At 69.1% G+C, this 55648-nt stretch carries 55 protein-coding genes and 1 pseudogene (2 of these 56 only partly in view); 29 read left to right on the forward strand and 27 right to left on the reverse strand.

The annotated features are described in order from the left end of the window. Positions 1-116, reverse strand: the start of a protein-coding gene (locus tag ACZ6YV_RS26290) for a family 20 glycosylhydrolase (RefSeq protein WP_465512144.1). The gene continues 1648 nt to the left of window position 1, outside the view; 116 of the gene's 1764 nt are visible here — the first part of the coding sequence; it begins with the start codon at positions 114-116; its stop codon lies beyond the left edge, outside the window. Positions 117-269: 153 nt separating this feature from the next. Here ACZ6YV_RS26290 and ACZ6YV_RS26295 point away from each other — a divergent pair, with 153 nt between their 5' ends. After that, positions 270-1319 (forward strand): nitronate monooxygenase, encoded by a 1050-nt coding sequence (locus ACZ6YV_RS26295; RefSeq protein ID WP_465512145.1) that lies wholly within the window; start codon positions 270-272, stop codon positions 1317-1319. On the opposite strand, the gene ACZ6YV_RS26300 is transcribed toward ACZ6YV_RS26295, so the two are convergent. The 3 genes from ACZ6YV_RS26300 to ACZ6YV_RS26310 form a co-directional block, all read right to left on the reverse strand. After that, positions 1294-2769 (reverse strand): amino acid permease, encoded by a 1476-nt coding sequence (locus ACZ6YV_RS26300; protein WP_465512146.1) that lies wholly within the window; start codon positions 2767-2769, stop codon positions 1294-1296. The two genes, ACZ6YV_RS26295 and ACZ6YV_RS26300, sit on opposite strands and share 26 nt — an antisense overlap. A 79-nt stretch (positions 2770-2848) precedes the next feature. Next, positions 2849-3895, reverse strand: a complete 1047-nt coding sequence (locus ACZ6YV_RS26305) for an alpha/beta hydrolase (protein ID WP_465512147.1) — start codon at positions 3893-3895, stop codon at positions 2849-2851. Positions 3896-4079: 184 nt separating this feature from the next. Next, positions 4080-5045, reverse strand: coding sequence for a zinc-binding dehydrogenase (locus ACZ6YV_RS26310; protein ID WP_465512148.1), 966 nt, complete (start codon positions 5043-5045; stop codon positions 4080-4082). Positions 5046-5104: 59 nt separating this feature from the next. Here ACZ6YV_RS26310 and ACZ6YV_RS26315 point away from each other — a divergent pair, with 59 nt between their 5' ends. Genes ACZ6YV_RS26315 through ACZ6YV_RS26325 form a run of 3 tightly spaced genes read left to right on the forward strand, consistent with a single transcriptional unit; the run spans position 5105 to position 6143 of the window. Then, a complete protein-coding gene (locus tag ACZ6YV_RS26315; protein WP_465512149.1) occupies positions 5105-5308 on the forward strand; it encodes a hypothetical protein in 204 nt (67 codons plus the stop codon). An 11-nt stretch (positions 5309-5319) separates the two neighbouring features. Further along, positions 5320-5790: a guanyl-specific ribonuclease gene (locus tag ACZ6YV_RS26320; protein ID WP_378241913.1), complete on the forward strand. Its 471-nt coding sequence runs from the start codon at positions 5320-5322 to the stop codon at positions 5788-5790. Next, positions 5787-6143 carry a barstar family protein gene (locus ACZ6YV_RS26325; protein WP_378241912.1) on the forward strand — a complete coding sequence of 119 codons (357 nt, stop codon included), beginning with the start codon at positions 5787-5789 and terminating at the stop codon, positions 6141-6143. Before ACZ6YV_RS26320 ends, ACZ6YV_RS26325 begins: the two co-directional genes overlap by 4 nt. Here ACZ6YV_RS26325 and ACZ6YV_RS26330 read toward each other — a convergent pair. The 10 genes from ACZ6YV_RS26330 to ACZ6YV_RS26375 all read right to left on the reverse strand — a co-directional run bounded on the left by ACZ6YV_RS26330 (position 6140) and on the right by ACZ6YV_RS26375 (position 14116). Continuing rightward, positions 6140-6913 carry an enoyl-CoA hydratase-related protein gene (locus tag ACZ6YV_RS26330; protein WP_465512150.1) on the reverse strand — a complete coding sequence of 258 codons (774 nt, stop codon included), beginning with the start codon at positions 6911-6913 and terminating at the stop codon, positions 6140-6142. The two genes, ACZ6YV_RS26325 and ACZ6YV_RS26330, sit on opposite strands and share 4 nt — an antisense overlap. Positions 6914-6989: 76 nt before the next feature. Further along, positions 6990-7613, reverse strand: coding sequence for a cyclase (locus ACZ6YV_RS26335; RefSeq protein WP_465512151.1), 624 nt, complete (start codon positions 7611-7613; stop codon positions 6990-6992). Positions 7614-7792: 179 nt separating this feature from the next. Continuing rightward, positions 7793-8542 carry a sirohydrochlorin chelatase gene (locus tag ACZ6YV_RS26340; RefSeq protein WP_465512152.1) on the reverse strand — a complete coding sequence of 250 codons (750 nt, stop codon included), beginning with the start codon at positions 8540-8542 and terminating at the stop codon, positions 7793-7795. After that, entirely contained in the window at positions 8539-9801 is a 1263-nt protein-coding gene (locus ACZ6YV_RS26345; protein WP_465512153.1) for a sulfate adenylyltransferase subunit 1, read from the reverse strand. The genes ACZ6YV_RS26340 and ACZ6YV_RS26345 overlap by 4 nt, the downstream gene beginning before the upstream one ends. Then, the gene (gene cysD / locus ACZ6YV_RS26350; RefSeq protein ID WP_465512154.1) at positions 9801-10721 is read right to left on the reverse strand and encodes a sulfate adenylyltransferase subunit CysD; all 921 of its coding nucleotides are present in this window, start codon (positions 10719-10721) and stop codon (positions 9801-9803) included. Before cysD ends, ACZ6YV_RS26345 begins: the two co-directional genes overlap by 1 nt. A gap of 11 nt (positions 10722-10732) precedes the next feature. Then, complete coding sequence (locus ACZ6YV_RS26355) at positions 10733-11428, reverse strand: phosphoadenylyl-sulfate reductase (protein ID WP_465512155.1); 696 nt, start codon at positions 11426-11428, stop codon at positions 10733-10735. After that, a complete protein-coding gene (locus ACZ6YV_RS26360; RefSeq protein ID WP_034316341.1) occupies positions 11425-11577 on the reverse strand; it encodes an eL43 family ribosomal protein in 153 nt (50 codons plus the stop codon). The genes ACZ6YV_RS26355 and ACZ6YV_RS26360 overlap by 4 nt, the downstream gene beginning before the upstream one ends. After that, the gene (locus ACZ6YV_RS26365; protein WP_465512156.1) at positions 11574-13268 is read right to left on the reverse strand and encodes a nitrite/sulfite reductase; all 1695 of its coding nucleotides are present in this window, start codon (positions 13266-13268) and stop codon (positions 11574-11576) included. The genes ACZ6YV_RS26360 and ACZ6YV_RS26365 overlap by 4 nt, the downstream gene beginning before the upstream one ends. A gap of 36 nt (positions 13269-13304) precedes the next feature. Further along, the gene (locus ACZ6YV_RS26370) at positions 13305-13391 is read right to left on the reverse strand and encodes a putative leader peptide (protein WP_360907593.1); all 87 of its coding nucleotides are present in this window, start codon (positions 13389-13391) and stop codon (positions 13305-13307) included. Positions 13392-13543: 152 nt separating this feature from the next. Further along, positions 13544-14116: a TetR/AcrR family transcriptional regulator gene (locus ACZ6YV_RS26375; protein WP_465512157.1), complete on the reverse strand. Its 573-nt coding sequence runs from the start codon at positions 14114-14116 to the stop codon at positions 13544-13546. An 82-nt stretch (positions 14117-14198) separates the two neighbouring features. Between ACZ6YV_RS26375 and ACZ6YV_RS26380 the strand changes: the two genes are divergently transcribed. The 3 genes from ACZ6YV_RS26380 to hemW all read left to right on the forward strand — a co-directional run bounded on the left by ACZ6YV_RS26380 (position 14199) and on the right by hemW (position 16333). After that, positions 14199-14612: a VOC family protein gene (locus ACZ6YV_RS26380; protein ID WP_465512158.1), complete on the forward strand. Its 414-nt coding sequence runs from the start codon at positions 14199-14201 to the stop codon at positions 14610-14612. Between the two features lie 85 nt (positions 14613-14697). Then, a complete protein-coding gene (locus tag ACZ6YV_RS26385) occupies positions 14698-15054 on the forward strand; it encodes a hypothetical protein (RefSeq protein ID WP_465512159.1) in 357 nt (118 codons plus the stop codon). A 64-nt stretch (positions 15055-15118) separates the two neighbouring features. Then, the gene (gene hemW / locus ACZ6YV_RS26390) at positions 15119-16333 is read left to right on the forward strand and encodes a radical SAM family heme chaperone HemW (RefSeq protein ID WP_465512160.1); all 1215 of its coding nucleotides are present in this window, start codon (positions 15119-15121) and stop codon (positions 16331-16333) included. Positions 16334-16530: 197 nt separating this feature from the next. On the opposite strand, the gene ACZ6YV_RS26395 is transcribed toward hemW, so the two are convergent. From ACZ6YV_RS26395 to ACZ6YV_RS26415, 5 genes and pseudogenes are all read right to left on the reverse strand, one after another. Continuing rightward, on the reverse strand, positions 16531-17220 hold the full coding sequence (locus ACZ6YV_RS26395; RefSeq protein WP_465512161.1) for a hypothetical protein: 690 nt from the start codon (positions 17218-17220) through the stop codon (positions 16531-16533). Further along, positions 17217-19019 (reverse strand): carbamoyltransferase family protein, encoded by a 1803-nt coding sequence (locus ACZ6YV_RS26400; protein ID WP_465512162.1) that lies wholly within the window; start codon positions 19017-19019, stop codon positions 17217-17219. Before ACZ6YV_RS26400 ends, ACZ6YV_RS26395 begins: the two co-directional genes overlap by 4 nt. Before the next feature lie 21 nt (positions 19020-19040). Beyond that, the gene (locus ACZ6YV_RS26405; RefSeq protein ID WP_465512163.1) at positions 19041-20321 is read right to left on the reverse strand and encodes a hypothetical protein; all 1281 of its coding nucleotides are present in this window, start codon (positions 20319-20321) and stop codon (positions 19041-19043) included. Continuing rightward, positions 20318-21598, reverse strand: coding sequence for an ATP-grasp domain-containing protein (locus ACZ6YV_RS26410; protein WP_465512268.1), 1281 nt, complete (start codon positions 21596-21598; stop codon positions 20318-20320). The genes ACZ6YV_RS26405 and ACZ6YV_RS26410 overlap by 4 nt, the downstream gene beginning before the upstream one ends. Continuing rightward, a pseudogene (locus ACZ6YV_RS26415) lies at positions 21599-22552 on the reverse strand (glycosyltransferase family 2 protein); the annotation flags it as partial. It abuts the gene before it with no gap. A 324-nt stretch (positions 22553-22876) separates the two neighbouring features. Here ACZ6YV_RS26415 and ACZ6YV_RS26420 point away from each other — a divergent pair. The 5 genes from ACZ6YV_RS26420 to ACZ6YV_RS26440 are packed head-to-tail and all read left to right on the forward strand — an operon-like array spanning position 22877 to position 27789. Beyond that, complete coding sequence (locus ACZ6YV_RS26420) at positions 22877-23602, forward strand: hypothetical protein (protein ID WP_465512269.1); 726 nt, start codon at positions 22877-22879, stop codon at positions 23600-23602. After that, positions 23599-24636 (forward strand): GNAT family N-acetyltransferase, encoded by a 1038-nt coding sequence (locus ACZ6YV_RS26425; RefSeq protein ID WP_465512164.1) that lies wholly within the window; start codon positions 23599-23601, stop codon positions 24634-24636. The genes ACZ6YV_RS26420 and ACZ6YV_RS26425 overlap by 4 nt, the downstream gene beginning before the upstream one ends. Beyond that, positions 24630-25733, forward strand: a complete 1104-nt coding sequence (locus tag ACZ6YV_RS26430; RefSeq protein WP_465512165.1) for a hypothetical protein — start codon at positions 24630-24632, stop codon at positions 25731-25733. The genes ACZ6YV_RS26425 and ACZ6YV_RS26430 overlap by 7 nt, the downstream gene beginning before the upstream one ends. Continuing rightward, entirely contained in the window at positions 25730-26773 is a 1044-nt protein-coding gene (locus ACZ6YV_RS26435) for a GNAT family N-acetyltransferase (protein ID WP_465512166.1), read from the forward strand. Before ACZ6YV_RS26430 ends, ACZ6YV_RS26435 begins: the two co-directional genes overlap by 4 nt. Continuing rightward, on the forward strand, positions 26767-27789 hold the full coding sequence (locus ACZ6YV_RS26440; protein ID WP_465512167.1) for a GNAT family N-acetyltransferase: 1023 nt from the start codon (positions 26767-26769) through the stop codon (positions 27787-27789). The genes ACZ6YV_RS26435 and ACZ6YV_RS26440 overlap by 7 nt, the downstream gene beginning before the upstream one ends. Positions 27790-28229: 440 nt before the next feature. On the opposite strand, the gene ACZ6YV_RS26445 is transcribed toward ACZ6YV_RS26440, so the two are convergent. Continuing rightward, on the reverse strand, positions 28230-28901 hold the full coding sequence (locus tag ACZ6YV_RS26445; protein WP_465512168.1) for a TetR/AcrR family transcriptional regulator: 672 nt from the start codon (positions 28899-28901) through the stop codon (positions 28230-28232). Between the two features lie 113 nt (positions 28902-29014). Between ACZ6YV_RS26445 and ACZ6YV_RS26450 the strand changes: the two genes are divergently transcribed. The 4 genes from ACZ6YV_RS26450 to ACZ6YV_RS26465 are packed head-to-tail and all read left to right on the forward strand — an operon-like array spanning position 29015 to position 32810. Beyond that, the gene (locus tag ACZ6YV_RS26450) at positions 29015-29458 is read left to right on the forward strand and encodes an SgcJ/EcaC family oxidoreductase (protein WP_465512169.1); all 444 of its coding nucleotides are present in this window, start codon (positions 29015-29017) and stop codon (positions 29456-29458) included. 29 nt (positions 29459-29487) lie between these two features. Continuing rightward, on the forward strand, positions 29488-30288 hold the full coding sequence (locus ACZ6YV_RS26455; protein ID WP_465512170.1) for a siderophore-interacting protein: 801 nt from the start codon (positions 29488-29490) through the stop codon (positions 30286-30288). Positions 30289-30298: 10 nt separating this feature from the next. Then, entirely contained in the window at positions 30299-31534 is a 1236-nt protein-coding gene (locus ACZ6YV_RS26460) for a serine hydrolase domain-containing protein (RefSeq protein WP_465512171.1), read from the forward strand. A 46-nt stretch (positions 31535-31580) separates the two neighbouring features. Then, positions 31581-32810 (forward strand): styrene monooxygenase/indole monooxygenase family protein, encoded by a 1230-nt coding sequence (locus ACZ6YV_RS26465; protein ID WP_465512172.1) that lies wholly within the window; start codon positions 31581-31583, stop codon positions 32808-32810. Here the strand turns inward: ACZ6YV_RS26465 and ACZ6YV_RS26470 are convergent. After that, positions 32786-34255 (reverse strand): alpha/beta hydrolase, encoded by a 1470-nt coding sequence (locus ACZ6YV_RS26470; protein WP_465512173.1) that lies wholly within the window; start codon positions 34253-34255, stop codon positions 32786-32788. The two genes, ACZ6YV_RS26465 and ACZ6YV_RS26470, sit on opposite strands and share 25 nt — an antisense overlap. A gap of 174 nt (positions 34256-34429) precedes the next feature. Between ACZ6YV_RS26470 and ACZ6YV_RS26475 the strand changes: the two genes are divergently transcribed. After that, positions 34430-35923, forward strand: coding sequence for an FAD-dependent monooxygenase (locus ACZ6YV_RS26475; protein ID WP_465512174.1), 1494 nt, complete (start codon positions 34430-34432; stop codon positions 35921-35923). A gap of 250 nt (positions 35924-36173) precedes the next feature. Here the strand turns inward: ACZ6YV_RS26475 and ACZ6YV_RS26480 are convergent, their stop codons facing one another. The 4 genes from ACZ6YV_RS26480 to ACZ6YV_RS26495 are packed head-to-tail and all read right to left on the reverse strand — an operon-like array spanning position 36174 to position 40938. Beyond that, a complete protein-coding gene (locus ACZ6YV_RS26480) occupies positions 36174-37163 on the reverse strand; it encodes a TIGR03842 family LLM class F420-dependent oxidoreductase (protein ID WP_465512175.1) in 990 nt (329 codons plus the stop codon). Positions 37164-37173: 10 nt separating this feature from the next. After that, entirely contained in the window at positions 37174-38559 is a 1386-nt protein-coding gene (hydA, locus tag ACZ6YV_RS26485) for a dihydropyrimidinase (RefSeq protein ID WP_465512176.1), read from the reverse strand. Beyond that, on the reverse strand, positions 38559-39401 hold the full coding sequence (locus ACZ6YV_RS26490) for a nitrilase-related carbon-nitrogen hydrolase (RefSeq protein WP_378241882.1): 843 nt from the start codon (positions 39399-39401) through the stop codon (positions 38559-38561). The genes hydA and ACZ6YV_RS26490 overlap by 1 nt, the downstream gene beginning before the upstream one ends. Next, a complete protein-coding gene (locus tag ACZ6YV_RS26495) occupies positions 39352-40938 on the reverse strand; it encodes an NCS1 family nucleobase:cation symporter-1 (RefSeq protein WP_465512177.1) in 1587 nt (528 codons plus the stop codon). The genes ACZ6YV_RS26490 and ACZ6YV_RS26495 overlap by 50 nt, the downstream gene beginning before the upstream one ends. A 241-nt stretch (positions 40939-41179) precedes the next feature. On the opposite strand from ACZ6YV_RS26495, the gene ACZ6YV_RS26500 reads away from it, so the two are divergent. The 3 genes from ACZ6YV_RS26500 (at position 41180) to ACZ6YV_RS26510 (ending at position 44521) form a co-directional block, all read left to right on the forward strand. Then, entirely contained in the window at positions 41180-41863 is a 684-nt protein-coding gene (locus tag ACZ6YV_RS26500; RefSeq protein ID WP_465512270.1) for a response regulator transcription factor, read from the forward strand. Continuing rightward, entirely contained in the window at positions 41860-42897 is a 1038-nt protein-coding gene (locus tag ACZ6YV_RS26505) for a HAMP domain-containing sensor histidine kinase (protein ID WP_465512178.1), read from the forward strand. Before ACZ6YV_RS26500 ends, ACZ6YV_RS26505 begins: the two co-directional genes overlap by 4 nt. Positions 42898-42967: 70 nt before the next feature. Then, positions 42968-44521: a DUF4153 domain-containing protein gene (locus ACZ6YV_RS26510; protein WP_465512179.1), complete on the forward strand. Its 1554-nt coding sequence runs from the start codon at positions 42968-42970 to the stop codon at positions 44519-44521. 66 nt (positions 44522-44587) lie between these two features. Here ACZ6YV_RS26510 and ACZ6YV_RS26515 read toward each other — a convergent pair whose 3' ends face one another. Together ACZ6YV_RS26515 and ACZ6YV_RS26520 are read right to left on the reverse strand one after the other, a co-directional pair. After that, positions 44588-44953 (reverse strand): SSI family serine proteinase inhibitor, encoded by a 366-nt coding sequence (locus ACZ6YV_RS26515; RefSeq protein WP_465512180.1) that lies wholly within the window; start codon positions 44951-44953, stop codon positions 44588-44590. 59 nt (positions 44954-45012) lie between these two features. Then, on the reverse strand, positions 45013-46635 hold the full coding sequence (locus tag ACZ6YV_RS26520) for a PucR family transcriptional regulator (protein WP_465512181.1): 1623 nt from the start codon (positions 46633-46635) through the stop codon (positions 45013-45015). A 139-nt stretch (positions 46636-46774) separates the two neighbouring features. Here ACZ6YV_RS26520 and ACZ6YV_RS26525 point away from each other — a divergent pair, with 139 nt between their 5' ends. The 9 genes from ACZ6YV_RS26525 to ACZ6YV_RS26565 form a co-directional block, all read left to right on the forward strand. Continuing rightward, complete coding sequence (locus ACZ6YV_RS26525) at positions 46775-48271, forward strand: CoA-acylating methylmalonate-semialdehyde dehydrogenase (RefSeq protein ID WP_465512182.1); 1497 nt, start codon at positions 46775-46777, stop codon at positions 48269-48271. 263 nt (positions 48272-48534) lie between these two features. Next, complete coding sequence (locus tag ACZ6YV_RS26530; RefSeq protein WP_465512183.1) at positions 48535-49398, forward strand: aldo/keto reductase; 864 nt, start codon at positions 48535-48537, stop codon at positions 49396-49398. 108 nt (positions 49399-49506) lie between these two features. After that, the gene (gene hrcA, locus ACZ6YV_RS26535) at positions 49507-50532 is read left to right on the forward strand and encodes a heat-inducible transcriptional repressor HrcA (protein WP_026466623.1); all 1026 of its coding nucleotides are present in this window, start codon (positions 49507-49509) and stop codon (positions 50530-50532) included. 42 nt (positions 50533-50574) lie between these two features. Further along, positions 50575-51741 (forward strand): molecular chaperone DnaJ, encoded by a 1167-nt coding sequence (dnaJ, locus tag ACZ6YV_RS26540; RefSeq protein WP_465512184.1) that lies wholly within the window; start codon positions 50575-50577, stop codon positions 51739-51741. Positions 51742-51744: 3 nt separating this feature from the next. Then, positions 51745-52497, forward strand: coding sequence for a 16S rRNA (uracil(1498)-N(3))-methyltransferase (locus ACZ6YV_RS26545; RefSeq protein WP_465512185.1), 753 nt, complete (start codon positions 51745-51747; stop codon positions 52495-52497). Between the two features lie 528 nt (positions 52498-53025). Then, the gene (locus ACZ6YV_RS26550) at positions 53026-53376 is read left to right on the forward strand and encodes a histidine triad nucleotide-binding protein (RefSeq protein WP_465512186.1); all 351 of its coding nucleotides are present in this window, start codon (positions 53026-53028) and stop codon (positions 53374-53376) included. Positions 53377-53490: 114 nt separating this feature from the next. Further along, a complete protein-coding gene (locus ACZ6YV_RS26555; protein WP_465512187.1) occupies positions 53491-54588 on the forward strand; it encodes a PhoH family protein in 1098 nt (365 codons plus the stop codon). Positions 54589-54715: 127 nt separating this feature from the next. After that, positions 54716-55270, forward strand: coding sequence for an rRNA maturation RNase YbeY (gene ybeY / locus ACZ6YV_RS26560; protein WP_465512188.1), 555 nt, complete (start codon positions 54716-54718; stop codon positions 55268-55270). Positions 55271-55283: 13 nt separating this feature from the next. Next, a protein-coding gene (locus tag ACZ6YV_RS26565) for a hemolysin family protein (protein ID WP_465512189.1) crosses the window boundary here: on the forward strand, positions 55284-55648 show its start. The gene runs 988 nt beyond the window's last position; only the first 365 of its 1353 coding nucleotides appear in the window; it begins with the start codon at positions 55284-55286; its stop codon lies beyond the right edge, outside the window.

A 55648-nucleotide genomic window follows, 5' to 3' on the forward strand; every position in this document is an offset into this window, starting at 1 on the left:
ATCGCCTGCAGCGGCGGGGTGGCCGCGTCGGCGACGGGGGCGGCTGCGGTGGTGACGCCGGCGAGCAGCGTCACCCCGACGAAGGCGCGGCCCAGCCGCGCTCTCAAGGTCTTCACCGGGGCCTCCAGGGGACGGGGAGACGTGACCCGCGTCACGACTGGTCAGATAGTCGCATTTCCCGCCCTAAAGGTCTAGACCACTAAGAGGGAACCTTGGCGTGACTCCAACGTCACATTCCGTGTCGTCACGAGAGGACTATCGTCGGAATCGTGTTCGAAGATCTGCGTTTTCCCGTGATCGCGGCCCCGATGGCGGGCGGGCCGACCACTCCCGAGCTCGTGGCCGCTGTGACCGCGGCGGGCGGATTCGGCTTCCTGGCGGGCGGCTATCTGAGCGCCGATGCTCTGGCCGACCGGATCGCGAAGACGGCCGAACTCACCGGCGAGCCGTTCGGTGTGAATCTCTTCGTCCCGGGTGGCGAGGCCGAGGCGGATCTCGGCGGTCACAGCGAGCGCTGGCGCGCGGAGGCCGAGCGCTACGGTGTCGAGCCGGGCGAGCCGCGCTGGGATGACGACGCCTACGCCGCGAAGCTAGAGGTCGTGCTGGAGCACAAGGTGCCGGTCGTTTCCTTCACCTTCGGCACGCCCTCCCCCGAGGATGTCGAACGCCTGCACGCCAACGGGAACAAGGTGGCTGTCACCGTCACCAGCCCGGCGGAGGCCGATCAGGCCGTGGCGGTCGGCGCGGACGCTCTCGTGGTCCAGGGATTCGAGGCAGGGGCGCATCGAGGGCTCTTCGCCGACGAGGCCGGAGCCGAAGGCGGGGGAGCGCAGTACGGCGCGCTCAGCCTGCTCCGCCTGGTCTCGGCAAGGACGGATTTGCCGCTCGTCGCGACCGGCGGGCTCGTGCACGGTGCCGACATCGCGGCGGTACTGGCGGCGGGTGCCGTCGCGGCCCAGCTGGGGACCGCGTTCCTTCGTGCGGACGAAGCCGGGACGCAGCCCGCGCACCGTCAGGCACTCGCGGACGGCGGCAGGACGACGGCGTTCACCAGGGCGTTCAGCGGACGCCCGGCCCGTTCGTTGGTCAACCGCGTGGTCACGGACTTCTCGGCCACCGCGCCGTCGGCGTATCCGCAGGTCAACAATCTGACCAAACCGATCCGCGCGGCGGCGGGAAAGGCGGGGGACCCGGAAGTGATGTCCCTCTACGCGGGGCAGACCTACGAACTCGCGGGCTCCGGCCCGGCGGCGTCGATCGTCGAACGCCTCCAGACCGAAGCCCGCGAAGCCGCTACGCGTTTGAGTCGTCTCCGCTGACCTGCTTCGCGTCGCCGTTGTTCGCGTTCATCGCGGAGTGACGGCGGCTGTAGGCGAAGTAGATGATCAGGCCGATGGCGAACCAGACCGCGAACCGCAGCCAGGTCTCCGGATTCAGGAACGTGATCAGCCAGATCGAGAAGACGATCCCGATGATCGGCACGATCGGCATGCCGGGCGTCTTGAAGGTCCGCGGCAGATCCGGCTGCTTGTAGCGCAGCACGATCACCGCGACGCAGACGACGACGAAGGCGAGCAGGATGCCGATGTTCGTCAGCTCGGCGGCCTCGCCGATGGGCAGCAGCCCGGCGATGAGCGCCGACGCGCCGCCGAGCACCCAGGTCATCCGGTTCGGCACCTTGCGCACCGGATGGGTCTTGCCGAACCACTTGGGCAGCAGGCCGTCGCGGCTCATCGAGTAGCCGACCCGGCTCGCGCCCATGAGGAAGGTGAACAGCACCGTGGTGATACCGATGATCGCGCCGACCGCGATGATCAGGCCGAGCCACTTCATCCCGAGACCGGCGAAGGCGCTGGAGAAGGCGGCTTCGCTGTCGATGTCCTTGTAGTTGACCATCCCGGTCAGGACCAGGCAGGCCAGCACGTAGAGCACCATCGAGATGGCGAGCGAGTAGAGGATCGCCTTCGGCATGTGCTTCTGGGAGTCGGTCGATTCCTCGGCCGCGGTCGACATGGCGTCATAACCGAAAACGGCGAAGAACACCGTCGCGGCTCCGGTGAACGCGCCGCTGAGGCCGAACGGGAAGAAGTTCGAGTAGTTGTCGGTGTTGATGTGGAAGACACCGACGACGACCACCAGCAGGACCAGGCCGACCTTCAAGTAGACCAGCAGCGTCTCGAACCGGGCCGCGTTCTTCATGCCCTGGTTGAGGATGAAGGCGATCAGCAGGCACAGCAGCACGGCGAACAGGTTGATCTTGTAGGACCCTGGGTCGACACCGGCCTTCTCGGTGCCTGGGGCGCCCAGCATCCAGGTGGGGAGGTCGATGTTGAGATAGCCCAGCAACTCGTTGAAGTAGCCGGAGATGCCGATCGCGACCACCGCCACGATCGCCGTGTACTCCAGCAGCAGGTCCCAGCCGATGAACCAGCCGACGATCTCGCCCAGCACGGTGTAGCCGTAGGTGTAGGCGGATCCGGCACGGGGGATCAGCCCGGCGAACTCGGCGTAGGAGAACGCGGCGGCCGCGCTGGCGATGCCCGCGATGAGGAACGAGATCAGCACGGCGGGGCCCGCCGTCTTGTTCGCGACCGCGCCGGCCAGGGAGAAGATCCCCGCGCCGATGATGCCGCCGACCCCGATCGCGGTCAGTTGTCGCAGGCCGAGCGTGCGTTGAAGCCCGCCGCCCCCACTGAGTTCCTCGATCTGCTCGATCGGTTTGCGGCGGAATACCCCGGATCCCGAGCCCAGGCTGCGCGGTGCGGACATCGTCGTCTCCCAACAGGTTGTGACTTTCGAACTGGGTCACAGTCCGAAGGGCACGGTAGCGGGAGTCGGGACACCGCACCTATCCGGCGACGGTGTCCTCGCTCACTTCGGCGGCCACGCGGGCGGCGGCGATCTTCGACGGCCTGGACGCGCTGGCGGAGAAGTAGGTCAGCAGTTCCGAGATCTCGATGGGATCGTCGAGCTGCGGGCAGTGGCCCCAGTCCTCGCGCACCATCAGCCTGCTGTGCGGGACCAGCGCGTGCAGCTGCCGCCCGGAGGCGGCGCTGACCAGCTTGTCCTTGCCGCAGACGACCACCAGGAGCGGGATGCGGATCTCTTCGAGCCGGTACGCGCCCGCCAGCTCTTCGACGAGCTGCCTCGCCTGTTCGAGCCGGGTGGTGGTGGAGCGGTAGTCCGGGAACAGCGACGTGAACCGGCGCACCTGGTCGGCGTCCGCGGCGGTGGCGTTGGCGTACAACAGCCGGGGGACGACCTGCTCGGCGACGGCGCGCACGAGGAAGCCGGGGATCGGCAGCGGCAGGGCCGAGTACATCCGCAACGGCAGCGGGTAGCGGGCCACGGTGCGGATCAGCCAGCTGTCCACGAAACCGGGCGCGGCGATCGACACCACGCCCGCTACCGGCAGCCGGTGGTTTTCGGCGGCACGCAGGCTCATCGTGCCGCCGAGCGAGTTGCCGGCGAGCACCACCGTGCCGAGCACGGCCTGTTCCTTGATCACGGCCGCGGTGAAGGCGTCCAGTTGCGGGAGCATGGGGCCCGGCCGAAGTGGCTGAGCGTCACCGAAGCCGGGCAGGTCGACCGCGACCGCCGGAACACCGGCGGCCGCGAGCAGTTCCAGAACCGGGCGCCAGGTGTCGGCGCTGTCGCAGTAGCCGTGCAGCAGCACCAGCCTCGGTGCCGTCGGCTTGGCTTGCCCGCGCGCGGTGGCCCGCTTGCCGAGAACCCGCCGGGGCGCACGGTCGGCGGACTCCGCCGGTTGCGGCCCGACTTCGAGCACTCTGGTGCGGACACCGGCGTAGCGCCGGAAAGAGACGCGGATCGGGTCGGTGTCGGTGGTGGTCCGGCCCCCCGGGTCCGCCGGTTCGGGCCGCTGCGATGCGGTCATGGTTCCAGGTTAACCACGAGACGTCGGATTTTGGTCGAACTTTGGTCGTGAGAATCTTGCTGAGTCATAACGTTCTTGACACTTGACAGGACCGCAAAATCACTGGTTGACCTGCGTGGGACGCGCGGACGTGCGCCTGCGTGCGCGCTTGATCCCCGGGGAGGGGGCGAAGTCACCCCTCCGATCAATGCGCGAATACGACCTTTCCCGAAGTTTCCCCGTCGAGCATGTTCTTAAACCCGGTTTCGGCTTCCGAAAACGGCAGTTCGGCGCCGATCTGCGGACGGACCCCCGTGAGCTCCAGATAGGCGAGGAGATCGGTCAGTTCGTCCCTGGTCCCCATCGTCGAACCCGCGATGCGCAGTTGCAGAAAGAACACGCGCTGCAACTCCGCGTGAGCGTCCGGACCGCTGGTCGAGCCCGAAACGACGATGATCCCGCCCGGTTTGAGCGACTTCACCGAGTGGGACCAGGTCGCCTTCCCGACTGTTTCGAAGACCGCGTCGACCCGCTCCGGCAGTCGTGCGCCGGACTCAAAGGTCTGATGTGCGCCCAGATTTTCGGCCAGCGCGCGTTTCTCTTCGCTACGCCCAGTCACCCAAACCCGGAATCCGGCCGCACGCCCGAGCTGCACGAGGGCGGTCGAGACCCCGCCGGAGGCGCCCTGGACGAGCATCGTCTGTCCCGGCCGCAACCCGGACTTCACGAACAGCATCCGGTAGGCGGTCAGCCAAGCCGTGCCCATGGTCGAGGCTTCCGCGAAGCTCAGGCTCGCCGGCTTCGGCACGACATTGCGTGCGGGGACCACGACCTGCTCGGCGAAGCTGCCCTGGTGCTTCTCGGTGAGCAGGGTTCGCTTCGGGTCGAGCGTGTCGTCGCCCTGCCAGCCCGGGGCGTTGATCACCGAGTGGAGGACGACCTCGGTGCCGTCGTCGAGGGTGCCCGCCCCGTCGCAGCCCAGGATCATCGGGAACCGCTCGGGCTTGATGCCGACGCCGCGCAGTGTCCACAGGTCGTGCATGTTGAGGCTGGCGGCCTTGACGTTGACCCGAACCCAGCCTTCGGGCACCTCGGGCTCGGGCCGCTCGCCGATCACGAGCGAGTCCAGCGGCTTTTCGGCGTTGGGTTCGGAAGCGTAAACGGCGAACATGTCAGCAACCTACATGGCCTGACCGGCGGCGGCAGGGGGCGTGAGCGTAGGCTTACGCCGTGTTCAACGGGCTTGCTGACTGGTGGGACGGCGTCGAGCTGTGGCTCGCGCAGGCCCCGTTTCCCGTGCAGTTCGTGCTGGTCATGGTGGTCGTCGTGCCACTGTGCGTGGTCGCGGCCTGGCTGCTCGACACGGTCTTCGGGAAGGTCGCCCGGGTCTTCGGCACGGCCCGCGATGCGAACGACCCCGACCGGTCCTCCTAAGCTGGCACACCATGTTCAACCGTAGGCGGATCACCGCCGCCCTGATCGGCCTGATCGTGCTGGTGCTCGCCGGCTGGTTCGTCAAAGACGGCATCAGCGGTGACGACACGAAGAGCGCTTCGGGTCCGGCGAGTTCGTCGGCTCAGGCCAAACCGTCGGGTGCGGCCAAGGGCAAGGTCGCGGGCGAGGATTCCGGTCTTCCGGTCAAACCGCTCACGGGCCTGCCCTCGCAGGCGTCCGACACCTGGCGGCTCATCAAGGCGGGCGGGCCGTACCCGTATCCGCGCAACGACGACGTCACCTTCCAGAACCGGGAGAAGGTCTTGCCCGCCAAGGATTCCGGCTACTACCGGGAATACACGGTCAAGACGCCCGGCAGCCCGGATCGCGGGGCGAAGCGGCTGGTGACCGGCACCGGCAAGGAGCTGTACTACACCGAGGACCACTACAAGTCCTTCGTCGTAGTGGACCCCGCCCGATGAGCGCGAGCGAGGACGCGGCGGACAAGGCGTTCACCCGCGGGGCGTATCCGCACCTGATCGACGGCGCGCGGACGGTCGACAAGGCCTCCACGCTCGACGCGATCGCGGAGGCGCTGTCCTTCCCCGACTACTTCGGGAAGAACCTCGACGCGCTCTACGACTGCCTCACCGACCTGTCCTGGCTTCCGCCGGGGGAGCACGTGCTGATCTGGGCCGGTTCCTCGGCGCTCAAGGACCACGACCCGAAGGCGTACCTGGCTGTCCGCAGTGTGCTCTCGGACGCACAGCGGGCGCTGGGGCCGACCGGGGACCGATCGGATTCCCGGCGCCTCACCGTCGTCCTGCCCGATTAAGCCTCGGGGACCCAGTTCGGCTTGCGCTTCTGCGCGAAAGCCGTGATGCCCTCCTGGCCTTCTTCGCTCGCGAAGAACCCGGCGGACAACTTGTTCATGGCCTCGAACCCTTCGCCCGGTGTCGCCGGGCGAGGCTTGCTGAGCAGTTCCTTCGTCGCCGCGAGCGCCCTCGGCCCGCCGAGGGCGAGTGCCTTGACGTAGCGGGCGACCTCGCCGTCGAGTTCGTCGGCGGTGACGGCCGAGTTCAGCAGGCCGATCTCGACGGCGCGCTTGGCGTCGAAGGTGTCGCCGGTCAGGAAGAGTTCGTGCGCGGCGCGGGCGTTGAGCCGCGGCAGCACGGTGAGCGAGATGACGGCGGGTACGACACCGATCCGCACCTCGGAGAAGGCGAAGGTCGCTTCGTGCACGGCGACGGCGATGTCGGTCGCGGCCACCATGCCGATGCCGCCCGCCCGCGCGGGGCCCGCCAGCTTCGCCACGACAGGCTTGGGGCTGGTCCACAGCTGCTCGAGGATCTTCGGGAACTCGTTGACGCCCTGGGCGCCCGCACCGGCCCCGCGGGCCTCCTTGAGGTCCATGCCGGCACAGAACACCGGGCCGGTGTGGGTGAGCACGATGACCCGTACCGCGTCGTCGGCTCGCGCCTTGTCCAGCGACTCGCTCAGTTCACGCCGCAGCTGGGCGGAGAGCGCGTTGCGGTTGTGCGGGGAGTCCAAGGTGATCGTGGCGGTGCCGCCCACCACGTCGTAGTGCACCAGTTCGTCAGCCATGCCTCACCTTCGCACGGGCGAAGTCGGGCCGGGCAGTGGCCTGCGCCACCATGGGGGATGGTGGCGCAGGCGCTGCTCAGCCGATCGTCGTCGTGGTGAAGGTCGGGCTCGGGTTGGGGAAACAGGCCGTCGGCGCCGAGACGTCGAAGCCCGCGCTGACCACCGCGGTGAACGTCAGGCCCGGGTCGGCGTAGCTGGCGCCGCCCAGTTTCGTCTCGATGGTGCCGGACGAGCCCGCGGTGAGGTGCGCGGTCACGGTCGGCAGTTCGAACGTCGAGCCGCCCGCGATCGGGCCGGGGAAGCTCAGCGTCGCGACGCTGCCCGAGACGGTGAGCTTCGGCGGGGTCGAGCCGATCCCGGAGCCCCCGGCGAGTTCGGCGCCGACCCAGGTCGAGTTCGCCGGGATCGGGATCTTCAGGGAGAAGTCCTTGATGTTCTTGACCTTGTACCCGCTGACCTCGGCCGGGACGGTGTTGGCCGCCGGGTCGATGACGACGTCGAGCGCGGCGCCGGGCGCGACCGTGGCCGGCGCGGTGACGTCGGCGTCCTGGTTCAGCTTGAGGTACTTGTTGCCGACGAGCGGCGGCTTCGCCTCACAGTCGAAGACGACGGTGGTCGCCGCCGAAGCCGGGGCGGCGATACCGACGAACGGGACGAGCACGGCCGAAGCGCAGAAGAGGGCACGGATGGCAGCCTTCATGTTCCACCTACCAGGGGGTTCGATGGGGAGAAAGGGAGCTGCGCAGCGTTTAGAGAGTTACCGGCAAGTTAAGTAACTCGTCAAGAAATCTCCGTTCCCATACGCGAGGCGTCACGGAACTGGGAACAAGACCCTCCGAAGATCGGCATCAAGCGCCCGAACGGGACAAGCCCTGCTACTCAGGCGGCGAGCCGGGAGGCCGCGAGGTCGTAGCGTTCCAGGACGAGCCCGGCGATCCGCGGATCAGGTCCCAGCGGTCCGGCGACGATCACCGACGGGTCGGCTTCGCGGGCCAGGCGGGCGATCCGGTCCGGCAGCAGCCCCGGCGCGAGGAACCAGCCCGCGACCGCGAGCCGCCGGGCGCCGTTGAGCCGCAACCGCGCGATGGCGGCGGGCACGTCCGGCTGCGCGGCGCTGGCGAAGGCCGGTGTCGCGAGCAGCCCGCGACGCAGGTGCCAGCGGGTGGTGATCCCGGCGACCGCGTCGTTCGCCGCGACGTTCGACGAGCCGACGCCGGCCAGCAGGACACCCAAGCCGGGGTCATCGAGGTCCGCGCCCGCCTCGGTGAGCCGGTCCAGCGCGACCGTCTCGATGAGCGGGTCGATGCCCAGCACCGGGGAAACCCGCACGTCGAGGCCTGGGCAGTCCGCGGTCACCTCGGTGACGAGCGCGGGCAGGTCGACCCGGGCGTGGTAGGCCACGCCGAGCAGCAGCGGCACCACGACGGCCTCGCGGTGCCCTTCGGCGTAGAGGCCACGCAGGGTGTCGGTGAGCAACGGCTCCGAGAGGTCCAAAAAGGACTCGCGGATGTCGAGGCCCGGCGCCAGCCCCCGGGAGACGTCGAGCAGCGCGCGGATGGTCGCGGCGGACCGCGGATCGCGGCTGCCGTGGGCGACGGCGACCAGTGGAGGAGTGCGGCTGGGGGTCATGCGAACCTTTCGCCGACGAGTCCGGCGGCGAGGGTGTCGCCGTCCTTCGGGTCGATGACCAGGAACGCGCCCGTCCGCGGGCTGACGCCGTAGTCGTCCACGCCGATCTCCTCGGCCAGCCTCAGCGTGACCCGGCCGATGTCGTTGAGTTCCAGGACGCCCGGATCGTCCACACTGGACAAGGTCTGCTCGTCGAAGCGAGCGTGGAGTTCGCCGACGAGGGCCTGCACCGTCCGCGTGCCGTGCTTCACCAGCACCCGTGCGCCCGGTTTGAGCGCCTTCGTCGAGAGCCAGCACAGGGTCGCGGTGATCTCGTCGGTCACCGTCGGCTGCCGGTCGGCGGCGGCGATCAGGTCACCCCGCGAGATGTCGAGGTCGTCGGCGAGCAACAGGGTCACCGAGGTGCCCGCGCCGGCTTCGGCGAGCGGTCCGTCGGCGGTGTCGATGCCTTCGACTCGACTGCGGATGCCTTGCGGGAGAACGACGATCTCGTCACCCGGCCGGACGGTGCCCGCCGCGATCTGCCCCGCGTATCCGCGGTAGTCGGGGTGGTCGGCCGTGCGCGGCCGGATCACGTACTGCACCGGGAAGCGGAACGCCGAATCGTGCGGATCCGGTGCCACGGGCACGGTTTCCAGATGCTCCAGCAGGGTGGGGCCGGAGTACCACGGGGTCTTGTCCGACTTCACCGCCACGTTGTCGCCCTCCAGCGCCGAAACCGGCACCGCGAGCACGGAACCCCGTTCGTAGCCCAGGGACGCCGCGTGCTCGGCGAACTCCTCGGCGATCACGGTGAAGGTCGCTTCGTCGTAGCCGACGAGGTCGATCTTGTTCACCGCCAGCACCAGGTTCGGCACGCCCAGCAGCGCGAGCACCGCGGCGTGACGACGGGTCTGCTCGATGACGCCCTTGCGCGCGTCGACCAGCAGGACGGCCAGTTGCGCGGTGGACGCCCCGGTCACCGTGTTCCGCGTGTACTGCACGTGGCCCGGGGTGTCCGCGAGCACGAAACTGCGCTTCGGGGTCGCGAAATACCGGTACGCCACGTCGATCGTGATGCCCTGCTCGCGTTCCGAGCGCAGGCCGTCCACGAGCAGCGAAAGATCCGGAGTGGACAGTCCTTTGTCGACACTGGCGCGGGTGACCGCGTCCAGCTGGTCGGCGAGAACGGATTTGGTGTCGTACAGGAGCCGCCCGACCAGGGTCGACTTCCCGTCGTCCACACTGCCCGCGGTCGCGAGCCTGAGGAGGCTGGACATCAGAAGTACCCTTCCCGCTTGCGGTCTTCCATCGCCGCCTCCGACATCCGGTCGTCGGCGCGCGTGGCGCCGCGTTCGGTGAGCCGGGAGGCCGAGACCTCGGCGATGACCTCGTCCACCGTGGCGGCGGTCGATTCGATGGCGCCGGTGCACGAACCGTCGCCGACGGTCCGGTAACGCACCGTCAGTTCCTGGACGGCCTCGCCTGGCCGCGGCCCGCCCCACGGGCCTTCGGTCAGCCACATGCCGTCGCGCTGGTAGACCTCGCGCCGGTGCGCGTAGTAGATCGACGGCAGTTCGACCTTCTCCCGCGCGATGTAGTTCCAGACGTCCGCCTCGGTCCAGTTGGACAGGGGGAAGACGCGGACCTGCTCGCCGGGGCGGTGACGGCCGTTGTAGAGGTTCCACAGCTCGGGGCGCTGACGACGCGGCTCCCATTGGCCGAAAGCGTTGCGGAGACTGAAAATCCGTTCCTTGGCGCGGGCGCGTTCCTCGTCGCGGCGCCCGCCGCCGAAGACCGCGTCGAACTTGTTCTCGGCGATCGTGTCGAGCAGCGGCGTGGTCTGAAGCGGGTTGCGCATCCCGTCGGCGCGCTCCTCGAGCCTGCCGTCGTCGATCCAGTCCTGCACCTTCGCCACGAGCAGCCGCAGCCCGTGCTGCTCGACCACCCGGTCGCGGAAGTCGATGACCTCGTCGAGGTTGTGCCCGGTGTCCACGTGCAGCAACGGGAACGGCACCGGCGCGGGCCAGAACGCCTTGATCGCCAGGTGCAGCAGGAGTGTCGAGTCCTTGCCGCCGGAGAACAGGATCACCGGCCGGTCGAACTCACCCGCCACCTCGCGGAAGATGTGGATGGCCTCGGATTCCAGCGCCGCCAGGTTGTCCTGGGCAGCGGCAGTGGCCGGTTCGAGCGTGGTCATTTCGTCCCTTCTCACCCGTGCAGGCCGCACTCGGTCTTGCCCTGCCCGGCCCAGCGGCCGCTGCGCGGGTCTTGCCCCGGAGCGACCTTCGCGGTGCACGGCGCGCAGCCGATCGACAGATAACCAATGGACACCAACGGGTTCTCGAGGATCCCGTGTTCGCTGATGTAGCCGTTGAACTCGTCGTCGGACCAGGGCGCGATCGGGTTGATCTTCACCAGCCCGTTGCGGTCGTCCCAGGTGACGATCGGGGTGTTCGCGCGGGTCGGCGCGTCGACGCGGCGGACGCCGGTCACCCACGCCGAGTACTTCGCGAGCGTGTTCCGCAGCGGTACGACCTTGCGCAACTGGCAGCACTGGTTCGGGTCGCGTTCGTGCAGTTTCGGGCCGTACTCCGCGTCCTGTTCGGCGACGCTCTGCGCGGCCTGGGCGTTGACGATCCGCACGCCGGGGTAGACCGCCCGCACCGCGTCGCGGGTGCCGATGGTCTCCGGGAAGTGGTAGCCGGTCTGCAGGAACAGCACGTCGACGTCGGGTTTGACCTGGGTGGCCAGGTCGATGAGGACGGCGTCCTGCATGTTCGACGCGATGATGAAGTCGTCGCCGAACGTCTCCGCGGTCCAGCGCAGGGCCTCGGTCGCGGTCGCCTCCGCGAGCTCCTTCGAGGCTCGTTCGGCGAGAATCTTGTAGTCGGCAGTGGCGGTCATCCTTGCGACACCTCCGGAAAGGAAAGTCCGAGGAACTTCACGGTGAAGACCCGGCGGCAGCCCGAGCACAGCCAGGAGCCGCCCTCTTCCGGCCGCAGGTCTTCATCGCCACAGAAAGGGCAGTAGTACGGCGTGGCCCGCTCGGTCATTGCAAAAGGCCTTCGTCGGCCCGCAGGACCCACTGGGGGAATCGCTCGCCGGGTTCGCGGCCGGCGACGTACGCCCGCACGACCCGTTCGACGTACGCGGTCAGCTCCGACGCGGTCACCTTGTGCCCGCGCAGTTTCCGGCCGAACCCGGCGTCCAGGCCGAGCCCGCCGCCGAGGTGCACCTGGAAGCCTTCGACCTGGTTGCCGTCGGCGTCGGTGACGATCTGGCCCTTGAGGCCGATGTCGGCGGTCTGGACGCGGGCGCAGGAGTTCGGGCAGCCGTTGAGGTGCACGGTCACCGGGTTCTCGATCTCGGCCTGGATGTCGGCGAGGCGCTTCTCCAGTTCGGTGACCAGTTCGATCGCGCGGACCTTCGTCTCGACGATCGCGAGCTTGCAGAACTCCAGGCCGGTGCAGGCCATGATCCCGCGCCGCCACGGCGACGGTTCGGCCTGCAGGCCGAGGTCGGCCAGTTCGGTCTTCAGCCCGTCCACCTCGGCTTCGGGGACGTCGAGGACCACGAGTTTCTGGTGCGGGGTGAGGCGGACGCGGTTCGACCCGGCCCGCTCGGCGGCCTTGGCGACCGCCAGCAGGGTCGCCCCGGAGACCCGGCCCGCGACAGGCGCGGCGCCGACGTAGAACTTTCCGTCGGTCTGCCGGTGCACGCCGACGTGGTCGATCTGGGTCGCGGGCACCTCGGGCGCGGGGCCGTCGGTCAGCTTGCGCTTCAGGTACTCGTCTTCCAGGACCTGGCGGAACTTCGCGACACCCCAGTCCTTCACCAGGAACTTGATCCGGGCGCGGGCGCGCAGGCGCCGGTAGCCGTAGTCACGGAAGACGCTGATGACGCCTTCCCAGACATCGGGCACCTCGTCGCGCGAGACCCAGGCGCCCAGGCGCTGCCCGATCATCGGGTTGGTGGACAGCCCGCCGCCGACCCAGACGTCGAAGCCGGGGCCGTGTTCGGGGTGGTTCACGCCGACGAAGGCGATGTCGTTGATCTCGTGCACGACGTCCTGCTGCCCGGAGACCGCGGTCTTGAACTTGCGCGGCAGGTTCGAGTAGCGCGGGTCGCCGATGTAGCGGCGCTTGATCTCGTCGATCGCGGGCGTGCCGTCGATGATCTCGTCGGCGGCGATACCGGCGACGGGGGAGCCGAGGATGACGCGCGGGCTGTCGCCGCAGGCCTCCATCGTGGTCATCCCGGCCTTCTCCAGCTTCGCCCAGATCGTCGGGACGTCTTCGATCTGGATCCAGTGGTACTGGATGTTCTGCCGGTCGGTGATGTCGGCGGTGTCGCGCGCGTGGGTCTGCGAGATCTCGGCGAGCACGGCCAGCTGATCGGTGGTCAGCGCGCCGCCGTCGAGCCGGACCCGCAGCATGAAGTAGCGGTCGTCGAGCTCTTCGGGCTCCAGCGTCGCGGTGCGGCCGCCGTCGATCCCCGGCTTGCGCTGGGTGTAGAGGCCGAACCAGCGGAACCGGCCGCGCAGGTCACCAGGGTCGATCGAATCGAACCCGCCGCGGGCGTAGATGTTCTCGATCCGCGCCCGGACGTTGAGCGGGTTGTCGTCCTTCTTGGACCGCTCGTTGGGGTTCAGCGGCTCGCGGTACCCCAGTGCCCACTGTCCTTCGCCGCGTTTCTGTTTGACCCGGGGCGTACGGGCAGGGGTCTCGCGCGTGGGCGACGACATGGGAATCCTCCGGCAGATCGTGGTGGTGGCGGGGAGTCAGCGGTTCGTCGCACAGAGCGCGCTCGCCACGCGACGGAGATCCACGTGGCGGCGTGCCACGAGGGTGATTCCGGCGCGGGTCATTCGTTCAGCGTGCCACGCGCCCACTATGTGGTCCAGGCCGGTCCGAATGCTGGGAACAGGGTTCGGTTGCGGACGTTTTCGCTGTTCAGCGGCCTGATTCGAAGGTCAAGTCCGGGTTCACCGCCGCCACTGTGACGCAGAACGCGCACGGCTCAAGACGGCAGGACACGGTCCACGATGATGCGGATGACGTCCTCGTCGGCGACGTCCGCGAGCACCTCCGGCAGGGTGAGCCGTTCGACGGTGAGGCCGGTCAGCGCGAGGTACATCAGGAGCACCTCGGGCCGCCCGCCCGGCATCCCCGCCGCGACGTGCCAGTCGACGCTCATGTCGATGCCCTCGCGGATCGTCTTGGTCAGCTCGGCCGAAAGATCCGGGCGCCGGGTGGCCTCGAGCCGGAGTTCGAGCAGGGCGAGATACGGCTCACGATGGCCGGTCAGCCGTCCCATGAGTTCGCCGAGCAGGACGCCGACCCGGTCGTGGGACGGCGTCTCCACCTGCGGATTCGCCATGACGTCGGCCGGGGCGGACAGCCTTTCGTGCACGCGGACGCCGACCTCGCCGAGCAGCTGGTCCCGGTTGCGGAAGTAGTTGGACGTCGTCCCCGGCGGGACGTCCGCCTCGACGTCCACCGCGCGGTAGGTGAGCCCGCGGGCGCCCTCGCGGGCGAGGACGGTGATGGCGGCGTCGGTGAGCGCGGTCCGGCGCTCCGGGTTCTGTCGCATCGGGACATTCTCCTTGCCTCAGTCAAACCACTATGCTTATAGTACTACACATCAAGTGATTCGAACTGGGAGGAAACACCAGATGCAACTCAGCGGTTTCGGTGCCTGTGTGCTCGTCGACGACATCGCCGAGACCACCGCCTGGTGGAAGCGGCACCTGCAGTTGACGGTGACGATCGAGCTCGACTGGTTCTCCAGCCTCAACGCCGGTGTGCCGGGCTACGAGATGAGCTTCGCGAAGCGCGGCCACAAGGCCACGCCGGAGCCATGGCGCGCGCAGGAGGCGGCCGGATCGATGGTCGGGTTCATGGTCGCCGACGCGGCGGCCGAGTACGCGCGGCTGCGCGAAGAGGGGGTCAAGATCGTCACGGAACTCGTGGACGAGGAATTCGGCCAGCGGCACTTCTACATCGAGGACCTCAACGGCTTCCTCGTCGACATCATCGAGATCATCCCGCCGACCCCGGAGTGGCTGGCCGCTAACGGGTTGGCCTAGTACCGCTTCGGGTGAGTGAGGCCGCGCGGGGCCGCCGTCGCCGCTAGCTTCGGTCTCCGATCCACAGAGGACGGAGGAGTTGCGCATGCGCCGATGGGTGGTCGCCGCGATGGTGCTGGCGTCCCTGCTGATCCCGGGTACGGCATCCGGGGCTCAGCAGGGCTGCAGGCTGGTTTCGCCCGACGAGGGGGCGGTGCTGCACAAGGGCAGCTCGTACCGGTTCGAGGCGGTCGGCTGCTCGCCGAACGTCCGAGGGCATCTGTCCCAGACGGTGCTGGTCGAAGTGGCCATGAGCCGCGACGCCGCCACAGACGACTACGGGGACTGGTCGATCGACTACGTGGTCAACGACTACTCGCTGAACATGGAGACCCTCGTCTGGGTGCGGTTCGAGGACGGCACCCGCTCCACCTCGGTCAAGGTGCGCATCGCCGACAGATAGCGTGATCCGTGAAGGCCTCTTTCCCCGGGGAAGGAGGCCTTCACGGCGTGAGGGACACTGGGGTGTGCCCGCTCTGCTGCCCGAAACCACCACGCCCGTCGAGTCGGCGCTCCCCGAGAGCGCGCTGGAAGGGCTCGGCACCCGGCCGTTCGGCGTCTACGTGCACGTCCCCTTCTGCGCGACTCGCTGCGGCTACTGCGACTTCAACACCTACACCGCCGGAGAGCTCGACAGCGCTTCGTCGCCGCAGTCCTGGCTCGAAGGACTCAAGCGCGAGTTCGACCTCGCCGCGCGTGTGCTGGGAAAGCCGCCCGCGGTCGACACCGTCTTCGTCGGCGGAGGTACGCCGTCGTTGCTCGGCGCCGAAGGGCTCCGAAGCGTCCTCGACGCCGTTCGTGACACCTTCGGCCTCGCGCCGGCCGCGGAAGTGACCACGGAGTCCAATCCGGAGTCCACCTCGCCCGAGTTCTTCGCGGGTATCCGCGACGCCGGGTACAACCGGATCTCGCTCGGGATGCAGTCGGCCGCGCAGCACGTCCTGCGGATCCTCGACCGCGTGCACACGGTCGGCCGTCCGGTCGCGGCCGCCGAGGAAGCGCGAGCCGCCGGGTTCGAGCACGTCAACCTCGACGTCATTTACGGCACGCCGGGGGAGCGGATCGAAGACCTCCAGGCTTCGCTGGACGCGGTGCTCGCCGCCGGCGTCGACCACGTCTCGGCGTACGCGCTGATCGTCGAAGAGGGCACCGCGCTCGCCCGCCGCATCCGCCGCGGCGAACTGCCCGCGCCGGACGACGACGTGCTGGCCGCCGACTACGAGATGATCGACCGCGTCCTCGCGTCGGCGGGCCTGCGCTGGTACGAGGTGTCCAACTGGGCGACCTCGGAGGAAGCCCGCTGCCGGCACAACGTCGGTTACTGGCGCGGTGGCGACTGGTGGGGCGCCGGACCCGGCGCGCACAGCCACGTCGGCGGCGTCCGCTGGTGGAACGTCAAGCATCCGGCCCGGTACGCGGCTTCGCTCGCCGCCGGTGAGTCACCGGCCGCGGGCCGCGAACTGCTGACCGAGGAAGACCGGCATCTGGAACGCGTGATGCTGGAACTCCGGCTGTCCGAAGGACTTCCGCTCGACGCGCTTGACGACGACGGTCGTGCCGAGGCTCGTGTCGCCGCGGTGGAGGGGTTGCTCGATCAGTCCGCTTTGGACGGTCAGGGGCGGGCGGTGCTGACCGATCGCGGGCGGTTGCTGGCGGACGGTCTGGTGCGGCGGCTTACCTGAGCGGTGGGACTCGCGACTGAGTGCTGCCGGGTGTCCATGAAGGCCTCCTTCAGAGACTCTGGGTCCCTCAAGGAGGCCTTCACGTACTGCAAGCGGGGTATAAGGGACCCGGAACCGAGGCGGTCAGCGGTGGGTCTGGGTGGTCGTGAGTGGCGATTCGGGTTAGCACACGAATCGTCACTCACGACAGCGTCAGCTCACCTGAGCCCCAACGCTCGATCGACCCAGCGCCCCACCGGCAGCGCCACCACGATCGCGGCCAGAACCAGGTGCGCCAGCATGAACACCACCGCGACCGGGACACTCGGCGGCCCGCCGAGGAACACGATCATGTGCGAAGCCCACTTCAGCTCAGTCGGTTTCGTCCCGGCCGACCAGACGTCGTTGAGTGCCCAGAACGTCAAGTCGTTCGCGCCCGAGATCACCACCAGGATCGACGCGATCCCGGCCTTGAGCACGTTCGCAGTCCGGCCGCCGCCCAGCCGGTACGCCATCAGCCCGAACAGGACGATGAACGTCACGACGAACAGTTCGAACTGGTACACCGGCTGGAACGCGTCCTCGTCGGTGGCGGCGTTCCGCGCGAACGCCTGGATGCGCATGACCAGTTCGGTGTCCAAATAGGACATGTAGACGAACACCGCGAGCACGATCAGCGCGGGACCCCACTTGGTACGCGGAAAGAGTGCCACGGTCGCGACAGCGAACACGAACGGGCACAGCTTGAACGCCCAGTCCATGACGCTGTCCAGCTTCTGGTCCGGCGGCAGGATCACCATGATCAGCAGCGCGGTCACCACCGCCGGGACGGCGGCCACCAGCCACAGCCATTTGCGCCGCCGGTAGAGCGCGGGCACCCACCCGGTCTCCGGCAAGGTGGCCGTCACAGGGTGTCCTTCTCGGCCCAGAACGGCCCGAGGGCGAGCGCGTCGACATCGGTCTTCAGGTAGCAGGCCACGGCGTCGGCCGGACTCGCGACGATCGGTTCGTTGTTGTCGTTGAACGAGGTGTTGACCACCATCGGCACCCCGGTCAGCTTCTCGAACTCGTTGATCATCCGGTAGTACAGCGGATTGTCCGGCTCGCTCACCGTCTGCACGCGGGCCGTCCCGTCGACGTGGGTGATGGCCGGGACCTCGTCGCGTTTGTCCGGCAGGACGTCGAACACCAGCAGCATGACGGGCGACGGGTAGTCGCTCACGAACCAGTCGCCCGCGCGTTCCGCCAGGCACGACGGCGCGAACGGCCGGAACGCCTCGCGGTGCTTGACCTTCTCGTTCATCCGCGTCTTCGAGTCCGGGTCGCGCGGGTCGGCCACGAGCGAGCGGTTGCCGAGCGCGCGCGGCCCGCATTCCATCCGGCCCTGCACCCAGCCGATGATCTTGCCTTCGGCGATCTTCTTCGCCGTGTGCGCGGCGATGTCGTCGACCTTCGTGTAGTTGACCCCGGCGTCCTGCAGGGCCAGTTCCATCTCGGCCTCGGTGTAGTCCGGGCCGGTGTAGGTGTAGCCGTCGCGGGGCCGCGGCTTGCCGTACTTGCCGACCGACACCTCCAGCGCCGCACCGACCGCGCAGCCGTCGTCGGCGGCGGCGGGCTGGGCGAAGAAGTCCTCGAACGGGGTTTCCAGCAGGATCCGTCCGTTCATCACGCTGTTCAGCGCGACACCGCCCGCGACGCACAGCCGCCGCGACCCGGTCTCCCGCTGCAGCCATCGCGCCAGATGCAACCCGGCTTCCTCCAGAGTGACCTGCAAGGCGTACGCGATGTCGCAGTAGTGCTGCGGCACCGGGTTCTCCGCGGTGACCCGGGTCTTGGGCCGCGCCGCGCCGAACAGGTCGGTGAACTTCTTCGACATCACGTGCTTGCCGGTGCGGTGATGGCCGAAGAACCCCAGGTCGAGCTCGTATCCGCCGTCGTCGTCGAGATGGATCAACTGTTTGAACGCGTCGACGTAGGTGTCGTTGCCCAGCGGTGCCAGCCCCATGATCTTGCCTTCGTCACGGGTCGGGTAGAAGCCGAGGTAGCCGGTGACGCCGGCGTACATCGCGCCGAGCGAGTGCGGGAACTTGATCCGCCGGAGGTCGATGATCCGGTTTCCCTTGCCGTGCCCCAGATAGGTCGCGGTCCCGTCGCTGCCGATGCCGTCGAAGGTGAGCACCGCCGACTCTTCCCACGGCGAGATGAAGTACCCGCTGGCGGCGTGCGCCTTGTGGTGGTCGACCAGATGCGTCTTGAACTTCGTCGGCCCGGTCCAGCCCACGGCTTCCTTCACGTCGCGTTCGAGGGTGAAGGACCGCTTGATGTGCGCGAGCACCGCGCCGCCGACGTGGTAGTCGTCGACCCCTTTGCCGCCACCGGTTTTGAGCGTTTCCACCAGGCCGGCCGAGGAGCCGTCTTCGTCGCCGTTCTGGTTGCGGAACACCTCCAGCGTCGCCGGGAAGTACTTCGCGAACACCTTCGCCGCGTGGATGCCCTCGCGCCAGCGCTGCCAGTAGTAGGCGACGTGGTCGACGTCGGCGAGCGTGATCCCGCCGCGCTCCAGGCAGAACTTGATCGCCTCCGCGGGGAAGCCCCCGTCGTGCTTCACGCGGGTGAAGCGTTCTTCTTCGGCGAACGCGATGATCTCACCGTCGCGCACGAGCGCCGCCGCCGAATCGTGGACCCTGCTGATACCCAGTACGTACATGTTCCTTCTCCAGTGCGACGTTCAGAGTTCGGGATGGTGGCGGCGCAGCAGCCGCCGGAGCACGGCCGCCCGGGTGCCGATGGCGAAGACGAGGGCGGCGAACCCGCCGACCGGCCCCATCGCCGGGACGAGCGCGGCGGCGGCCAGCGGAGTGGCGACCAGCCCGGCGATCGAGGCCGACGCGGTCAAAGTCAAGACCTTGCTGTTGGTGTTCTCGATCAGGAAGCCCGCGTAGAGCCGGACGGCGAACAGCACCGTTTCGGCCAGGACGAAGACACCGAGCACCACGTACGCGCCGACGGTGCCCTCGGCGGTCAGCACCGCGCGGGTCGCCGGGATCGCGAGCGCGATACCCGCCAGGGCCAGGAAGATCAGCGAGCCCCGTTCGACCAGCTTGAGCAGATCCGCCGCGCGGGCCCGGCCCGCTGCCGCCCCGCTGCCGCGCATCCGCGCCGAGATCGCGGGCTGGTGCACCCGCAGCTGATAGAACAACAGCGAACAGAACGCGCTGCTGGCCAGCAAAGCGACGTAGAACGGTCCACTGTCGACGGTCCGCCCCGCCAGTGCGAGGATCCCGAACACCGTCGACGTCGCCAGGACGTCCAGCACTTCTGTCAGCCCGAGCAACACGGTGCTGCGGCCGAACGCGGGCCAGAGCCGGTGGCCGTCGATCCTTTCCGCGCGCAGCCACTCCTTCGGCAGCAACGCCGCGGAGCAGGCCAGGATGAGCAGGATGCCGCCGAGCAGCGACACGAGGTGGGTCAACGGAGACCAGTGCGCGAACCAGGTTCCCGTGGTCACCGCGCCGACCACCAGTGCCCCGGCGGTGAAGGCCAGCGCGTCCAAAGTGGACTTGCCGCGCAGGCGGTGCAGCCCGGAGACGGTCATCAGCAGCCCGCCGGAGATCGACCACCCCGCGGCCGTCAGGTACAACGCCGCGTCCGAATGCGGCGCGAGCACGAGCGTGACGGCCATCGCCGTCAGGACCACCAGTACCGGCGCCACGGCCATCCGGACCGCCAGTGCCGCCACGGCGTTCCGGGTCAGGTTCAGCCGGGGCAGGCATTTCAGCGCCGACTTCTCGGCCGCGGACGGGACGAAGTTCAGCCACGTCATCAGCCCGAGCGCGGTGGCGAATCGGCCGTAGTCGGGCGCTCCCCAGGCCGTGACCAGGACCAGCCCCATGGCCTGGATCGCCAGCCGGAAGACGCCCCGGCCCGCGAGCAGCCGGAGCACCGTCGAGGTCTTCGGCGCTTCGATCGACGCGGCGCCGGTGCCGTCGGCGAGCGAGGTTCCGGTCAAGGGAGCGGTACCGCCAGACCCTGCTCGTCGAGCAGGAACTTCAGGGTGCCGCGCAGTTCGTCCTCCACCGCCAGCACGTCGGGGACGGTCGGCGCCGAAAGCACGGCGTAGCCCATCTTGTAACCGGCCTGCTCATACGGCTTGACGAAGGAATCCTGTTCCGCGAACAGTTCCAGGCTGCTCACCGCGGGCATCGCGCGGACCTCGTCGACCCCTTCGATCCGGACGATCCGGCCACCGCGGTCGGAGGCGAGGATGTGCACCAGCGTCGGTCGCGGGTCGCGCGGCGAGAGCACGACCTCGCCGCCGGTCGCGGCGGCGATCCCCGCGGCGATCAGGTCGACGCCGGTGCTGAGCGCGATCGCCTCGGCCAGGCCGTTCCCGCCCATCCGGGCGCCCATTTCGATCAGGTAGAACTTGCCGTCGCGGCCGAGGACGGCGTCGAGCGTGAGCGGACCGGTGCGGTAGCCGAGTTCGGCGCACAACGCGGTCAGCATCAGCGGTAACGCGCGATCGACCACCGGCGGCAACCCGGCGGGCAGGAGATGGGACGACGTCACGAAGAACGGCGGCGGGGTGAGCGTGCGCCGGGTGACAGCGTGGAACACGATCCGCCCGTCGAGCACGAGCGCTTCGATCGTGTAATGCGAGCCGTCGAGGTGTTCTTCGACGACGAGCCGTCCGGACGGCGAGAACGCGAGCGACTCGCTGAACGCGGTGTCCAGGCCGCCGGGGCTCGCGCACGAGACGACGCCGCGGCTCCCGGAGGAGTCGACAGGTTTCACCAGTGCGGGGAATCGCAGCTGCTGCGCGGCGAGGGCGAGGTCCGGCCCGGGTTTCCCGCCGACACTGCGATAGGTCGGCAGGCGCAGCCGATCGCAGAGTTCGCGGAAGACGGACTTGTCGACGGAAGCGGCGACGGCGGCTTCGGGCAGCGGGTCCGGCAGGTTCCAGTGCCGGGTGAGCCAGGCGAGCGCGGGCAGCCCGACGTCGCTGGCCGGGCAGAGCACCCCGGCGATGTCGTCCCGACCGTCCAGCGCGGCCGCGATCTGTTCCGGTGCGCGGACACTGACCTGTACGAACTCGTCGGCCAGCGGCACCGCCGGCGCGCCGGCGCGGACGTCCACGCAGACGGTGCGGAAACCGAGCTCCCGCGCCCGGTGATACGTGCTGACCGAACCGTCGGCCCCGCCCAGGATCACCAGGCTTCGAGGTGCCGCCGTGTCTTCGGTGTTCTTCACTCCCGCTTGCCTTTCCCCAGGATGGACCTCGGCCATGGCCGAGGCGTAGAGCCGGTCGTCCTCGTCGACCGCGAAGTTGGCTTCCCTGATGTAGAACTGCCGCGGACGCGCCTGTCCCGCGCCGACCACGACCAGGTAACGGACGGTCAGTGCGAGCACGGTCAGCAGCACGGCGAACATGACGAATTCCAGCGCCGACACGGCGTTCAGGCCCAGAAGCCCGGAGGCGGCCGCGATCCCGGCGAGTACCGAGATCCCGGCGGTCAGCATCGCGGTGGCCGAAGCCACCGTCGTCAGCCGCCGGGTGAAGCCGACGAACAGTTCGATGGCGTGCGAGGACAGGAAACCGAAGCCCACTTTGGACTCACCGCGTTCCCTGGCCCGATGCGCCACCGGGACCGTGGTGTAGCGGCTGGTCAGCCTCGGCACGGTGGCGAGGAAGTACGGGGTGCCCAGCCGGAGGTCGACGATCTCGCGTGCGAGTTCGGCGCGCACCAGCCGGAAGGCCGTCGCGCCGGGCGGGATCTCGATGCGCAGCACCCGGCGGCTGAGGAAGTGAAAGGTCGCGGTACCCCAGCGCCGCAGTAAAGGATCTTGCCTATTGGCCCGGACGCCGAAAACGGCGTCGTTGCCTTCCTCGGCCGCGATGATCAATTTCCCCGCTTCGGAAGCGGGGAACTGCTGGTCGGCGTCCAGATGCAAGATCCACGGTTTTCCCGCGTACCGGTAGCCCGCGGAAAAAGCGGCTTCGAAACCGAAGTTCCGGGTGAAGGACAGGTAGCGCACCCGGGGGTCGGCGCGCGCGAGCGCGCGGATGACGTCCAGCGTCCCGTCCGTGCTCCCATCGTCCACATAGAGCAGTTCGAGCGGGAGATTCCCCAGCTCGGAGATGATCTCCTGGTAGGAGGGTTCCACGTTGTCGACTTCGTCGAAGCACGGGACGACGACGGTGAGTCCACTTTGCACAGGACCGAGGATCGGAAAGTTCATCTGCCGGATCCCTGCGGTGAGTACGCTACTGTGTTCGCAGCGTGACCTGTGCTGATTTCATATCTCATAGGTCCCCTCGTCGTGGGATCGGCCGGCAGATCGTGTCGGCTCGAAAGGTTCCGGTGTTATAGGCAGGTTCGCTTTGCTCCCGCCAGCGGATACCGAAAGTTGGTCCTTTCAGCTCAGTCGAAAAGGTGGGAAGTTCGCAATAAACCGGATGAACCAGACATGGGGTGTTTTCAAACCGACGTCGATGACGCAAGCTTGCGCGCCATGTGGAAAGTGGGGGTGAGTGCTGCCTGGCGGGCCGCCTATCGGCGATCCGTGCGGTCGGCCTTCGCGACGGTGCCGTTCTATCGCGAGCGCTGGGCACTCGACGGCAGAACGGATCCCGTGCTGGTGCCGGGTCGCACCGGGACGGACTCCGGCGCGGCGCCGCTGGCCGAGGCGGTGCACAAGATCGTCGATCTCGTGCCGCTGGCCGGTGGCACGCAACGGATCGAGCCGAACCGCGGGCTGGGTCCCGTGCTGCGCAAGGCACGTTCGGTGGCCGGCGACGCGCTGGTCGTCGTGCTCGGCGACGACGGGACGCGACCACCGGTGGACCTGCCGCGCGGAGTCCGGTGCTGCGTGGTGGATCCCGACGTCCCGGCGCCGGGTGTGCTCGCGGAACTGTCCTCCGCGCTCCGCGGCGGCCGTCGGGTGGTCGCGATCGGTGACGACAAGCAACTGGCCGTCTTCGCCGCGGCACTGCCCGAGAACCGGGCATATCGGGTCGAATCCGTACCACGACGCGAACTGGACACAATGGACACTGGGCCGTACGGCGTGCTCCACGATCCGGCACTGGGGTACCTGGGCGCGATCGAAGCGTGCGGCCGCTGGCATCTCGATTGGCCCCGCGTCTACGCGCGCCCCACTTCCGGCGGGCTCGCGTTCACCCTGCTGCGGCAGGATTCCCCGCGTTTCGTGGACGTGCTCCCGGCGGGCGGGGTCCGCGGTGAGATCGCGTCGTGCCCGCGACACGGCACACCGGTCGTGCTCACGTGAAGATCGGTTTCCACGATCCCCGCACCGACCCCATTCCCGTGGGCTGGCCGGAGTTCTTCGACGCGGCGCGCCTGCATCCGGTGTGGGACTACGAGGTGATGGGGCTCGACGCCTGGACCGCGCGGAACCCGCCGGTGCTGGCCGCTGTCACCGACGGCGCCGGGATCGTCGCGGCGTTTTCCGTGCTGGTCTGCCGTCCCCGGCTGCGGTATCGCTTCGCGCCGACGCCGGGACACCGGTTGCTGCGCCCGTTCTGGGCCGAGGTGTGCCAACCCTGGCTGAGCGGCTACCCCGGATTGGCGTTCGCGCCACGGGTCCCGGCCGCCGAACGCCGTCCGCTGATCCGGGTATTCGAACGGGCCCTGCGCACGCGGCTCGGACCGGGGTTGCTCGGCGTGCTGTACCGGGCGCTCGGGGAGGACTTCGCGAAGGATGTCCAAGGGCGGGGCAGGCTGGTGAAACACGTGGATTCGGTCGCGGTGCTGGACAATCGCTTCGACTCGGAAGACGAGTGGATCGGGTCGCTGGCGAAGTCACGCCGCGGCGGGCTCAGGCGGCAGCGGCGCCGGTTCGCGGACGACCCCGGTCTGGTGGTCAAGGGCGGCCCCGGCCGCGACGACCTGGACAGCGCCGAGGTCGCCGCGCTCATCCAGGCGCATCGCGAACGGCACGGCAAGTTCGCGCTCGACGCCAGGACCATGCCGTCCGCCGCGTTCCTGCACCGGTTCCTCCGGCGGCCGGACGTGCACACGCTGACCTACACCGGCGCCGACGGCAGGCTGCTCGCGGTGAACACCCTGCTCGACCATCCGGACAGTCCGGCGAAACAGCATTGGGGCACCCTGCCGGTGGACGAGGGCGGGCGGCAGGGACTGCTGTTCGACTCCTACATCCACGCCATGCGCTACGCCACGCGGCGCGGGGTCAAGGAACTCACCGCCGGGCGCGGACTGCCCGAACTCAAGGCCACGCTGGGATTCCGGGCGCGTCCCGTGTATTCCGCCGCCGTGCCGAGACCGGTACTGGGATGGTGACGATGAAGGTGGCGGCGCGGAGCACCGCGTTCGAGGTCGAGGTGGTCGATCCGAGGACGGCGCCTGAACCCGAGGGATGGCGGGAATTCCTGCACCGGGCGAGGTTGTCGCCGGTCTGGGAGTACGAGGTCCTGCGGCGGGAAGCCTGGCTGGCGAAGAATCCGGCGGTCCTCGCTGTGCTCCGCAGAGGCGGCCAGGTCGTCGGCGCGTTCACCGTGATGGTGTGCCGGAGCTGGAAGGCCGGCGACTTCGCGTCGCTGTCTGTCCCTGGTGGACGGTTCCGTCCTCGCTGGGCCGAGGCCTATCTCTGGCAGCTCAGCGGCTATCCCGCTGTGGTGCTCGACGAGCGGCTGGACGAGGCCGAGCGGCGGGAAGTGGTCCGCCGGTTCGAGCGGGCACTGTGCGCTCACCTCGGCCCCGGACTGCTCGGAGTGATCTACCGTGCGATGAACCCGGAACTCCTCCCGGCGCTGGACGGCCGGGGCCGGATCTCCCGCGAGATCGACCCGGCCGCCGTGCTGGCCAACGGCTATTCCACTATGGACGAATGGGAACGGGAACTCGGCGACGAGACCCGGAAGACGCTGCGCGACCTGCGCGAGGATGGGGATCTGCGCACCGAGGCGGCCCCCGCCCGCCAGGACCTGGACTGCCACGAACTCGCCGTCCTGCTCAACGCCCATCGCGCCAGGCAGGACGAACGGGCCTGGGCCGGGGGACAGCGGTCGCGGTTCGGCGGGCTGCACATGGACACCCGGAGCCCGATCGCACCGTCCTATCTGGACGCGCTCGTGCGGCGCCCGGACGTCATCACCCGCACCTACCGTGACGGATCCGGACGGCTGCTGGGCTTCGGCACGCTGTTCGACACTTTCGGCGCATGCGTGCTGCACCAGTGGGCCGCGCTGCCGAGTGCGGGCGGTGGACGGAAGGGACTCTATGTCGACTTCTACGCCAGGGGCGTGGAGCACATGATCACGCACGGGCGCCGCGAACTGACCGCCGGCCGGGCGATGCTGGAGAACAAGACCGCGCTCGGCTTCGGCACCAGGTCCCTGGTCTCGGTCGCCGTGCCGAGACCGGTGCTGGGCAGATGACCTGGGAAGTGCGGGTGCTCGACCCGCGAACCGATGCCGAACCCGAGGGCTGGGCCGCGTTCCTCGCCGCCCAGCAGGCGCCGGTTCCCTGGGGCTACCACCTGCTCCGCGTGGAGTCACGCTTTTCGCGCAGCCCCAACGCCCTTACCGTGATCAGCGACGGCGGCGAGATCGTCGCCGCGGTGCTGGCGATGCTGTGCGCCCCGATCTCCCCGGAAGGGCCTGGCGCGGTGCGCGGCGTGGCGCGACTGGGACCGCGCTGGGTCGAAGTGCAGCACGCGTGGCTTTCCGGATATCCGCCGTGGTTGTTCGCGGACGGCGTCGACGCCGGCGACAGGCGGGAGATCATGCGCCGGTTCGAGCGGGCCGTCTGCCGCTTCACCGGGCCCGGTTGTCTCGGCGTCGTCTACCGCACCGTTGAGCCGGAAATGCTCGACATGCTGTCCGGACGGGGCAGGCCCGTTCGTGACACGAAGCCGACATCGGTGCTGCAGAACAGTTTCGTCGACGTCGAAGGATGGCTGGCGTCCCTGCGCCGCAGCAGGCGGCTGAGCCTGCGCGGACAGGTGAAGAAGGTCGCCGCGGACCCGGGCCTGATCGTTCGCACCGAAGCCGCCCGCACCGACCTCGACGCGCTGGAACTGGCCACGCTGCTGCGGCAGCACCGCGAACGGATGGGGCCGGTGAAGTTCGACCGGCGTGGCCCGGTCACCGCCGAATACCTCGCCGAACTCGTGCGCAGGCCGGACGTGATCACCTCGACCTACCACGACGCCGACGGCAGACTGCTCGCGTTCGCCGGCGTGCTCGATCACCCGGTGGCGCCGATGCACCAGCATTGGGCCGCGGTGGGGCCGGAGGAGGGACGGCCGAAGCACCTTTACTTCGAGGCTGTCGTCCGGAATGTGCGGTACATGATCGAGGGCAACCGGAAGTCCCTGTCGATGGGGCGGGGGATGACCGAACTGAAGGCGACGCTCGGGTTCCAGCCTGTCCCGCTGCTCGGGGTCATCGTGCCGAAGCCGGTGACCCGATGGTGATCGAGGTGCTGGACCCCCGGCGCGATCCGGAGCCCGCCTACTGGAACCCGTTGCGGGCCAAGGCTGGTCTGCGCGCGGACTGGAGCTGGGAGGTGCTCACCGCGCAGGCGTGGGCGGCGCGCACCGAGCAGCCGGTCACCGTGCTGCTCGAAGACGGGGAACCGCGTGGCGTGGTCAGTTCCGCGTGGGTCACCGGACTCACGCGGCGGCACCGGTTCGCCCGCCCGGCGGGGCGTGGCCGGTTCGGCGGGCTCGACGTCCGTTCACCCGGCTCGGCCGCGATGCCGGGCTGGTGGTTCGACGACGAGGACGGTGACGGCGGCGTCGGCCGACTGCTGGACACCTTCGTCCCCGCCATGCGCGCGGAACTCGGCTTCGGCCTGCGCGGACTTCTGGTGCGCCAAGTCGGCGAGTCCGGAGTGGACAGTGTGCGGGGCCGGTTGAAGATGGTGCGCCGGACCGAGGACGTCGCTGTCCTCGACGTCACGCCGTTCTCGAACCGGGACGGCTGGGTGAACTCGCTGGCCAAGAAACGCAAATACAACCTGCGCAAGATCTTCCGCACCTTCGAGGCCGATCCTTCGATCGAGGCGCGGGTCGTGCCCGGCATCGACGCCGATCCGGTCGAGATCGCAGAGCTGTTGCGGCACAACGAATCCAAACACCACGACGTGCCGATCGTGCCGCTCCCGGCGTTCGTGGGCTACTGGAGCGCGCTTCTGCGGCAACCCGACGTGCACGTCCTCACCTACCGCGAGACCGCCACCGGCAGGGTGGTCGCCATCGCGACCCTTTTCGATCACCCGGCCCTGCCGATCGTCCGCAACTTCGCGGCGCTTCCGCCGGAGCTGGGTGGACGGAGCAACCTGTATTTCCACTTTTACGGTGAAGTGGTGCGCTGGGCGTTGGAGACCGGGCGGCCTCAGGTGATGTTCGGGAAGAAGATGTCCGAGACGAAGGCTTCCCTGGGGGCGGATCTGGTGCCGCAGTATGCGGCCGCTGTCGCGCTGCTCTGACCTCGTGAGTGGTGAGGGCGGTTCTGTCGGGGGCGGAGGTGCCGGGTCGGGTGTCGCGAAAGCCACTTTCGGGACGTCTGGTGTCGCGAAAGTGGCTTTCGCGACATCGGACGTGGCGGTGAGGCGTCGGGCGTGGCGGTGAGGCGTCGGTCGGGGTGGTCGTGAGTGGCAAGTGTCGTTCTAACGCGACTTACCACTCACGACCCGCTGGACCGACCCCTCACCGCCGCGTGAAGCCGCGGGTGGTGTCGCGAAAGCCACTTTCGCACCGTGCGCTTCCGCCAGGCCGCACTGGGGCCAGGTGGTCGTGAGTGGCAAGTGGGGTTAGAACACGATGGGGTTAGAACACGACCTGCCACTCACGACCACCCCGGCCGAAGCGTTGCTGCGACCGCATCTGGCACTGCAGTACGCGGCCGCCGTCGCGCTGCTCCCGGACCTCAGACGCGGGAAGCCAGACCGGCGAGGAAAAGGTCGATGGCGAACTCGAACCGCTCCCGCGCGGTCTCCGCGGTGAAGTGCTCGCCCGCGCCCAGCAGGTTCGGGAACGCGCCGGGCGGGAACGACGTCATGTACTCGACCATCCGCCTGCCGCGTTCCTCCTGCTCGGCCAGGTCGATGTCGCCGTGCTGCCAGCCGGCGCCTTCGTAGGCGAAAGCCTTGGCGTAGAGCCATAACGCGTCGGCCGCGTACAACGCCCGCTTGAGGTCGAGGCCGCCCGCGCGCAGTACCGCGAGCATGACTTCGGCCTGCTGGAGGGCGTTCGCGCCGACCGGGACGGGGATGGCCCACGCGATCTTGGCGATCCCCGGGACCGACGTCAGCGCGCGCACGTTCCCCCGCAGCAGCTCTTTCGCCTGCTCCACCCACCGCTCCGGGTCGGGCTCGGGGAACGGGCCGAAGGCGAGGACGTGGTCGACCATCAGCTCGTGGAGCTCTTCCTTGTTCGCGACATGCGCGTAGAGCGACGCGGGACCGGTCTCCAGCGCCTGGGCCACGCGCCGCATGCTCACCGCCTCCAGCCCCTCCGCGGCGAGGAGGTCCAGTGCCGTCTTCACCACGAGCTCCTGGGACAGCACGGGTTTCTCGGCGCGACGCCGGGGCCTGCTCACTTCGTTCGCCTCCTGATCCGGGGTTCCGCCGGGAACTCTACTTGACGCGAACGCCGTTCGTCTGTAGAACAGTGTTCGTAACACGAACGCTGTTCGTCTCACTGGAGGACATCATGACCGAACGACAGACCGAAGTCCTGGCCGTGCTGGACCGGATCGTTGACGCCTGGAACGACGGCGACGCGGCCGCTTATGCATCGCACTTCACCGAAGACGCCGACTACGTGACCTTCTTCGGGATGAACATGCCGGGCCGCGCGATCATCGAAAGCGCGCACAGGTCCCTGTTCGAAGGGCCGCTGAAGGGGTCGAAGCTGGTGTCCATGAGTGGTGAGTCCAAGGTCCGGTTCATCCGGCCGGACGTCGCGATCGTCGTGTCCGGCGGCGGGTCGTCGCTGTCGGGCGGAGGCAAACCCGAGCCGGGCCGGGAATCGACGCTGACGTACGTGCTCGTGGAGGAGTCCGACGGCTGGCGCGTCGCGTCCTTCCAGAACACCCGGGTGAGTGATCCGGCCGCGGGCGCCCCGTCAGGCGGGGAGAGGCGTACGCTCGGTTAGGTTCACCTAACCCAGGAAAGGAATCGTGGATGGCCGAGGCGCGGAGAGGGGTGTCGTCGACCCGGTTGCGAGTGCTGCGCACCGAGCGGATCACCCCGCACATGGTCCGGATCGTCGCCGGGGGCGAAGGGCTCGCCTCGTTCCAGCCCAACGAATTCACCGACGCCTACGTCAAGGTGCACTTCCGGGTGCCCGGCGTCGACTATCCCGAACCGTTCGACCTGGCGCGTGTCCGCGAAGAACTGCCGCGTGAGCAGTGGCCGCGGATGCGCTCCTACACCGTCCGGGCCTTCGACCGGGATCTCGGCGAACTGGTGCTCGACTTCGTCCACCACGGTGACGAGGGTGTCGCCGGGCCGTGGGCCGCCGCCGCGAAACCCGGCGACGAGCTGCTGATCTCCGGGCCCGGCGGGGCGTACGCGCCGGGCGAGGAGGCCGACTGGCATCTGCTCGCCGGGGACGAGAGCGCCCTGCCGGCGATCGCCGCGTCCCTCGAGGCGATGTCGGCGGGCGTTCCCGTGCACGCCGTCATCCTCGTGGAGGACGCGGCCGAGGAGCAGTCGCTGACCACCAAGGGCGATGCTCAGATCACCTGGCTGCACCGGAGCCGGGGCGACGACCTCGCGGCCGCCGTCCGCGCGATCGAGTGGCGCGAAGGCGTCGTGCAGGCCTTCGTCCACGGCGAAGCCGCGTTCGTCAAGGATCTGCGCCGTCACCTGCTGGACGACCGGGGGATGCGGCGTGACCTGCTGTCCATCTCCGGATACTGGCGCGTCGGGAAGACCGACGAGGCGTGGCGACTGGAGAAACAGGCCGAACGGAACGCGTAGCCTCGATCCCATGATCGAGCTGAAGGTGGACGTCGACCCGGCCGAGGTAGGTTTCGACGCGGAGCGGCTGCGACGGATCGACAAGCACTTCGACGGCTACCTGGAGCGGAATCTGCTTCCCGGGTATCTGGCCGTGGTGACCAGGAACGGGAAGGTCGCGCATCTCGCGTCGAACGGGATGCGCGACATCGAGGCCGCGCTTCCGGTCGAGACCGACACGATCTGGCGTGTCTTCTCGATGACGAAGCCGGTCACCTCGGTCGCCGCGATGATGCTCGTCGAAGCGGGACTCATCGATCTCAAGGACCCGATCTCCCGGTGGCTCCCGGAGTTCGCGGAACCGAAGGTCTTCACGGTGGGCTCGTCGGTCAAGATGGTGACGGAGCCCGCGACGGAGCAGATCCGCCTCTGGCATCTGCTCACCCACACCGCGGGACTGACCTACGGGTTCCACCGCACGCATCCGGTCGACTCGGCCTACCGCGACGCCGGATTCGACTGGGGCACCCCGCCGGGGCTCGACCTGGCCGGTTTCTCCGAGGCGATCGCGCGGCAGCCGTTGCTGTTCCAGCCCGGGTCGGAATGGAACTATTCGGTCGCGACGGACATCCTCGGCAGGCTCGTCGAGGTCGTCTCCGGTCAATCCCTCGACGCCTTCTTCAGCGAGCGGATCTTCACGCCGCTCGGCATGACCGAGACGGGATTCCAGGCCGACCCCGGCGCCCTCGACAGGCTGGCCGCGCTCTACGTGCCCCACCCTGCGACGAAGGCGCCGTTCCGCCACGACGAGATGGGCAACGTCGGCCGCGTCGCGCCTTCGTGTCTCTCGGGCGGCGGTGGCCTGGTCGCGACGGCGGGCGACTACCACCGCTTCACGCAGATGCTGCTGCGCGGCGGCGAACTCGACGGCGTCCGGCTGCTCGGCCCGCGCACGGTGCAGCTCATGGCGAGCAACCACCTGCCGGGCGGCGTGGATTTGGAGACCTACGGCCGCGGCGCGTTCTCCGAGGCACCGTACGACGGTTTCGGCTTCGGACTGGGCTTTTCCGTACTCGAAGACCCGGTGAAGGCGAAGACCCTCTCCAGCGCCGGGGAGTTCGCCTGGGGCGGCGCGGCGAGCACCGCGTTCTGGGTCGATCCGGACGAAGACGTCACGGTGCTGTTCTTCACCCAGCTGCTGCCGTCCACGACCCATCCGATCCGCGTCGAACTGCGCAACCTGGTGTATCAGGCCCTGGTCGGCTGACGGAAACCCGGCCACACTGGGACTCAGCCGAGAGGGAGGGGTCTTCATGCGCCGGATCGTGGTGGTCGGGGCCGGTCAAGCCGGGCTGGTCCTGGCCTTGGGCCTGCAGAAGCACGGATACGCCGTCACCGTGGTCACCGACCGCGACGCCGAAACGATCCGCGCGGGCAGGCTCATCTCGAACCAGTGCGTGTTCCACCCCGCCCTGACCCGGGAACGCGCGCTGGGCATCAACTTCTGGGACGGGACGGCCCCGGAGATGCTCGGCGCGTCGTTCGGGCTCGCCGGGGACTCCGCGGAACCGGCCGTCGCGTGGCAGGCCCGGTTCGACCAGCCCGCGCAGTCGGTCGACCAGCGGGTCAAGGTGTCCGCCTGGCTGACCGCCTTCACCGAACGCGGCGGCGAGGTGCGGATCGGCAAGGTGACGCCGGACGGGCTGGACGAGTACGCCCGCGAGTTCGACCTCGTCCTGGTCGCGGCCGGACGCGGGCCGCAGTTCGACGCGCTCTTCCCGCGTGACGACGCCCGCTCCCCGTACCGCGAACCGCAGCGGACCATCGGGATCCTGTACCTCGTCTCCGGAAGCGACGAGCCGCTCCCGGTGTATCCGGGCCTGACTTTCGGGCTCTCCCCGGCCGGTGAACTGTTCGGGCTGCCGATCCAGTCGCTGCGCGGGCCCGTCTTCGGTCTCGGGTTCTTCGGGGTGCCCGGAGGGCCGATGGACGTCTGGGACGACGTCACCGATTCCGACGAGCACTTCGAACTCGCGATGACGCTGCTGCACAAGCGATTCCCGTGGGTCGAGGAGTCACTCGCCGATGCCCGCCCGAGCGGGCCGCTGGACGCCCTGCGCGGCCGGGTCCTGCCGATCGTGCGCGACGCGGTCGGGACGCTGCCGTCGGGGGCGAAGGTGCTCGCGATGGGCGACACCGCGGTGACGAACGACCCGATCGCCGGTCAGGGCGCGAACATGGCGGCGCACGCGGCCGCGGTCTACGAACGGCGCATCCTCGAGCACGGTGACCGCCCGTTCGACGAGGCGTTCCTGCGCGGTACTTTCGCCGAATACTGGGAAAAGGCGCAGCACGCGACCCGGCTGAGCAACGATCTGCTCGCTCCGCCGCCGGATCACGTGCTGGCCACTTTGGAAGCCGCGCGGACGGCGCCCGAGGTGGCGCGCCGGTTCGCGAACATCTTCTCCGACCCCGCCGACTACGCCGGTTGGCTCACCGACGAGGGGGTCGCCCGGGCTTACCTGGCGTCGAACGGCGCGTGATCCGGAGCGCAGACGGTGCCGCGAGCCGGGAGACGCCCGTAGGTCAGGTAGGCGTCGAGGGCCGCGTCGACACATTCGCTGCGGTTCGCGGCGCCGTGCCCCCAGGCGTCCAGCGTCAGGAGCCGGGCGTTCCCGAGGATGCGTTCGGTCCGCTTCGCCCCGGCGTACGGTGTTTCCGGGTCGCCCTTGCCGTTGGCCAGCAACAGGATCGGCGCGGTCGGGCGGTTCCACGGTCCGGTGTAGCGCGCCTGGTCGGAGGCGGGCCAGAAGCCGCAGGGCATCGAGAGATACGCGTCGTAGGAACCGAAACCACGGCTCTCGCGGTCTGCATCGCGGGCCGCTTTCGCCCACGCGGCCGGGTCACGCGGATTCGTGGCGTCCACGCACATCGTCCCTCCGCCACCCAGCGCGGAGTCGAACGGCGTCGCGATGGCCTTCGCCGACACTGACTTCGTCGCGGACTGAAGGAATTCCGCCAGCGCGGGAGAGTTGGCCTCGTCGGTCAGCGCGTTGTGGGTGCGCCGGATGACCTCCTGGTAGGTGATCGCGCCCGGCGTGGCTTCGAGCCGGTCGAGGATGCCGTCGTACTTGGCCCGCAGATCCGTCCCTGGTTCGCGGAACGCGCACCGGACGTCGGCCGCGCACGTGTCGAGGAACGCCTGAAGCGCGCGGTCCGCGTCACGGAAGCCGCCGAGCCTGGTGCTGAACGGGATGTTCGCGTCCTCCGGCCGGTGCCCGGTGGACCAGGCGATCGGATCGTCGACGGCGTCCAGGGCGAGGGCACCGACGCGGTGCGGGAACAGGTTGGCGTACACCTCGCCGAGATACGTGCCGTACGAGAGGCCGTAGTACCGCAGGCGGGGCTCGCCGACGGCTTCGCGCAGCTTGTCGAGGTCCCGGGCGATGTTCGCGGTCGACAGATGCTCCAGCAGCGGTCCGGCGTTGCGCCCGCACGAGGCGGCGACCTCGCGGACGTCGGCGGTGTGCCGGGTCTCCTGCTCGGCGGTGATCGGGAAGGTGCCCAGAACCCGTTTGAGCGGCTCGGTTTCCGCGTCGTTCGCGAAACAGCGCACCGGCGTGCTGGCGCCGACGCCGCGCGGGTCGAAACCGACGATGTCGAACTGCCGGTGCAGCGACGCGGTCTTGAACTTGCTGAAGCGGCCCGGGTTCCCGGGGCCGCCGGGGTTGGTGAAGAGCGTGCCGCGTTTGTGCTTCTGGTCCGTGGCCGGAAGACGGCCGAGCGCGACCGTGATCCGAGGGCCGCCCGGGTCCTGATAGGACAGCGGGACCTCGACCTCGGCGCAGTCGTAACCCGGTGGCGAGCCGGCCGGACAGGGACCCCAGTCGATGCTTTTCGGCGCGGCCGAGGCCGCGGGCGCGATCGTGACGGCGGCGAGTGCGGTGAGAGTGAGCAAAGTTGCGGTGCGGACTCCGATGATGGTCACCGGCTCAGCGTCCCGCCTCGCGGGCGCGCGATCCCTGGTGCGTGTACCCGGAAACATGGTGGGGTGCGCCCCTCCATGTTCAACATATAGCGCACCGGGGGGCTTGCGGCAAGACCCCGGTGGTGCCGCAGAATCCTCGGCCGTAGCTGAAACAGGCCGAACAGGAGTGAAGATTTGACCGACGTCGACGTGATCATCGTGGGGGCCGGGCCGACCGGTCTGATGCTGGCCGCCGAACTGCGGCTCGCCGGTGCGCGCCCGCTGGTCCTGGAACGGCGGCCGGAACAGGGGAAGACACCGAAGGCCCACGGCCTCAGCGGGCAGATCCTGGACCTGCTGCACTATCGCGGCCTGCTGGACCGGGTGCGGGGACTCGTCACGGACCCCGTCCCGGCCCACAGGTTCCCGTTCGGCGGGGTGCACGTCGACCTCACCCGGTTCGAGGAACCCCCGCTGAAGGCGCTGTCGGTGCGCCAGCCGCTGCTGGAGGGGCTGCTGGAGGAACACGCCCTCGAACTCGGCGCGGAAGTCCGGCGCGGGCACGAGGTCATCGGGGTGCGCCAGGACGACACCTCCGTGACCGCTTGGGTCCACGGGCCGGAGGGGGAGTACGAGGTGACCGCGTCGCACCTGGCGGGGTGCGACGGCGGGCGCAGCCCGGTCCGGTCGATGGCCGGGATCGGGTTCCCCGGCACTACCTATCCCGAGGTCAACCGGATCGGGCAGGTCACCATCCCCGAGGGGCTGACCGTGCACGACAACGGTGACATCGAGACGCCGGAACTGGGCCGGGTCGAGGCGGGCTTCACCCGCACCGACACCGGCGTGTTCGCGCTCGGCTCGCTGACGCCCGGGATCGTGTTCATCCAGACCACGGAGGACGATCCCGGTGAGGTCGACGACGACGTCCCGATGACCCTGACCGAATTCGGGGAGAGCATCCGCCGCGTCCTCGGCAAGGACGTCCCGCTGGGCGACCCTGTCCGGCTCTCGCGCTACCAGTTCTCCGCCCGCCAGGCCGAGCGCTACCGCGAGGGCCGGGTCTTCCTGGCGGGCGACGCGGCCCACCTGCTGCCGTCGACCGGCACGGCGATCAACGTCGGCATGTCCGACTCGGTCAACCTCGCCTGGAAGCTGGCCGCGGAGATCCAGGGCCGGGCCCCGGAAGGACTGCTGGACACCTATCACGCGGAACGGCACGCCGCCGGTGCCCGCGCGCTGCTGCAGTCCCAGGCCCAGGTCGCGCTGCGGCGTGGGCACGACGAAGCCGCCGAGGCGCTCCGGACGGTCTTCCAAGAACTGCTGGACGACGAACAGGCCGCGCGACGACTGTCCGCCCACGTCGCCGGGACCGACCTGCGCTACCCGATGCCCGGCTCCGGGCACGCGCTCGCCGGCACGTTCGTCCCGGATCTCGCGCTGGAGACCGACGAGGGCACGACCAGCGTCGGGGAGTTGCTGCGTCCGGCGCGGCCGGTCCTGCTCGACCTCGCGGGGCGTCCGGAACTCCGCGAACTCGCTGAAGCGGCGGGCGTCGACGTCCACGTCGCGAAGGCCGAGGACAGGCCCGCCGACGTCCTGCTGATCCGGCCGGACGGCTACGTCGCTTGGGCGGGCGACGGCGACGGCCTTCGCGAGGCGCTGGCGGCCTGGTTCAAGGCCTCGTGAGTGGTAAGTGTCGTTAGGGCGGCACTTGCCACTCACGACCACCCCGGCCCAAGACCTGCTCGCTGTACCTCCGCGGTGACCAGCGCCAGAAGTGGCGATGCCGGGACGCCGTGAAGGCCTCCTTTACTACCGTCAGGGTAGGGAAGGAGGCCTTCACGGACGGGCCGCCTCCAGACAGCGCCCCCTAGCCATGGTCGTGAGTGGTAAGTCGCGTTCTAGTAAGGGAACCGTCATCAACCGCTCACGAGCTTCAGCGGTTGATGACGTCCGACCCGTACCGCTTCAGTGTCTCTTCGCGCTGATCGTGCATGAGGTACAGCGCGAACTGGTCCACGCCCAGCGAAGCCAGCTCCTCCAACCGGTCGACATGCGCCGAAGACGGACCCATCAGGCAGAACCGGTCGACGATCTCGTCCGGCACGAAGTCGGTCGAGGGGTTCCCCGCCCGCCCGTGGTGCGAGTAGTCGTAACCCTGACGCTCACGGATGTAGTCGGTCAGCTCGTGCGGCACCGGCCCGGAATCGCCGTAGCGTGCCACGAGATCCGCGACGTGGTTGCCGACCATCCCGCCGAACCAGCGCAGCTGTTCCCGCTGGTGCGCCAGATCGTCCCCGACGTAGGCCGGGGCCGCGAGGCAGATCGTGATCCCGCCCGGATCCCGCCCCGCCGCACGGGCCGCCTCGCGGACGGAACCGATGGTCCACCGGGCGATCGCGGGATCGGCGCACTGGAGGATGAAGCCGTCGGCGTGTTCGCCGACCGTCTTCAGCGCCTTCGGCCCGTAGCCCGCCATCCACATTTCGAGCCGCCCGTTGCGGATCCAGGGGATCTGGACAGGCTTGTCCCGCAACAGGACTTCGCGACCTTCCGCGAGTTCCTTGACCACGTGCATGCAGTCGCGCACGGTGGCCAAAGTGGACGGTGGCATGCCGACCACCCGGTGCGCCGAGTCGCCGCGGCCGATCCCGCACACCGTCCGGTTGCCGTACATGTCGTTGAGCGTGGCGAACGTCGACGCCATCACCGACCAGTCGCGGGTGGCCGGGCTGGTCACCATCGGGCCCACGATCATCGACGACGTCGCCGCGAGGATCTGCGAGTAGATGACGAACGGTTCCTGCCACAGCACGCACGAGTCGAACGTCCAGCCGTAGCGGAAACCCTGGTCCTCGGCGGCCTTCATCAGTCGTACGAGGTCGCGCGCGGGTGGGTCGGTCTGGAGGACAATCCCGAAATCCACGGTCACCGCCTCAGTTCAGGTACTGGTTCAGGTCGCGCGAGAGGAATTTCCCGTGCGTCGTACTGCCCGAGAACCCGGACGGCGACACCACCACGCGGCCACGCGAGAGCACCGTCTCGACCTTGCCGGTGATCTCCATCCCTTCGTAGGCCGAGTAGTCCACGTTCATGTGGTGTGTCTCGACCGAGAGGGTCTGCTTCGCCGCGGGGTCGTAGATGACGATGTCCGCGTCCGAACCCGCCGCGATGACACCCTTGCGCGGGTACAGCCCGAACATCCGCGCCGGGGTGGTCGAACAGGTCTCGACCCAGCGCCCGAGGGTGAGCTCGCCCGCAACGACCCCTTGGTGCAGCAGGTCCATCCGGTGCTCGACGCCGGGGATCCCGTTGGGGATCGCGCGGAAGTCGCCGCGGCCGAGTTCCTTCTGGTCCTTGAAACAGAAGGGACAGTGATCCGTCGACACCACCGAGAGGTCGTTGGTCCGCAGCCCTCGCCACAGGTCCGCCTGATGCGACTTCTCGCGCAGCGGGGGAGAAGCGACGTACTTGGAACCCTCGAAATCCGGTTTCGCCAAGTCCTCAATGGACAGATAGAGATACTGAGGACACGTCTCCGCGAAGACGTTCTGCCCGTCGTTGCGCGCCTCCGCGACCGCCGCCAGCGCCTGCGACGCCGAGAGGTGCACGATGTACAGCGGCGCCCCGGTCACCTTGGCCAGCTGGATCGCGCGCGACGTCGCCTCGCCCTCCAGCTCCGGCGGCCGGGTGAGCCCGTGCTGCACCGGGTCGACCTTCCCGGCGGCGAAAGCCTGCGCGGCCAGCTGGTCGATCGCGATGCCGTTTTCCGCGTGCATCATGATCGTCGCGCCGATTTCGCGCGCCTTCTGCATGGCCAGCAGGATCTCGCCGTCCGTGGAGTAGAAGACCCCCGGATACGCCATGAACATCTTGAAGCTGCCGACCCCGCCGTCGACGCAGGCCTGCATCTCCTTCAACGACGAGGCGTTGACGTCGGAGACGATCATGTGGAAGCCGTAGTCGATGGCGCAGTTGCCGTCGGCCTTCTCGTGCCACTTGTCCATAGTGGACAGTAGTGAAGTGCCTTTGGTCTGGACGGCGAAGTCGATGATCGTGGTCGTGCCGCCCCACGCCGCCGCCGTCGTCCCGGTGGCGAAGGAGTCGACGGAATGTGTCCCGCCGAAAGGCATCTCCATATGGGTGTGCGCGTCGATCCCGCCGGGCAGCACGTACTTCCCGGTGGCGTCGATGATCGTGTCGGCCGGCCCGAGCGTGCCCGGCCGGCCGACCGCCAAGATCGTCTCGCCGTCGACGAGGACGTCGGCGGTCGAAGCGCCCGCCGTGGACAGCACCTGCCCGCCTCTGATGAGGGTGGTCATCACGCCTCCGCGAGGGGTCCGTAGCTGTCCGGACGGCGGTCTCGGTAGAACGCCCACAGGTCCCGCACCTCGGCGAGCTTGCCCATGTCGAGATCGCGGATGACGATCTCCTCTTCGGTGTCGGACGCGGCTTCGCCGATCAGCTGGCCACGCGGATCCGCGAAGTACGACTGACCGTAGAAGTCGTTGTCGCCCAAGGGCTCCACGCCGACACGGTTGATCGTGCCGACGAAGTACTCGTTCGCGACGGCGGCCGCGGGCTGCTCCAGCCGCCACAGGTACTCCGACAGGCCCCGGCTGGTCGCCGACGGGTTGAACACGATCTTCGCCCCGGCGAGGCCCAGCGCGCGCCAGCCCTCCGGGAAATGCCGCTCGTAACAGATGTAGACGCCGATGCGGCCGACGGCGGTGTCGAACACCGGGTAGCCCATGTTCCCGGGCCGGAAGTAGAACTTCTCCCAGAAGCCCTTGACCTGCGGGATGTGGTTCTTGCGGTGCTTGCCGAGGTAGGTGCCGTCGGCGTCGATCACCGCGGCGGTGTTGTAGTACACGCCCGGCTGCTCGACCTCGTACATCGGGACGACCAGCACGACGCCGTGGCGTTCGGCGACCTCCTGCATGAGCTTCGTCGTCGGCCCGTCGGGGATGCCTTCGGTGTAGGAGTAGTAGTCGGTGTCCTGCACCTGGCAGAAGTACGGGCCGTAGAACAGTTCCTGCAGGCAGATGACCTGTGCGCCCTGCGAAGCGGCCTTGCCGATGGCTTCGACCGCTCCTGCGATCATCGACTCCTTGTCACCGGTCCACCGCTGCTGGATCAATCCGGCTCGGACCACGTCGCTCACTTGCTTCCTCCTCTGACTCGACGGCACTGACATCGGTGGTGCGGTTGCGTTGGGGCCGGGACAGCAGCAGGAAGACGATGAAGGCGCCTGCCAGGCCGACGGCCCAGTTGTAGTCGTAGAGCGGTTTCAAGAACGGGATCAGCCCGTCGGCGGGGAACGGCCCGCCGTACGCGCCGCCGACGGAAAGCACGGCACCGACCAGTGTCGCGACCAGCGCGCGCCAGTTCCAGCCGCCGTTGAACCAATAGATCCCGCGTTCGGAGTAGAGGTCGCGCAGGTTCAGCTTGGTGCGGTTCACCACCCAGTAGCCGGCGACGAGCACCCCGGCGACAGCACCGAGCAGGCCGCCGTAGAAGCCGAGCCACGCGAAGATGTAGATGTTCGGGTCGGAGTAGAGCCGCCACGGCTGGATGAGGATGCCGATGATCCCGGTGATGAGCCCGCCGACGGCGAAGGTGATCTTCTTCGGGAACGCGTTGGAGAAGTCGTAGGACGGGCTGACCACGTTGGCCGCGAGGTTCGCCGACACGGTCGCCAGCACCAGCGCGATCAGCGCGACGACCACGACGACGGGGGAGTCGAACCGGTCGGCCAGTTTCGCCGGATCCCAGATCTGTTCGCCGTAGAGGACGCTGCCGCCCGACGTGGTCAGGATCGCCACGACCGCGATGAACGTCATCGTGGTCGGCAGGCCGAGGATCTGGCCGCGGACCTGCTTGCCCTGGCTGCCGCCGAAGCGGGTGAAGTCCGGCATGTTGAGCGAAAGCGTCGACCAGAACGCGATCATCGCCATCAGCGACGGCGCGAACACCTTCCAGAAGTCCGGCCCCCAGCCGAGTTCTCCCGGCTGGGACAGGATCGGGCCGAGCCCGCCCGCCTTGACCAGCACGTAGCCCAGCAGGATCAGGAAGCCGACCGAGACCAGCGGCGCCGTCCAGTTCTCGAACCGGCGGACCGCCTCCATGCCGCGCCAGATGATGAGCATCTGAAGCAGCCAGAACAGTCCGAAGGAGAGCCAGAGCGTCCAGTGCTGGCCGAGGACGACCGCGGAGTCCTTCCAGGCGGGGCCCGCCAGCCGCCCGACGATGATGTAGATCGCCTCGCCGCCGACCCAGGTCTGGATGCCGAACCAGCCGCACGCGATGAACGCCCGCAGCAACGCCGCCAGGTTCGCGCCGCGCATGCCGAAGAAGGCGCGGGCGAACACCGGGAACGGGATGCCGTACTTCGTCCCGGCGTGGCTGTTGAGCAACATCGGGCCCAGCACGATCAGGTTGCCGATGGTGATCGTGAGCAGCGCCTGGACCCAGTTCATCCCGAGCGCGATCAGCGACGCCGCGAGCGCGTAGGACGGGATGTTGTGCGCCATGCCCATCCACAGCGCGAAATAGGTGTAGGTGGTCCAGGTCCGCTTTTCGACCGGTACCGGGGCGAGTTCGTCGTTGTAGAAGCGGCTGTCCTTCAAGGACTCGACCTCGCCGAGTTCTACCCGGCCATCAGGGTGCACGTGCTGCGTTCCGCGTGCCGTCGGCTCCATTGCGGAATCGTGCTCGCCCGCCCCGCGCGGGTGGGACTGGCAGACTGTTCACTGTTGATGGCGTCGGAGCGCAGACTGTCGATTGCTTTCGAAGGATCACGGTGCATGACCTGCGTCACACATCGGCGCGTAGCAATCCGGCAAACCGGCTGAAACATCTCCACAGGATCTCCACAGCTCACCCGGATGGTCTCCACGGCCGGTGCTTACAGTCATCCCCATGGAACTGGGAGGACGCCGGGTGCTGGTCGTCGAGGACGACGTGACCATCGCCGAAGCCATCGCCGCGCGGCTGCGGGCCGAGGGTTTCACCGTGGATCTGGCACACGACGGCCCTTCCGGCGTCGAGACGGACGCCGAGCGGGAGCCGGACCTGGTCGTGCTCGACGTGATGCTGCCGGGGTTCGACGGACTCGAGGTCTGCCGAAGGATCCAGGCCCGCCGCCCGGTCCCGGTGCTGATGTTGACCGCCCGTTCGGACGAGACGGACATGCTGATCGGCCTCGGTGTCGGCGCGGACGACTACCTCACCAAACCGTTCTCCATGCGGGTGCTCTCGGCCAGGGTGCACGCGCTGCTGCGCCGCGTCGAACGATCGGCCAGGGCCGACGTGAGCGAAGCGGGTACGAAGATCGTGCTCGGCGACCTCGAAATCGACGTCGAACAGCGGCGGGTCACGCGGGCGGGCACCCCGGCCCAGCTGACGCCGATCGAGTTCGACCTCCTCGTCCACTTCGCGAAGCGCCCGAGGGCTGTGCAGCCGAGGGAACGCCTGCTGAGCGAGGTCTGGGACTGGGACGTCGCGGGCACCGGTTCGGGCACCCGCGCTGTCGACAGCCACATCAAGGCGTTGCGCCGCAAACTGGGCGCGGACCTCATCCGCACCGTGCACGGCGTCGGCTACGCCCTGGAGGTGGGATCGTGAAGCTCCGCCCGCTGTTCGGCCGGATCGTCGACGCGCTCCCGAGACCGCTCGACCCGGTCCGCTCCATCAAACTCAAGCTCGCGATCCTGCTGGTGTCCTCGGGCGGTATCGCGTTCGCCTTCTTCAACTGGCAGATCGGCTGGCTGCCGCCGCGGACCACGATCGCCGCCATGGTGCTCGCCGTGGTCACCTCGCAGATCCTGGCGCACGGGATGACCCGGCCGCTGCGCGAGATGACCGCCGCCGCCCGCGCGATGGCCAAGGGCGACTACACGCGGCGGGTCCGGGCGACCGCCCGCGACGAGGTCGGGGAGCTGTCGCACGCCTTCAACCAGATGGCCGCCGACCTCGACGCCTCGGATCAGCGCCGCCGTGAGCTGATCGCGAACGTCTCCCACGAACTCCGCACCCCGATCACCGCGCTGAACGGAGTGCTGGAGAACCTGGTCGACGGGGTCGCGAAACCCGATCCGGCGACACTGAAGACCGCGCTGCAGCAGACCGAACGGCTCGGCAGGCTGGTGTCGGAACTCCTCGATCTGTCGCGGATCGACGCCGGCGCTTTCCCGTTGCAGCTGGAGGAGTTCGACCTCGAACTGCTGCTGGAGGAGGTCGCCGCCGAAGCGGGGGTGACCGCCGCCGCGACCGGCCGTGGCGTGCGGTTCGCCGTCGACGTCCAGCCGCCCGGCGCGACGGCCGTCGCCGACCGCGGCCGGCTCTACCAGGTCGTGGTCAACCTGCTCGACAACGCCGTCCGGCACGGACCGGCCGGGGGAGAGGTCCGCGTGCGGGCGGTGGCTCGCGGGGCCGACGTCGTCATCGAGGTCGAAGACGAAGGACCCGGGATCCCGCCGGGGGAGCGGGACAGCGTGTTCGAACGGTTCACCCGCGGCGAGCGGGCGGGCGGCGGGGGCACCGGCCTCGGGCTCGCGATCGCCCGCTGGGTGGTCGACCTCCACGACGGCAGCATCGCCGTCGTCACGCCCGAGCAGCGGCCGGGCTGCGTCATCCGCGTCGTGATCCCCGTTCCCTGACTTCTTGCCGCGCTTCCTTCGGCGGCTCCTCATCTTCAACAATATGTGCTTTCGCAAACTGGAGGGTTCGATGAGTGAAGAACAAGAGGAGACGCAAGCGCATGCGTCGCCCCCGTGGGTGACGGCCACCCTGCCGCCCGCGCCGCAGGTCCCGGTGCTGATGCGGCCACGGGTGGTGCCGAAGTCCTCGATCGTCCCGCTGCCCGGTTCGGTCCTGCCCGCGGCGGTCGCGGCCGGCCTGATCGCCGCCGTGGTCATGCCGGACGACCCCGGAGTCGGCTGGTTCGTGGCAGGGCTCGCCTTCGCGGTGTCCGTCTACTACGCCGACAAGCGCGCCCGCGGCGACGCAGAACCGCACTTCCGCCTGAGCAGCGCGTTGTGGGCGGTGGCCGCGCTCGGACTGCTCGCCGTCGGCATGTTCCGCGCGTCGATCTGGCTGAACGTGTTGTGCGTGCTGGCCGCCTTTGTCGCGGGCTCCCTCGCGGTGGTCGGGAAGCGCACCGTGAACACGATCATCTACGACGTCTTTTCGGTCCCGATCGAGGCGCTGCTCTCGGTCCCGTGGATCGGGCGCGGGCTCGGGAAAATCGGCAAGAAGCAGGAAGGCCGTACGAGGCCGAGGTTCCTGGTGCCCGTCCTGGTGAGCGCCTTGCTGCTGCTCGTGTTCGTCCCGCTGCTGCGGGGCGCGGACGCCGCTTTCGCGAGCGTCGTCGACGCGGTGATCCCCGAGTTGAACCCGGGAACCTTCGTACGCTGGGGTTTCCTGTTCGTCGTGGCCGCGTTCGCCGTCACCGGGGCGTGCTACCTGCTGGCCGCGCCGCCGCTGCCCGCCGACGACGACGCCCCGCGCAAACGGCTGGCGCACCGGCTCGAATGGACGTTGCCGCTGGGCGTGCTGGTGCTGCTCTTCACGAGCTTCGTCGTGGTCCGGCTGGTCGTGTTGTTCGGCGGCAGCGAATACGTCCTGGTCACGAGTGGCCTGACGGCGGCCGAATACGCCAGGAGCGGGTTCTGGCAGCTCTCCGCCATCACCGTGCTGACCCTGCTGCTGGTCGCCGCCGCACTGCGATGGGCGCCGAAGTCCTCAATGGCCGATCGTGCCTGGCAGCGCGGGCTGCTCGGGGCGCTGAGCGTGCTCAGTCTGGTGCTGGTCGCGTCGGCGTTGAGTCGCATGTGGACATACCAGCAGGCGTACGGGTTCACCACGCTGCGGCTGCTGGTGGAGGTCTGCGAACTCTGGATCGGCCTGATCTTCCTGCTGGTACTGGCATCCCTGACCCCGCTGCGTTCGGCCTGGCTGCCGCGCGCGGCCATCGGTGCCGCGATCGCCGCGCTGCTGGGGCTGGCCGTCCTGGACCCGGAGCGGTTCATCGCCGACCGCAACATCGACCGGCTCGCGCACGGCAAGACCCTCGACACCGGTTACCTGGCCACGTTTTCCGCCGACGTCGTGCCGGCGGCGTCCCGGCTGCCGGAGCCGCTGCGGTCCTGCGTGCTCGGACCGGTCGTGAGAGGAATCTCGGAAGATGATTGGCGCGAATGGAACCTGAGCCGGTCCCTCGCGCGTCAGACCCCCGTTGCCGCGCAGGACAGGCCGGGATGTCGCTACCTGACCCGTCCTTGAGCCGCGACACCACGGCCTTGATCGCCCTCGTGGGGGTGAGGGCGATCAAGGTGGTGGTGAACCAGGTCAGAAGGTGAAGACGCCCGCGGACTCGGTGTCGGCGACGCAGCGGTTGGCGTACGAGGTGCGATAGGTGACCGGTTCACCGCGCCACTTGCCGACCGCGGACACGTCCACCGGGTTGTACTCCAAGGTGCAGGCCCGCGGTTCCGCGCGTAGCCTGTCGAACTTTCCGTCCACTTCGGACAGTTTGGCGCAGGCGCCACCGCGTGCCGGGTGGGAACCCCCGGTGGGCTCGCAGGTGAGCGAGACGGTACCGACCCGGCCTCGTGCGTCGTGGCTGGTCAGCTGGAACGTGGATTCGGCGGGTTGCGCCGGGGCCATGCAGGCCAGCGCGAGTACGCAGGCGCCGATCGGTTCGAAGAAAGCCATATCTACCCTATCGGCTGACGTGACCCGATCACTGTGTTCCACGCTTGGGTGAGATTTACTCACCCGGTCGTGTGGTCGTCCGCTTCTCGGAGGTCGTGCGCCAGCAAGGCGACATAAAGGGAGAGCATCGACTCCGGATCTTCCAGCCGCACCCCGAGGACCTGCTCTATCCGGGCCAGCTGCTGGTAGTAGGCGGTGCGGGAGGTGTGCGCGGCCGCGGCCGCCGCCGACTTGTTGCCCCCGTGCTCGCAGTAATGCCTCAACGCCTGAACGAGTCTGCTGCCCTGTGCGGCGTCCCGGCTCAGCAGCGGGCCGAGCTCCCGCGCGGCGAACGCGGTGATCCGTTCGTCGCCCGCCAGCAGGTGCAGCAGCCCGCGCAACCGGACGTCGTCGAGGCGGTGGACCACCCTGTCGGCGTTCTCGGCGAGTGCCGCGGCGGCGACCTGGGCCGCTTCGACGAGGGTGCGGCGCGCCTCGGCGGGCCCGCTGCCCGTGGTCCCGACCGCGACCACGGCGGGAGCACCGGAGCGAGCTTCGTGGACGTCGGTCGCCAGCCGTCGCAGGACCGCGTCGACCCCCGCCTCCGGCGAGAGCGCGATCAGCGCGCGCACCTGCGTGTCGTCGGTGGCCACCAGCGCGGACACCTTGGCGCGCCGGGCGGCGAGCGCGGTCGCCTCGGCGAGTTCCCGCAGCAGCACCGGTGTCGACTGCGCGGTCTTGGTGGTCGCGGTGATCCGGGGCCGCACGGCGACCCCGACCAGCAACCGTCCCGTCAGCGGGACACCCAGCGCGGAGGCCCGCGCGGCCAGTTCGGCGGGCGGCACCGGATTCGCCAGCAGTTCGGTCAGGATCGCGCGGTGCGCCTGACGTTCGAGGCTGTCGGTGTCCTTGGCGACCAGCCGGTGGACCGCGAGCGCGGACGCGGCGCGTTCGGCGACCACGACGTGCCGGTGCGGCGGCGGATCCCCGCAGACGACGACCAGCCGTCCCCAGTCGTGCCCGCGCGCGCCGACCACGGTGATCAGCCAGCCCGCGCCCGGATGGAAGCCGGTGCGCTCGCCGACCTGCACCGGCCGCGACCGCGACGGCCAGCCGGGCAGCAGCTCACCGGGGTCGGTCCCCGCCGAGTCGTAGGCGAGGACCTCGTGCGACAGCGTCTCCAGCACGACGGGATGTTCGGTGAGCCTCGCGACCTCGCGCAGGATGTCGCCCGGTTCGGCGCCGGCGACCGTCAGCGCGGTGAAGGTCTCGTGGACCCGTTCCGCCGCGCGGAGTTCGGCGACCTGGGCGTCGACGATCAGCCCGTTCACCGCCTCGGTGACCGACACGAAACGCGTCTCCCGCGAGAGGGTGATCAGCGGGACGCCGTGCCTGTCCGCGGCCTCGACCAGCGAGGGCGGCAGCTTCTCGCTCCAGTGACGGACCAGTTCGACGACGACCCCGGCCACCCCGACGCCCGCCAGGTCGGCGACGTACCGGGCGAGCGCGGCGCCGTCGTCGGGCAGCGCGACCCCGGTGGTGAGCACGAGTTCCCCGCCGCGCAGCAGCGGGGCGATGTCCGCGACCTCGGCGACGTGCGCCCAGCGGACCGGCGCGTCCAGCCCCGCCGCCCCCGCCACCACATGGGGCCTGCCCTGACGCAGCACCGGCAGCGCGAGCACCTCGGCGACGGTCGGGTACATCGGCCTCCCACCTGGTCGGAACGCAGGAGACAGACTGTACGGCCGGGACCGGGAGTCCGTACACGTTGCCGATGGCGTCGGTGTGGCGCGCGCACCCAGACTCGACCGGGAGCAGGCACCCGAGCGGGAAGGCGGAACCGTGACCGACCGGATCAACCACTGGATAGACGGCAAACCGTGCGAAGGCGTGAGCGAACGATCCGGTGACGTGTTCGATCCGGCCACCGGTCAAGTGCGGGCGAAGGTCCCCTTCGCGGCGCAAGACGACGTCGACGCCGCCGTCGCGGCCGCGTCCCGGGCGCTGCCGGGCTGGCGCGGGACGTCGCTGGCCGGGCGGACGCGGGTGCTGTTCGCCTTCCGCGAGCTGCTTTCGGCGCGGCGTCACGAGCTGGCGAAGATCGTCACCAGCGAGCACGGCAAGGTCGAATCCGACGCGGCGGGCGAAGTCGCGCGGGCCATCGAGAACGTCGAGTTCGCCTGCGGTGCCGCGCAGATGCTCAAGGGCGGGTTCAGCGAGAACGCCTCCACCGGTGTCGACGTCTACTCGATCTCGCAGCCGCTGGGTGTGGTCGGCGTGATCTCGCCGTTCAACTTCCCGGCGATGGTGCCGCTGTGGTTCGTGCCGAACGCGCTCGCCTGCGGCAACACCGTCGTGCTCAAGCCGAGCGAGAAGGACCCGTCCGCGGCGATGTTCATCGCGGAACTGTTCGCCGAGGCGGGCCTGCCCGACGGCGTCCTCAACGTCCTGCACGGGGACAAGGCCGCCGTCGATGGGTTGCTGGAACACCGCGACGTCAAGGCGATCTCGTTCGTCGGGTCGACGCCGATCGCGAAGTACGTCTACGAAACCGGGACCGGGCACGGGAAACGCGTGCAGGCGCTCGGCGGCGCGAAGAACCACATGGTCGTCCTCCCGGACGCCGACCTCGACCTCGCCGCCGACGCGGCCGTCTCGGCGGGCTTCGGCTCGGCGGGGGAGCGGTGCATGGCGGTTTCGGTCGTCGTCGCGGTCGACCCGGTCGGCGACGAACTGGTCGCGAAGATCGCCGAGCGGATCACTCGGCTGCGCGTCGGCGACGGCAGGCGGCCCACCTCGGAGATGGGGCCGCTCGTCACCGCGGCGCACCACGAACGCGTCGAGTCCTATGTGGAAGCGGGGGTCGAAGCGGGTGCCCGGCTCGTCGTCGACGGCCGCGGCATCGAGGTCGACGGCGAGGACGGCGGGTTCTGGCTCGGCCCGACCCTGTTCGACCACGTCGACCCGGAGATGTCGATCTACACCGACGAGATCTTCGGGCCGGTGCTGGCTGTCGCGCGGGCCGAGGGTTACGACGCTGCGCTGGAGCTGATCAACGCCAACGCCTACGGCAACGGCACCGCGATCTTCACCAACGATGGGCGGGCCGCGCGGCGGTTCCAGAACGAGGTCGAGGTCGGGATGGTCGGCGTGAACGTGCCGATCCCGGTGCCGGTCGGCTACTACTCGTTCGGCGGCTGGAAGGACTCGCTGTTCGGGGACAGCCACGCCTACGGGCCGGAGGGGTTCCACTTCTTCACGCGGACGAAGGTGGTCACTTCGCGGTGGCCGGATCCTTCGCAGGGCGGTGTCAACCTCGGGTTCCCGCGCAACAGCTGACGCCTCCCCTGGGCAGCACCTCACCGCCACTCTGATGTCGCGAAAGCCACTTTCGCGACATCAGACGTCCCGAAAGTGGCTTTCGCGACACCCGGAGCCGAAAGGCGAGCGACCCGCCCCCTTTGCCTCACATCCGCCAGGAATGGCCCGTTACCGGCAAAATTTGCCAGTAACGGGCCATTCCTGGCATCTGGCGGGCTGGCCTTCACCGCCCGAGAGAGCGCAGGGTGGACGAGTCAGCCGAGGAAGCTTCAGGAGGCTCCATGTCCGCACAGCCCGCCCGTCACTCCGGAACGTTCGCCCTCGGCGGTGATCTGCCCGTCGTCCGCCTCGGGTACGGAGCGATGCAGCTGACCGGCCCCGGGGTGTGGGGCGACCCGAAGGACCCCGACGAAGCCGTACGCGTGCTTCGCCGCGCCGTCGAACTCGGGGTCACGCTCATCGACACCGCCGACTCCTACGGTCCGTTCGTCTCCGACCACCTCATCAAAGCCGCCCTCCACCCGTACGCCGACGACCTCGTCATCGCGACCAAGGTCGGCTTCACCAGGCAGGGACCCGGCCAGTGGACCGTCGTCGGCAGGCCGGAGTACCTGCGCCAGCAGGTCGAGCTGAACCTCCGTCACCTCGGCGTCGAACGGATCGACCTGCTGCAGCTGCACCGCATCGACCCCCAGGTACCGGTGGCCGACCAGATCGGCGTGCTCGCCGAGCTGCGGGAAGAAGGCAAGATCCGGCACCTCGGGCTCTCCGAGGTCGGCGTGTCCGACGTGATCGAGGCACAGAAGACGGCACCGATCGTGTCGGTGCAGAACCTGTTCAACCTCGGCAACCGCCGCGCCGAAACCCTGCTCGACCACGCCACCGAACACGGCATCGGCTTCATCCCCTGGCATCCGCTGGCCACCGGCGAACTCGCGGGGGAGAAGAGCCCGCTCGTCGCGCTGGCGAAGGAACACGGACGCTCGCCGTCGCAGCTCGCGCTGGCGTGGCTGCTCAAGCGGTCACCGGTCATGCTGCCCATCCCGGGGACCTCGTCGGTCGCGCATCTGGAGGACAACGTCGCCGCCGCGGAGATCGAGCTGACCGACGCCGAATACGACGCGCTTTCCGCCGCCGCGAGCTGAGGGGACCGGGCGCTTTCCTCGCGATCCATGCGGGGAAAGCGTCCTTCAGCTCCCCGGGCATTATGCCTTCCGTAAACTCGTTGTGAGGACGAGCCGAGGGAGGTGCGGATGGCCAACGCGGAAGAGCGCCGTTTCGAAGTGCTGCGCGCGATCGTCGCCGACTACGTGTCCAACCAGGAGCCCGTCGGATCCAAGGCGATCGTCGACCGGCACAACCTCGGGGTGTCCAGCGCCACCGTGCGCAACGACATGGCCGCGCTCGAAGAAGAGGGCTACATCACACAGCCCCACACCAGCGCCGGCCGCATCCCCACCGACAAGGGGTACCGGCTCTTCGTCGACAGGATCGCCGAGGTCAAACCGCTCAGCTCGGCCGAACGCCGGGCCATCACGGCCTTCCTCGACAGCGGCACCGACGTCGACGACGTCCTGCGCCGGTCCGTCCGGCTGCTCGCCCAGCTGACCAGGCAGGTCGCGGTCATCCAGTACCCGATGATGACCAATTCCGCTGTCCGTCACCTGGAAGTGGTGCCGCTCACCCCCGCCCGGCTGATGCTGGTGCTGATCACCGACTCCGGCCGCGTCGACCAGCGCACGGTCGACCTCGGGGACGTCATCACCGAGGAGAACGTCGGCAGGTTGCGCACGGTGCTCAACGGGGCACTGGCGGGCCGTCGCCTCTCCGAGGCCGCGGCGGCCGTCGCCGAACTGCCCGAGAAGTCGCCGGGCGAGCTGCGCGACAACCTCACCCGCGTCTGCACGGTGCTGGTGGAATCGCTGGTTGAGCACCCCGAGGAGCGGCTGGTGCTCGGCGGCACGGCGAACCTCACCCGCAACGTCTCGGACTTCCCCGGATCACTGCGGCAGGTGCTGGAGGCGCTCGAGGAGCAGGTCATCGTCCTCAAGCTTCTCGCGGCCGCGCGCAACCCCGGTGCGATCACCGTGCGCATCGGTGAGGAAAATGAAGACGAGCAGATGCGCAGCACCTCGGTGGTGTCCATCGGCTACGGCATGGACGACCTGTTGCTGGGCGGGATGGGCGTCGTCGGGCCCACCAGGATGGACTACCCGAACACCATCGCCGCGGTGCGTGCGGTGGCGAACTACGTGGGGCAGATCCTCTCCGGCCGCTGAACGCGGTGGTGAGGGCCAAAGCAGAAGGAGAAGGCGAAGACGGTGGCGAGGGACTATTACGGCATTCTCGGGGTTGCGAAGAACGCGACGGATCAGGAGATCAAGCGCGCGTACCGCAAGATGGCCCGGGAACTGCACCCCGACGTCAACCCGTCGGAAGACGCCCAGCACCGCTTCGGCGAGGTGACCACCGCCTACGAGGTGCTGTCGGACCCGCAGAAGCGCAAGGTCGTCGACCTCGGCGGAGACCCGATGGACGGCGGCGCGCGCGGTGGCGGCGGCGGAGACCCGTTCTCGGGCTTCGGCGGCCTTGGCGACATCATGGACGCCTTCTTCGGCGCGGCCGGAGGTGGCGGCGGCCGCGGTCGTGGCCCGCGCAGCCGCGTGCAGCCCGGCTCCGACGCGCTCATCCGCCTCGGCCTGACGCTGGAGGACTGCGCCACCGGCGTCGACCGCGAGATCACCGTCGACACCGCCATCGTCTGCGACCTGTGCCGCGGCGCCGGCGCGGCCGAAGGCACCGGCACCAAGACCTGCGACACCTGCGGCGGCTCCGGCGAGGTCCAGTCCGTGCAGCGGTCCTTCCTCGGCCAGGTCGTCACCGCCCGCCCCTGCCCGGTCTGCCGCGGCTTCGGCGAGGTCATCACCGACCCCTGCCGCCAGTGCGGCGGCGACGGCCGTGTCCGCTCCCGCCGCAACGTCACCGCCAAGATCCCGCCCGGCGTCGGCGACGGCATGCGCATCCGGCTATCCGGCCAGGGCGAGGTCGGCCCCGGCGGCGGCCCGGCCGGCGACCTGTACGTCGAGATCGACGAGGCACCGCACGAGGTGTTCGTCCGGCAGGGCAACGACCTGCACTGCAACTTCCGCATCCCGATGACCACCGCCGCCCTCGGCGCCACGGTGCCCATCGAGACGCTCATCGACGGCGACTACGAACTCGACATCGAGCCGGGCACCCAGCCCGCCACCGAACTCGTGCTCACCGCCAAGGGCATGCCGCGACTGCGGTCCTCCGGCCGCGTCGACGGCCGCGGCGACCTGCACGTCCACATCGACGTCGTCGTGCCGACCAAACTCGACGACGCCCAGCGCGACCTCCTCGTCGAACTGGCCCAGCAGCGCGGCGAAGACGTCCCTTCACTTTCTTCGAACGGCTCCAAGCCCGGCGGGCTGTTCTCCAAGCTGCGCACCAAGAACCACCGGTAACCCGTGCCCGAGACGACACTGCCGGTCTTCCTCACCGACGCGCTGCCCGGATCCGGGCGCACCACGCTCGACGGTGAGGAAGCCCGGCACGCCGCCACCGTCCGGCGGCTGCGCGTCGGTGAACGTCTCGTGCTTTCCGACGGCGAAGGCGGCATGGCGCGCTGCGTCATCGAAGCCGTGCAGGCGGGCCGAGACGCGGCACTCACCCTCGCCATCGAAGAACACTGGACCGAGGAACCACCCGCACTCCGCGTCCTCGTCGCCCAGGCGCTCGCCAAAGGCGACCGCGGCGAACTCGCCGTCGAACTCGCCACCGAAGCAGGCGCCGACGCGATCATCCCCTGGCGCGCCGCCCGCAGCGTCGCCCGCTGGGAAGAAGGAACCCGCGGCGACAAAGCCCTCACCCGCTGGCGCACCACCGCCCGCGCCGCCGCCAAACAAGCCCGCCGCGCCCACCTCCCCGAAGTCACCGAACCCGCCACCACCCGCGAACTCGCCGAACTCGCCCAGACCGTTTCCCGCGCACTGGTCCTCGAATCCGGCATCACCACCCGCCTCACCGAGATCGAACTCCCCGCACAAGGCGACATCCTCCTCATCGTCGGCCCCGAAGGCGGCATCACCGACGAGGAACTCACCACCCTCACCGACGCCGGCGCGACCGCCATCCGGTTGGGCCCCACCGTTTTGCGCACCTCCACCGCCGCCGCCGTCGCCCTCGGCGCACTCGGAGTTCTCACCGACCGCTGGAAGTAAAAAAACACCCCACTAATTTGCGGCCGGTTATGGCGCGATCACGCAAACAGCCGTTACTCTCGTTAACTGACGCGCAACACACGGTTTCGGCGCGCCACTGGGGTCAAGCCCAGTCGCGCGCGTGAATCCCCGCCGGGCACCTCCCCCCTCGGTCCGGCGGAGCCGCGGCGGCGGTGGAGCGACCCCCAGGCTCCACCGCGCCGCGGCGTCTTCATTTCGGGGGCTTCGCAAATCGCTTCGCTCATTGCTGCGCCCGAAATTCGACGCCGCGGCGCGGTTCCGCGTGCCTGTCCGGGGGGCCGACCCCCCGGACCCCCCACGGTGCGGTCGGCGGCGGTTGGCGGCCGGGAGACGAAGCAAAGCGAAGCGTGCGTAGGTGGGGTGGTGACCGGCGTAGGGCCTGGCGGCCCTCGCCTGGTGAGATCCGGCTCCAAGCACGTGAGATCCGTCTTTGAGCACGCGAGATCCGGCTCCAGTCACGCGAGATCCGGGTCTGATCACGTGAGATCTGGGGGATAGGGTTAGGGGATGAGTGACGCGGAGACGTTGTTCGAGCGGATTGTGGCGGGCGAGATTCCGTCCGACAAGGTTTATGAGGACGCGACGACGTATGCGTTTCGGGACATAGCGCCGCAGGCGCGGGTCCATGTGCTCGTGGTGCCGAAGAAGCGGTACCGGAATGTCGGTGAGTTGGCGGCGGCGGAGCCGCAGTTGCTGGCGGATATAGCGCTCGCGGCGCGTAAGGTCGCGGAGCTTGAGGGGATCGCGGAGTCGGGTTATCGGGTGGTGTTCAACACCGACGGTGACGCCGGGCAGACGGTGTTTCACGTGCACGCGCATGTGCTCGGTGGCGAGCAGCTGGGGCATTTCGGCCGATGAAGGTCACGAGCCGGAGAAACCGGACTGCGTGCCGCCACCCGCAACCAGTAACATCGACCTTGTCAGTGTCGTTGAAAATCGCAGCGTAAGCGCAGGAAGTAGGCCAGAGGCCACGTGGCCGGAACCGTACCGGGTGAAGCCGCCCGACCCGACGTTCCCGCGGACGTCACCCCGACGAAGGCCGACGAGGCCGCCGTCACCGAAGCGGCCCAGTCCCGATTCCCCATCCCCGACGCCGCCGCGCTCAGCCTGCTCGGCTCGAGGGACGAAAATCTCCGCGTCGCCGAAGAACTCCTCGCCGCCGACGTCCACGTCCGCGGCAACGAGGTCACCCTGACCGGCGCCCCCGCCGACGTCGCCTTCGCCGAACGTGTCTTCGCCGAACTCGTGACGCTCGCCGGCCGCGGCCAGCAGGTCGACCCGGCCACCGTCCGCCGCACCGTCGGCATGCTCACCACCGGTGACTCCGAGTCACCGGCCGAAGTGCTGAGCATGAACATCATCTCCCGGCGCGGCAAGACCATCCGGCCCAAGACACTCAACCAGAAGCGCTACGTCGACGCCATCGACAAGCACACGATCGTGTTCGGCATCGGCCCCGCCGGTACCGGCAAGACGTACCTCGCCATGGCCAAGGCCGTCCAGGCGCTGCAGGCCAAGCAGGTCAGCCGCATCGTGCTGACCCGGCCCGCGGTCGAAGCCGGTGAGCGCCTCGGCTACCTGCCGGGCACGCTCAACGAGAAGATCGACCCGTACCTGCGCCCGCTCTACGACGCGCTGCACGACATGGTCGAGCCCGAGTCGATCCCCAGGCTGATGCAGGCGGGCACCATCGAGATCGCGCCGCTCGCGTACATGCGCGGCCGCACCCTCAACGACGCCTTCATCATCCTCGACGAAGCGCAGAACACCACGCCGGAACAGATGAAGATGTTCCTCACCCGGCTCGGGTTCGGCGCCAAGATCGTCGTCACCGGCGACGTCACCCAGGTCGACCTCCCCAACGGCCAGAAGAGCGGCCTGCGGGTGGTCCGGGACATCCTCGAAGGTGTCGAGGACCTGCACTTCGCCCAGCTCACCAGCCAAGACGTGGTGCGCCACAAGCTCGTCGGCGACATCGTCGACGCGTACGAGAAGTGGCAGGCCGTGCAGGACAGCAAGGACCAGGGCCGTCAGAACCAGGGCAGTGGCTGGAAAGGGCAGCGGAGATGAGGACTGAGCGCCCGTTGCCCGAGTTGACCAAGGCGCGCGCGTTTCCGGCCGAAGGCCCCGCTAATGCGGAGGCAGGCCGAAGGTCTGTCTACGGATTAGCGGTCGCGCGCAGCATCGGGGATGAAAAATGAGCATCGAGATCGCCAATGAATCGGGCGTGAACGTCGACGAGACCTCCATCGTGTCGGCCGCGCGGTTCGCGCTCGACAAGATGGAGGTCAGCCCGCTCGCCGAGCTGTCCATCCTGCTCGTCACCCTCGAGGTGATGGAAGACCTGCACGAACGGTGGATGGACCTGCCCGGTCCCACCGACGTGATGGCCTTCCCGATGGACGAGCTCGACTCGTCGCGCCGCCCCGACGCGCCCGACGCCTCACCCGCGCTGCTCGGCGACATCGTGCTCTGCCCGGCGTTCGCGAAGGACCAGGCCAAGACGGCCGGGCACGGGCTGATCGACGAGCTGCACCTGCTCACCACGCACGGTGTGCTGCACCTGCTCGGCTACGACCACGCCGAACCCGCCGAAGAACGTGAGATGTTCGGTCTGCAGAAGCGGATCCTCGGCGAGTTCCAGGCGGCCGTCACCGCGCACAACCGCCGTGACGCGCAGCGCACCGCGGACGACAGGCTCCTCGGCACCGCCGGTCTGGACACCGCGCCCGCCGAAGAACCCCCCGCCTAGGCGGGCCGCGGACATGGGTAGTCCCACGGCCCTGCTGCTCATCGCGATCGCGTTGATCCTGCTCGCCGGGGTGTTCGCCGCCGCCGACGCGGCGGTCAGCACGGTCTCCAAGGCCCGGGCCGACGGTCTCGTCCGGCTCGGGCGCCCCGGCGCGCGCCAGCTCGCGCTGGTCATCGCCGAACGCCGCCGCCACATCAACCTGATCCTGCTGCTGCGGATGACCTGCGAACTGACCGCCACCGTGCTGGTCACCGTCGACATCCTCGGCTGGATCAGACCGCTGTGGCTCGCCATCGTCGTCGCCGCGGGGGTGATGGTCGTGGTGAGCTACGTGCTCATCGGCGTCGGCCCGCGCACCCTCGGCCGCCAGCACCCGTA

This window comes from Amycolatopsis sp. NPDC102522, from assembly GCF_055584485.1.

Bases quoted from the DNA above. Each gene is read 5' to 3' on its own strand.
- ACZ6YV_RS26300 (WP_465512146.1), bottom strand. From the start codon at position 2,769: ATGTCCGCACCGCGCAGCCTGGGCTCGGGATCCGGGGTATTCCGCCGC.
- ACZ6YV_RS26305 (WP_465512147.1), bottom strand. From the start codon at position 3,895: ATGACCGCATCGCAGCGGCCCGAACCGGCGGACCCGGGGGGCCGGACC.
- ACZ6YV_RS26310 (WP_465512148.1), bottom strand. From the start codon at position 5,045: ATGTTCGCCGTTTACGCTTCCGAACCCAACGCCGAAAAGCCGCTGGAC.
- ACZ6YV_RS26320 (WP_378241913.1), top strand. From the start codon at position 5,320: ATGTTCAACCGTAGGCGGATCACCGCCGCCCTGATCGGCCTGATCGTG.
- ACZ6YV_RS26325 (WP_378241912.1), top strand. From the start codon at position 5,787: ATGAGCGCGAGCGAGGACGCGGCGGACAAGGCGTTCACCCGCGGGGCG.
- ACZ6YV_RS26330 (WP_465512150.1), bottom strand. From the start codon at position 6,913: ATGGCTGACGAACTGGTGCACTACGACGTGGTGGGCGGCACCGCCACG.
- ACZ6YV_RS26335 (WP_465512151.1), bottom strand. From the start codon at position 7,613: ATGAAGGCTGCCATCCGTGCCCTCTTCTGCGCTTCGGCCGTGCTCGTC.
- ACZ6YV_RS26340 (WP_465512152.1), bottom strand. From the start codon at position 8,542: ATGACCCCCAGCCGCACTCCTCCACTGGTCGCCGTCGCCCACGGCAGC.
- ACZ6YV_RS26345 (WP_465512153.1), bottom strand. From the start codon at position 9,801: ATGTCCAGCCTCCTCAGGCTCGCGACCGCGGGCAGTGTGGACGACGGG.
- cysD (WP_465512154.1), bottom strand. From the start codon at position 10,721: ATGACCACGCTCGAACCGGCCACTGCCGCTGCCCAGGACAACCTGGCG.
- ACZ6YV_RS26355 (WP_465512155.1), bottom strand. From the start codon at position 11,428: ATGACCGCCACTGCCGACTACAAGATTCTCGCCGAACGAGCCTCGAAG.
- ACZ6YV_RS26360 (WP_034316341.1), bottom strand. From the start codon at position 11,577: ATGACCGAGCGGGCCACGCCGTACTACTGCCCTTTCTGTGGCGATGAA.
- ACZ6YV_RS26365 (WP_465512156.1), bottom strand. From the start codon at position 13,268: ATGTCGTCGCCCACGCGCGAGACCCCTGCCCGTACGCCCCGGGTCAAA.
- ACZ6YV_RS26370 (WP_360907593.1), bottom strand. From the start codon at position 13,391: ATGACCCGCGCCGGAATCACCCTCGTGGCACGCCGCCACGTGGATCTC.
- ACZ6YV_RS26375 (WP_465512157.1), bottom strand. From the start codon at position 14,116: ATGCGACAGAACCCGGAGCGCCGGACCGCGCTCACCGACGCCGCCATC.
- ACZ6YV_RS26380 (WP_465512158.1), top strand. From the start codon at position 14,199: ATGCAACTCAGCGGTTTCGGTGCCTGTGTGCTCGTCGACGACATCGCC.
- ACZ6YV_RS26385 (WP_465512159.1), top strand. From the start codon at position 14,698: ATGCGCCGATGGGTGGTCGCCGCGATGGTGCTGGCGTCCCTGCTGATC.
- ACZ6YV_RS26400 (WP_465512162.1), bottom strand. From the start codon at position 19,019: ATGTACGTACTGGGTATCAGCAGGGTCCACGATTCGGCGGCGGCGCTC.
- ACZ6YV_RS26410 (WP_465512268.1), bottom strand. From the start codon at position 21,598: ATGGCCGAGGTCCATCCTGGGGAAAGGCAAGCGGGAGTGAAGAACACC.
- ACZ6YV_RS26430 (WP_465512165.1), top strand. From the start codon at position 24,630: ATGGTGACGATGAAGGTGGCGGCGCGGAGCACCGCGTTCGAGGTCGAG.
- ACZ6YV_RS26435 (WP_465512166.1), top strand. From the start codon at position 25,730: ATGACCTGGGAAGTGCGGGTGCTCGACCCGCGAACCGATGCCGAACCC.
- ACZ6YV_RS26440 (WP_465512167.1), top strand. From the start codon at position 26,767: ATGGTGATCGAGGTGCTGGACCCCCGGCGCGATCCGGAGCCCGCCTAC.
- ACZ6YV_RS26450 (WP_465512169.1), top strand. From the start codon at position 29,015: ATGACCGAACGACAGACCGAAGTCCTGGCCGTGCTGGACCGGATCGTT.
- ACZ6YV_RS26455 (WP_465512170.1), top strand. From the start codon at position 29,488: ATGGCCGAGGCGCGGAGAGGGGTGTCGTCGACCCGGTTGCGAGTGCTG.
- ACZ6YV_RS26460 (WP_465512171.1), top strand. From the start codon at position 30,299: ATGATCGAGCTGAAGGTGGACGTCGACCCGGCCGAGGTAGGTTTCGAC.
- ACZ6YV_RS26465 (WP_465512172.1), top strand. From the start codon at position 31,581: ATGCGCCGGATCGTGGTGGTCGGGGCCGGTCAAGCCGGGCTGGTCCTG.
- hydA (WP_465512176.1), bottom strand. From the start codon at position 38,559: ATGACCACCCTCATCAGAGGCGGGCAGGTGCTGTCCACGGCGGGCGCT.
- ACZ6YV_RS26495 (WP_465512177.1), bottom strand. From the start codon at position 40,938: ATGGAGCCGACGGCACGCGGAACGCAGCACGTGCACCCTGATGGCCGG.
- ACZ6YV_RS26510 (WP_465512179.1), top strand. From the start codon at position 42,968: ATGAGTGAAGAACAAGAGGAGACGCAAGCGCATGCGTCGCCCCCGTGG.
- ACZ6YV_RS26515 (WP_465512180.1), bottom strand. From the start codon at position 44,953: ATGGCTTTCTTCGAACCGATCGGCGCCTGCGTACTCGCGCTGGCCTGC.
- ACZ6YV_RS26520 (WP_465512181.1), bottom strand. From the start codon at position 46,635: ATGTACCCGACCGTCGCCGAGGTGCTCGCGCTGCCGGTGCTGCGTCAG.
- ACZ6YV_RS26530 (WP_465512183.1), top strand. From the start codon at position 48,535: ATGTCCGCACAGCCCGCCCGTCACTCCGGAACGTTCGCCCTCGGCGGT.
- hrcA (WP_026466623.1), top strand. From the start codon at position 49,507: ATGGCCAACGCGGAAGAGCGCCGTTTCGAAGTGCTGCGCGCGATCGTC.
- ACZ6YV_RS26550 (WP_465512186.1), top strand. From the start codon at position 53,026: ATGAGTGACGCGGAGACGTTGTTCGAGCGGATTGTGGCGGGCGAGATT.
- ybeY (WP_465512188.1), top strand. From the start codon at position 54,716: ATGAGCATCGAGATCGCCAATGAATCGGGCGTGAACGTCGACGAGACC.